At 38.5% G+C, this 57671-nt stretch carries 48 protein-coding genes and 1 pseudogene (1 of these 49 running past the window's edge); 23 read left to right on the top strand and 26 right to left on the bottom strand.

Annotation, left to right across the window (positions count from 1 at the left end):
* The 3 genes from def to mazG all read left to right on the top strand — a co-directional run.
* A protein-coding gene (gene def / locus GSF09_RS04620; protein ID WP_159799771.1) for a peptide deformylase crosses the window boundary here: on the top strand, positions 1-356 show its 3' portion. 232 nt of this gene lie to the left of the window's left edge; 356 of the gene's 588 nt are visible here — the last part of the coding sequence; its start codon lies beyond the left edge, outside the window; it ends in the stop codon at positions 354-356.
* A 54-nt stretch (positions 357-410) separates the two neighbouring features.
* Positions 411-842: a DUF5606 domain-containing protein gene (locus GSF09_RS04615; RefSeq protein ID WP_159799770.1), complete on the top strand. Its 432-nt coding sequence runs from the start codon at positions 411-413 to the stop codon at positions 840-842.
* A gap of 79 nt (positions 843-921) precedes the next feature.
* Positions 922-1695, top strand: coding sequence for a nucleoside triphosphate pyrophosphohydrolase (gene mazG / locus GSF09_RS04610; RefSeq protein WP_159799769.1), 774 nt, complete (start codon positions 922-924; stop codon positions 1693-1695).
* A 35-nt stretch (positions 1696-1730) separates the two neighbouring features.
* Here mazG and GSF09_RS04605 read toward each other — a convergent pair whose 3' ends face one another.
* From GSF09_RS04605 to GSF09_RS04530, 16 genes are all read right to left on the bottom strand, one after another.
* A complete protein-coding gene (locus GSF09_RS04605; RefSeq protein ID WP_159799768.1) occupies positions 1731-3788 on the bottom strand; it encodes a DUF349 domain-containing protein in 2058 nt (685 codons plus the stop codon).
* 138 nt (positions 3789-3926) lie between these two features.
* The gene (locus tag GSF09_RS04600) at positions 3927-4676 is read right to left on the bottom strand and encodes a shikimate dehydrogenase (protein ID WP_159799767.1); all 750 of its coding nucleotides are present in this window, start codon (positions 4674-4676) and stop codon (positions 3927-3929) included.
* A 56-nt stretch (positions 4677-4732) separates the two neighbouring features.
* Positions 4733-6127, bottom strand: a complete 1395-nt coding sequence (locus tag GSF09_RS04595; protein WP_159799766.1) for a tetratricopeptide repeat protein — start codon at positions 6125-6127, stop codon at positions 4733-4735.
* Between the two features lie 105 nt (positions 6128-6232).
* Positions 6233-7429, bottom strand: a complete 1197-nt coding sequence (locus tag GSF09_RS04590) for an aspartate aminotransferase family protein (protein WP_159799765.1) — start codon at positions 7427-7429, stop codon at positions 6233-6235.
* A 49-nt stretch (positions 7430-7478) separates the two neighbouring features.
* Entirely contained in the window at positions 7479-9164 is a 1686-nt protein-coding gene (locus tag GSF09_RS04585; RefSeq protein WP_159799764.1) for an OstA-like protein, read from the bottom strand.
* 140 nt (positions 9165-9304) lie between these two features.
* Positions 9305-10576 (bottom strand): adenylosuccinate synthase, encoded by a 1272-nt coding sequence (locus GSF09_RS04580; protein WP_159799763.1) that lies wholly within the window; start codon positions 10574-10576, stop codon positions 9305-9307.
* A gap of 108 nt (positions 10577-10684) precedes the next feature.
* Positions 10685-11137, bottom strand: coding sequence for a Fur family transcriptional regulator (locus tag GSF09_RS04575; RefSeq protein ID WP_159799762.1), 453 nt, complete (start codon positions 11135-11137; stop codon positions 10685-10687).
* A gap of 70 nt (positions 11138-11207) precedes the next feature.
* Positions 11208-13424 (bottom strand): bifunctional (p)ppGpp synthetase/guanosine-3',5'-bis(diphosphate) 3'-pyrophosphohydrolase, encoded by a 2217-nt coding sequence (locus GSF09_RS04570; RefSeq protein ID WP_159799761.1) that lies wholly within the window; start codon positions 13422-13424, stop codon positions 11208-11210.
* Between the two features lie 120 nt (positions 13425-13544).
* Positions 13545-14069: a cupin domain-containing protein gene (locus tag GSF09_RS04565; RefSeq protein WP_159799760.1), complete on the bottom strand. Its 525-nt coding sequence runs from the start codon at positions 14067-14069 to the stop codon at positions 13545-13547.
* The gene (locus tag GSF09_RS04560) at positions 14069-14857 is read right to left on the bottom strand and encodes an RNA methyltransferase (protein WP_159799759.1); all 789 of its coding nucleotides are present in this window, start codon (positions 14855-14857) and stop codon (positions 14069-14071) included. Before GSF09_RS04560 ends, GSF09_RS04565 begins: the two co-directional genes overlap by 1 nt.
* A gap of 27 nt (positions 14858-14884) precedes the next feature.
* Complete coding sequence (locus GSF09_RS04555) at positions 14885-16213, bottom strand: DUF58 domain-containing protein (RefSeq protein WP_159799758.1); 1329 nt, start codon at positions 16211-16213, stop codon at positions 14885-14887.
* Positions 16213-17226 carry a MoxR family ATPase gene (locus GSF09_RS04550; RefSeq protein ID WP_236564847.1) on the bottom strand — a complete coding sequence of 338 codons (1014 nt, stop codon included), beginning with the start codon at positions 17224-17226 and terminating at the stop codon, positions 16213-16215. Before GSF09_RS04550 ends, GSF09_RS04555 begins: the two co-directional genes overlap by 1 nt.
* A 62-nt stretch (positions 17227-17288) precedes the next feature.
* Positions 17289-18479, bottom strand: coding sequence for a DUF4350 domain-containing protein (locus GSF09_RS04545; protein ID WP_159799756.1), 1191 nt, complete (start codon positions 18477-18479; stop codon positions 17289-17291).
* Between the two features lies 1 nt (position 18480).
* A complete protein-coding gene (locus tag GSF09_RS04540) occupies positions 18481-19224 on the bottom strand; it encodes a DUF4129 domain-containing protein (RefSeq protein ID WP_159799755.1) in 744 nt (247 codons plus the stop codon).
* Positions 19217-20158 carry a hypothetical protein gene (locus GSF09_RS04535; protein ID WP_159799754.1) on the bottom strand — a complete coding sequence of 314 codons (942 nt, stop codon included), beginning with the start codon at positions 20156-20158 and terminating at the stop codon, positions 19217-19219. Before GSF09_RS04535 ends, GSF09_RS04540 begins: the two co-directional genes overlap by 8 nt.
* On the bottom strand, positions 20142-21122 hold the full coding sequence (locus GSF09_RS04530; RefSeq protein ID WP_159799753.1) for a stage II sporulation protein M: 981 nt from the start codon (positions 21120-21122) through the stop codon (positions 20142-20144). The genes GSF09_RS04535 and GSF09_RS04530 overlap by 17 nt, the downstream gene beginning before the upstream one ends.
* Before the next feature lie 21 nt (positions 21123-21143).
* On the opposite strand from GSF09_RS04530, the gene GSF09_RS04525 reads away from it, so the two are divergent.
* The gene (locus tag GSF09_RS04525) at positions 21144-21890 is read left to right on the top strand and encodes an RDD family protein (RefSeq protein ID WP_159799752.1); all 747 of its coding nucleotides are present in this window, start codon (positions 21144-21146) and stop codon (positions 21888-21890) included.
* Positions 21890-22492, top strand: a complete 603-nt coding sequence (locus GSF09_RS04520) for a trimeric intracellular cation channel family protein (RefSeq protein WP_159799751.1) — start codon at positions 21890-21892, stop codon at positions 22490-22492. Before GSF09_RS04525 ends, GSF09_RS04520 begins: the two co-directional genes overlap by 1 nt.
* Here GSF09_RS04520 and GSF09_RS04515 read toward each other — a convergent pair.
* Together GSF09_RS04515 and GSF09_RS04510 are read right to left on the bottom strand one after the other, a co-directional pair.
* Positions 22475-22906, bottom strand: a complete 432-nt coding sequence (locus GSF09_RS04515) for an RDD family protein (protein ID WP_159799750.1) — start codon at positions 22904-22906, stop codon at positions 22475-22477. The two genes, GSF09_RS04520 and GSF09_RS04515, sit on opposite strands and share 18 nt — an antisense overlap.
* Positions 22907-22918: 12 nt before the next feature.
* Positions 22919-25411 carry a gliding motility-associated C-terminal domain-containing protein gene (locus tag GSF09_RS04510; RefSeq protein ID WP_159799749.1) on the bottom strand — a complete coding sequence of 831 codons (2493 nt, stop codon included), beginning with the start codon at positions 25409-25411 and terminating at the stop codon, positions 22919-22921.
* A gap of 142 nt (positions 25412-25553) precedes the next feature.
* Here GSF09_RS04510 and GSF09_RS04505 point away from each other — a divergent pair, with 142 nt between their 5' ends.
* The 4 genes from GSF09_RS04505 to GSF09_RS04490 all read left to right on the top strand — a co-directional run bounded on the left by GSF09_RS04505 (position 25554) and on the right by GSF09_RS04490 (position 30112).
* Positions 25554-26495, top strand: coding sequence for a GNAT family N-acetyltransferase (locus tag GSF09_RS04505; RefSeq protein ID WP_159799748.1), 942 nt, complete (start codon positions 25554-25556; stop codon positions 26493-26495).
* Positions 26496-27782 (top strand): O-antigen translocase, encoded by a 1287-nt coding sequence (locus GSF09_RS04500; RefSeq protein WP_159799747.1) that lies wholly within the window; start codon positions 26496-26498, stop codon positions 27780-27782.
* Between the two features lie 184 nt (positions 27783-27966).
* The gene (locus GSF09_RS04495) at positions 27967-29199 is read left to right on the top strand and encodes an MBOAT family protein (RefSeq protein WP_370515978.1); all 1233 of its coding nucleotides are present in this window, start codon (positions 27967-27969) and stop codon (positions 29197-29199) included.
* 1 nt (position 29200) lies between these two features.
* On the top strand, positions 29201-30112 hold the full coding sequence (locus GSF09_RS04490; protein WP_159799745.1) for a D-alanyl-lipoteichoic acid biosynthesis protein DltD: 912 nt from the start codon (positions 29201-29203) through the stop codon (positions 30110-30112).
* On the opposite strand, the gene GSF09_RS04485 is transcribed toward GSF09_RS04490, so the two are convergent.
* Positions 30109-31248, bottom strand: a complete 1140-nt coding sequence (locus GSF09_RS04485; protein ID WP_159799744.1) for a glycosyltransferase — start codon at positions 31246-31248, stop codon at positions 30109-30111. The genes GSF09_RS04490 and GSF09_RS04485 overlap by 4 nt on opposite strands.
* A 41-nt stretch (positions 31249-31289) precedes the next feature.
* On the opposite strand from GSF09_RS04485, the gene GSF09_RS04480 reads away from it, so the two are divergent.
* Both GSF09_RS04480 and GSF09_RS04475 read left to right on the top strand, forming a co-directional pair.
* Positions 31290-32396, top strand: coding sequence for a glycosyltransferase (locus tag GSF09_RS04480; RefSeq protein WP_159799743.1), 1107 nt, complete (start codon positions 31290-31292; stop codon positions 32394-32396).
* Positions 32393-32794 carry an FdtA/QdtA family cupin domain-containing protein gene (locus tag GSF09_RS04475; protein ID WP_159799742.1) on the top strand — a complete coding sequence of 134 codons (402 nt, stop codon included), beginning with the start codon at positions 32393-32395 and terminating at the stop codon, positions 32792-32794. The genes GSF09_RS04480 and GSF09_RS04475 overlap by 4 nt, the downstream gene beginning before the upstream one ends.
* Here GSF09_RS04475 and GSF09_RS04470 read toward each other — a convergent pair.
* Genes GSF09_RS04470 through GSF09_RS04460 form a run of 3 tightly spaced genes read right to left on the bottom strand, consistent with a single transcriptional unit; the run spans position 32784 to position 35285 of the window.
* Complete coding sequence (locus GSF09_RS04470) at positions 32784-33707, bottom strand: glycosyltransferase family A protein (RefSeq protein ID WP_159799741.1); 924 nt, start codon at positions 33705-33707, stop codon at positions 32784-32786. The two genes, GSF09_RS04475 and GSF09_RS04470, sit on opposite strands and share 11 nt — an antisense overlap.
* A gap of 6 nt (positions 33708-33713) precedes the next feature.
* Positions 33714-34601 (bottom strand): glycosyltransferase family 2 protein, encoded by an 888-nt coding sequence (locus GSF09_RS04465; RefSeq protein ID WP_159799740.1) that lies wholly within the window; start codon positions 34599-34601, stop codon positions 33714-33716.
* Positions 34602-35285 carry a cell division ATP-binding protein FtsE gene (locus GSF09_RS04460; protein ID WP_159799739.1) on the bottom strand — a complete coding sequence of 228 codons (684 nt, stop codon included), beginning with the start codon at positions 35283-35285 and terminating at the stop codon, positions 34602-34604. It abuts the gene before it with no gap.
* A 187-nt stretch (positions 35286-35472) separates the two neighbouring features.
* Here GSF09_RS04460 and GSF09_RS04455 point away from each other — a divergent pair, with 187 nt between their 5' ends.
* From GSF09_RS04455 to GSF09_RS04410, 10 genes are all read left to right on the top strand, one after another.
* Positions 35473-38487, top strand: coding sequence for a tetratricopeptide repeat protein (locus GSF09_RS04455; RefSeq protein ID WP_159799738.1), 3015 nt, complete (start codon positions 35473-35475; stop codon positions 38485-38487).
* A gap of 18 nt (positions 38488-38505) precedes the next feature.
* Complete coding sequence (locus GSF09_RS04450; RefSeq protein ID WP_159799737.1) at positions 38506-40263, top strand: TonB-dependent receptor; 1758 nt, start codon at positions 38506-38508, stop codon at positions 40261-40263.
* A gap of 62 nt (positions 40264-40325) precedes the next feature.
* Positions 40326-40778, top strand: a complete 453-nt coding sequence (locus tag GSF09_RS04445; RefSeq protein ID WP_159799736.1) for a hypothetical protein — start codon at positions 40326-40328, stop codon at positions 40776-40778.
* Between the two features lie 190 nt (positions 40779-40968).
* Positions 40969-42594: an asparagine synthase B gene (gene asnB, locus GSF09_RS04440; protein ID WP_159799735.1), complete on the top strand. Its 1626-nt coding sequence runs from the start codon at positions 40969-40971 to the stop codon at positions 42592-42594.
* Between the two features lie 229 nt (positions 42595-42823).
* Positions 42824-44764, top strand: coding sequence for a DNA topoisomerase (ATP-hydrolyzing) subunit B (gene gyrB / locus GSF09_RS04435; RefSeq protein WP_159799734.1), 1941 nt, complete (start codon positions 42824-42826; stop codon positions 44762-44764).
* 194 nt (positions 44765-44958) lie between these two features.
* Positions 44959-45894 (top strand): malate dehydrogenase, encoded by a 936-nt coding sequence (mdh, locus tag GSF09_RS04430; protein ID WP_159799733.1) that lies wholly within the window; start codon positions 44959-44961, stop codon positions 45892-45894.
* Positions 45895-46034: 140 nt separating this feature from the next.
* Positions 46035-48983 carry a protein translocase subunit SecDF gene (gene secDF, locus GSF09_RS04425; RefSeq protein ID WP_159799732.1) on the top strand — a complete coding sequence of 983 codons (2949 nt, stop codon included), beginning with the start codon at positions 46035-46037 and terminating at the stop codon, positions 48981-48983.
* Positions 48984-49128: 145 nt separating this feature from the next.
* Positions 49129-49839, top strand: a complete 711-nt coding sequence (locus tag GSF09_RS04420; protein ID WP_159799731.1) for a MotA/TolQ/ExbB proton channel family protein — start codon at positions 49129-49131, stop codon at positions 49837-49839.
* Positions 49840-49841: 2 nt separating this feature from the next.
* A complete protein-coding gene (locus GSF09_RS04415; RefSeq protein ID WP_159799730.1) occupies positions 49842-50234 on the top strand; it encodes a biopolymer transporter ExbD in 393 nt (130 codons plus the stop codon).
* 6 nt (positions 50235-50240) lie between these two features.
* Positions 50241-51041: an energy transducer TonB gene (locus GSF09_RS04410; protein ID WP_159799729.1), complete on the top strand. Its 801-nt coding sequence runs from the start codon at positions 50241-50243 to the stop codon at positions 51039-51041.
* 81 nt (positions 51042-51122) lie between these two features.
* Here the strand turns inward: GSF09_RS04410 and lgt are convergent, their stop codons facing one another.
* The 4 genes from lgt to folE form a co-directional block, all read right to left on the bottom strand.
* A complete protein-coding gene (lgt, locus tag GSF09_RS04405; protein WP_159799728.1) occupies positions 51123-52064 on the bottom strand; it encodes a prolipoprotein diacylglyceryl transferase in 942 nt (313 codons plus the stop codon).
* Between the two features lie 62 nt (positions 52065-52126).
* Positions 52127-52378: a membrane protein insertion efficiency factor YidD gene (yidD, locus tag GSF09_RS04400; RefSeq protein WP_159799727.1), complete on the bottom strand. Its 252-nt coding sequence runs from the start codon at positions 52376-52378 to the stop codon at positions 52127-52129.
* 1 nt (position 52379) lies between these two features.
* Entirely contained in the window at positions 52380-53861 is a 1482-nt protein-coding gene (cysS, locus tag GSF09_RS04395) for a cysteine--tRNA ligase (RefSeq protein WP_159799726.1), read from the bottom strand.
* A 17-nt stretch (positions 53862-53878) separates the two neighbouring features.
* Positions 53879-54544, bottom strand: coding sequence for a GTP cyclohydrolase I FolE (gene folE / locus GSF09_RS04390; protein WP_159799725.1), 666 nt, complete (start codon positions 54542-54544; stop codon positions 53879-53881).
* 226 nt (positions 54545-54770) lie between these two features.
* Here folE and GSF09_RS04385 point away from each other — a divergent pair, with 226 nt between their 5' ends.
* Together GSF09_RS04385 and GSF09_RS04380 are read left to right on the top strand one after the other, a co-directional pair.
* Positions 54771-55139 carry a DUF3244 domain-containing protein gene (locus GSF09_RS04385; protein WP_159799724.1) on the top strand — a complete coding sequence of 123 codons (369 nt, stop codon included), beginning with the start codon at positions 54771-54773 and terminating at the stop codon, positions 55137-55139.
* Positions 55140-55151: 12 nt separating this feature from the next.
* Positions 55152-57671, top strand: a pseudogene (locus tag GSF09_RS04380) (hypothetical protein); the annotation flags it as partial.

The raw sequence follows: 57671 nt of genomic DNA, 5'->3' as shown, positions 1-57671 counted from the left end.
AGCTTAAAGGCTTTAAAAAAGCGTTTATCAATCCTGTAATTGTAAAGGAAGAAGGCGAGGAGTGGGGTTTTAATGAGGGCTGCCTTAGTATTCCTGAGGTTCGCGAAGATGTTTACCGCAAGGAAAAAATAACCATTGAGTATTATGATGAAGATTTTAATAAGCACACCGATGTATATGACGGCTTAATTGCCAGGGTTATACAGCATGAGTATGACCACATTGAGGGGATTTTGTTTACAGATAAAATATCATCGCTAAAAAAAAGGCTGATACAAAAGAAACTCCAGAATATTATGGAGGGCAAAACAAGGCCTGATTATAAAATGAAATTTGTTGCTAAAAAAGGCAGATAATTTTTGATTTTAAAACCAAAGATTGCATATTTGCTACCCTTAAAAAATTTTATAATGAGCATTGATAAAATATTAGCCATTTCGGGCAAACCGGGATTATACGAATTAAAAATACAAACAAGGACAGGCTTTGTTGCCGAATCGCTTTCTGATGGTAAAAGGATAACTGTGGGGCTTAGGAATAATGTGAGCCTTTTATCTGAAATATCAGTTTACACTTATGATGGAGAGATAAAACTATCGGAAGTGTTTAGGGCAATTGCTGAGAAAGAAAATAAAGGCCCTGCAATTTCCCATAAAGAGGATAATGCTACCCTTGAAAATTATTTCAGGGAAGCACTGCCTGAATTTGATGAGGATAGGGTGTATGCCTCGGATATAAAAAAGATACTTAACTGGTATAATACATTACAAGCAAAAGGGCTTGTAAGTAAAGAAAGCCTGGCTGAAGAAGCTAAGGAAGACGAAGTTAAAACAGAAGAATAAATTACCTTACTAAATTTATTTATTATCCTGCCACTTGTTTTAGCGGCAGGATTTTTATTTTTACATAAATAATATAAATATGAATTCAAGACAGCAGCAGCTTAAGGCTTTTAACAGGCTTTTGGATATTATGGACGACCTTAGGGAAAAGTGCCCGTGGGACAGGAAACAGACAATGCAAAGCCTGCGCCACCTGACGATTGAGGAAACTTATGAACTGGGCGATGCTATACTGGATAACAATCTGAATGAAGTTAAAAAAGAGCTGGGTGATATATTGCTTCATATTATATTTTATGCAAAAATAGGCAGTGAAACCGGTGATTTTGATATAGCTGATGTTGCCAATGAAATATGTGAAAAACTCATACACCGCCATCCGCATATATATGGTGACGTAAAGGTTGAAAATGAGGAACAGGTAAAGCAAAACTGGGAAAAGCTAAAGTTGAAGGAAGGCAAAAAATCAGTATTGGAAGGTGTGCCTAAAAGTTTGCCTGCCCTTGTAAAAGCCAGCAGGATACAGGATAAGGCAAAAGGAGTGGGGTTTGACTGGGAAGAACCCGGCCAGGTTTGGGATAAGGTACAGGAAGAATTGCAGGAGTTTCAGCAGGAAGTAAAGGAAGGTAATACGGACAAAATAGAAGCTGAATTTGGCGATGTTTTATTCTCTATGATTAATTATGCCCGCTTTTTAAATATAAACCCGGAAGACGCTTTAGAGCGTACCAATAAAAAGTTTATCAAGCGGTTTCAATACCTTGAAAGCAAAGCAGGGGAAATTGGAAAGCCCCTGGCAGAAATGACACTTGCCGAAATGGATGTTTTTTGGAATGAAGCAAAAAAGTTATAAAATAAAAGCGCCATCATTTTGATGGCGCTTTTATTTTATTCCTGATTGAAACTCCTTATCTGTTTAAGTTTCTCTTTCCAGGTTTTAAGTTCTTCTTTATGGCGTTCTATACTTTTATTTACTTCCTTAACCAAAGGATTATCTGCTTTTGCGTTAGATATGAACTGTATATTGTTTTCCAACTGTAAAATTTCCGACTGAACCTCGTCAATTTTACGCATAATAAATATTTGTTCATTTTCAAGTCTGCGGCTGTCATCACTGTCGGCAAGCTGTTCAAGACGGTTATTAAATTTAACCATTTCAGCCTCTTTTTTAGAAAGGCTCAGTTTATCAAAAAGGGCATCCAGTATTTTATTGAATTTACCTTCTATATGCCTCCTTGCCTGCGGTACACGGCCTATGGCCTTCCAGTTTTCAATATGCTTTTTAATCGCGTCAAGGTCGGTTTTATGCTCACCGGTCAGCTCAAAATCTTTTAACGAGTCAAGATATTCTTTCTTCTTTTCAAAAGCGGCAACCTCGTCTTTGTTTGCTTCGTTCCTGTGTGCATGAAGCCTGTCAAAATAATGATTGCACGCTGCCTTAAAATCTTTCCAAACAGAGTCAGAATATTTTCTTGGCACATGGCCAATGGTTTTCCATTCTTCCTGTATTTGTTTCATAACAGGCGTAGTGGCTGCAAAATCTTCACTGTCTTTAAGCGACTGTGCCTTTTCCACCAATGCCATTTTTTTATTCAGGTTATCCTGCTGGTCTTTTTTAATTTCTTTATAAAAAGAGTTTTTCGTGGTATTAAAATTCCTTACGGCATTTTTAAACTCGGCCCATACATCTTCATTTACTTCAATAGGCACTTTTCCTGCGTTAAAGAACTGGCTTCTTAAAGCTTCAATTTTTTCAATCTGTGCCTGCCATGCATTATGGCTCTCCACTTTTTGACCTGCAATAGCTTCAATCTGTGCTATAATTTCTTTTTTCCTTGCCAGGTTATCCTGTTCTTTCTCTTTAAGTTTTCCATAAAACGCTTCGCGCCTGTCATGCAGTTGCTTGGTCAGTTCGCTAAAACGGTTCCATATTTCCTCACGGTGTTCGCGGGCTACAGGCCCTATTTCCTCTTTCCACATTTTATGCAGAGACTGCAATTCGCGGAAAGCCTTGGTAATATCTTCTTCATTTAATAACTCCTCAGCACGTGCAATAATGCTTTCCTTTTGCTCAAGGTTATGCTTAAAATCCATATCGCGCATTTCCCTGTCAAGGTGCAGGTGGTCATAAAAGCGCTCAATATGAAAGTGAAAGTTATTCCATACATGGTTGTATTTATCCCGGGGTATAGGCCCTGCATTTTTCCAGCGTTCACGAAGTTCATTAACATGCTTAAGCGCATCTTTCATGCTTTCATCGCTGTCCACAAGATTTTTAAGCTCTTCAATAATAGCCAGCCTGTTTTCAAGGTTGGATTTTAAGTCAGACTGAAGTCTTTTAAAGTGGCTGTTTTTTTTATCCCTGTATTGGTTATAAAGGTCGTCAAACCTGTTTTTTAAAGGAAAATGGTAATCAAAACCTGATGTATCACCATCATTTTCATTACTGTACTCATCCCTTTTTTCTTCAATAAGGTGGTTATATTTAGAGTAAAACTCTTTTTTTATTTCCTCGATATGTTCCTTAACCGACATCACCTTGTCATGCTTTAAAAGCTTTTCAAGTTCATCAGCAAGCTTTTCCATTGAAAAAGCCTCATAGTTTTCCATCGGTATATCATGCCTGCCTGAAGCTGATTCATCCTCACTGTCCTCAGCATTGGAATCTTCGATAGATTCTACTGCCGAACGGTCTTTTTTAGGTGCTTCTTCCGCTGTATTTTCATTTTCATTGCTTTCTGTCTCCTTGCCTGCATTCAGCACCTCTTCAGGGGCAAAAGGAAGCTGCCCTTCGGTTTCATGAATATTTTTATTTACACCAAGCCCTTCATCATCCGACACAATATCATCATTGCTGGGAACAAGATTTTTTTGGGTTTGCTCGTGGGCAGGGTTTACGTTTTCTCCATCTGCATTATGCAGGTTATCATTCTTTTCTTCTAACATTGCTAAATGTTTAAGGTTTATACTGCTTTAATGCCGAAAGATAGTAAAGCCACTTTAAAATTCAAAAAAAAACATTAAAATCTCATCTCCTTAATAAGATTTTGAAAACTAAGGTAAGGCGTGAAATACATTAACGGGTTATCCGATTTTTTTATTCCATATTTTCCATGCCTTCTCAGCCTGGTGCACAAGCATTTCATAACCATTTTTGGCTATAGCGCCCGCAGCCTTTGCATTCTTCAGGAATATGGTTTCTTCCGGGTTGTAAATAAGGTCAAAGGCAATGTGCCTATCTGTAAAAAGGCTGTAATCTATTGGCGGATACCGCTCCATATCAGGAAAAGTACCTAACGGGGTGGTATTTATTATAATTTGGTAATCTTCAAATACTTCCTTATCAAGGTCATCATAACTGTAAATAACATCAGTAGCATTGCGCGAAACAAAGTCATATTCAATATTCAGTTTCCTAAGGGCAAATGCTACACCTTTTGATGCACCGCCTGTGCCCAGTATCAGGGCTTTATTGTGGTGCTTTTTTAACAAGGGTTTTAAAGCTTTTTTAAAGCCGTAATGATCGGTATTATATCCTTTTAGTTTCCCTTTTTTTGAAATGGTTATAGTATTTACAGCACCGATAACCTTTGCATTTTTAGAAACAGAGTCCAGTAGCGGCAGTACCTGCTCTTTATAAGGTATGGTTACATTAAGACCTTTAATCTTTTTATTTTCACTAATAATCTGCTTTAAAAGACTTATATCTTCAATGTCAAAATTTTTATATTTATAATTCTCAAGCCCTTCACGTTCAAATTTCTTTTTAAAATAACTTCGTGAAAAAGAGTAACCAATATCTTTACCTACAAGGCCGTATATTTTAGTTTTCATAATATATAAATATAAAAAAACCGGCACTAATGCCGGTAAAATATAGCTAAACTAATTTATTTTTTATGTTTTTTTAAAGTATCCTGTACTACTTTGCTATCCCATACTGTAGGGAAAAATTCCTCTAAAAGCACATGGTTTTTGTAATTAAGCCTTAACCCATTGCTCATATGGAAAATACCTTTTTCATTTTCATTCAGCATAAAATATAATCCAGCCAGCCTGTACTCAATTTCATATTCTTCGGGATAATGGTCGCAAGCCTGTAATAATGTATTTACAGCCATATTATACTCCCCTATAAACTGTAGTGTATCTACCCAAAAAATCCAGGTATCAAGCTGGTAATCGCCAAACTCTACAGCCTTGCGGTAACCTTCTTCTGCCTCTTCATGAAAATTAAGGGCTTTGTTTATAGCCGCATAGCGTTTCCAGTACAGTTTGTTTTCATTATCTATACCAATTGCCTTATTTACATAATAAAGGGCTTTCTGGTAGTTTTTCCTGCGTATGTAAAAATCAGTTATGGCTATCCAAGCCTTATCAAGCAATGGGTCTTCATGAACCGTTTTTAGATAAAACTTTAAAGCTTTTTCATGCTCGCCCAGGCGTTCATGGCATTTGCCGACACGCAACAATGCAAAGGAGGTAGGGTCATCCAGTTCCATTGTTACATTGTAACATGCTATAGCATCCTGGTAACACTTAAGCCTTTCCAGTGTTTTTGCCTTTTCGAGGAATGCCCCTAAAAAGCTTTCATCAATCAGGGTAGCATAGTCAAAGGCCCAAAGCGCCTTTTCATAGTTTTTTACAGTATAATACTGCCTGCCTAACTGGTGCCATGCTACTTCGCTGTAAGGGTTTCTGTCAATAAAACCGTTAAGGAAACCAATGGCTTCGTTATTCTGGTCAAGGAAATCAAAACAATATACTACATTGTACAAAGCCGAATGGTCTTCGGTATCTTCATCAAGGCATTTTATAAAGTTTTCCTTTGCCAGTTCAAGATTATCCATAAAAAGATACTCCATACCTATTAACGAATAAACATCGGCATAATCATCAGTGTATTGCAGAGCGGTTTTCAGCAGTTCTACCGCTTTTTCATGCTGGTCACGCTTAGAATATATATTGGCTTTTTGTATATATATTTCTTCATTTGTTGGTTCTATGGCATAAAGGTCGTTTAAAAGCCTTTCCGCCATATCAAGCTTATCATCAAAAACTAAAAGTTCCACCTGTACTAATTTTAAGCCTGTTGACCTGGGGTGTTGTTCCAGGCCTAGTTTTAAGGCCTTTTTAGCTAAATTTATTTTTCCGGTGTCAAGGTAATGAAGGATGATATCTTCAAACTCTTCCGAATCAAAAAAGAATACCTTATTGGTTTTCAGCATTGATTCAAACTTTGATAAGGATAAACCGTGATCTTCTTCTTCGTGGCTCAAATTCATACTCTCCTTTTGTTTAAAATTATCCTTCTTAAAGTTACAAAACGTTTCTCCTAAAAGGAATTAATTTAGATTTCTTTTGAACAATTTAATTAACAATTTGTATAGTTAATTATTTTGCTGTTCGGCAAGAATCTCATTCATAACTTCAATAATAGTGCCACAACCGTCAGTTATTTCTTCTTTCGAAATAGTTAAAGGCGGGGTTATGCGTATTGCTTTACCCTCAAAAAGCAGCCAGAATAATATAAGCCCTTTTTCCTGGCATCTAAGGATAACTTTATCAGTAATGGCTGCACTTGGCGTCATAGCGGCAAGCATTAACCCTTCACCGCGAACTTCCTCAATAAGCGGGTGCACCAAAAGTTTTCTGAAAAGCTTTTCTTTTTCCAGTGCCTGCGCCATAATGTCAGTTTCGGTAATTTCCTGTAATGTAGCAAGGCAGGCTGCGGCTATAACCGGGTGGCCGCCAAATGTAGTTATATGCCCCAGCTTTGGGTTATGGCTCAGCAAATCCATCATTTCAGCTGAGGCTGTAAAAGCCCCTACAGGCATACCTCCCGCCATGCCTTTACCCATAATAATAACATCGGGAATAACATCATAGTTCTGAAAACCAAACAGTTTGCCTGTGCGCCCAAAACCGGGCTGTATTTCATCCAGTATCATCAGTGCGCCTGTTTCATCACAGCGTTTGCGTACCTTTTTTAAAAAATCGTTATGCGGTTGTATAAAACCTGCACCACCCTGAATAGTTTCCAGTATGATGCCGGCAGTTTTATCCGTTATCTTCTGCAGGTCGTCCTCGTTATTAAACGTTATAAAGTCAACATCGGGTATCAGTGGGCGAAAAACCTGTTTGCGCTCTTCAAACCCCATTACGCTCATAGAGCCCATAGTGTTGCCATGGTAGGCATTATAACACGATATAAGCTGACTGCGCCCGGTAACCCTGCGCGCCAGTTTTAAGGCACCTTCGGTAGCTTCGGTACCGCTGTTGGTTAAATAGGTTTTATTCAGCTTTTCCGGCAGGTGGCTTGCCAGCAGCCTGCAAAATTCGGTTGCCGGATGCTGCGCATATTCGCCATATACCATTACATGCGAATATTTGTTCAGCTGGTTAATAATTGCCTCATTTACCCTTGGGTGCTGATGCCCCAGGCTTGTAGCGGAAACCCCGGCTACAAAATCCAGATAAGCTTTGTTGTTCGTATCAAATATATAAGAACCTTTTGCATGCGAAACTTCAACACCTAAAGGGTGTGGCGAAGTTTGCGCCTGGTATTTAAAAAAATCATTCAGCATTTATATGCCCTTTTATCCAAAAAGTATTAGTAGGGGAAGGGTGCCCTATTTATTGTTTTTTATTCTTTTTAAGCCGTGCAGCCGGTGCTTTTTCCTGCTGCGCATTTTTATCGTAGTTCAGTGTTTGCTCCATAACCTCCATAGGTTTGTCAGGTTTTTGCTTTTGCTTGCGGCTTTCACGGAGAATTTTTTCATGCAGCTCTTTTTCCGCCGGAGGGAATATATCGTCCTTATCCTTAATACGCTCATCGCCGCGCCAAACAAAGCCGCGCAATTTGCGTACATTTTCAGGGAGTTCACTTTCGGGATAACTGTCGCTATCCGGGTTTACAAATGATTGTACAACGTTTATCTTATTATCTTCAAGCTCTATATGTATCCGGCTGCTTACACCTTTATCAATACCCACCAGCTCATCTTCATTATACATATAGTATATCTTTTCGGTATTTTTTATAAGGTCGACCTCGTAAAGTTTATTATCCCTGAATTTTCCATACAGGTTAATTCCCTTTACCTGATTGTACCTGGGGTTTACCGAGTCCTTTTGTGCCCAGAGCGTATCCTTTTGTATTAAAAAGGCATTGTTAAGCACTTTTAAAGAGTCCAGTTGCTCAGTTTTACTATTTGAAATTAAATGAATTACATCTCCTGTAAGCTGGTTCTCACCATTCCATATAACAGGCCTGCCGATAAGCTGGGTAAGCCCTTTTGCCTCATCCGAATGTATGGAATCGCATTTACCGCTCATATCTATTTTATAAAAGCGGGCATCGTTATAACCCCTTATTATCCTGTTGCCTTCTTTACCTGTAATTACCATGCGCTTGGCATGGGTATAAAGCGAATCTGTTTCCACAAGTGTTATGGCAACAGCGTGCTTGGTTACAAAAACAGAATCCAGTTGTTTATATACCTCGCCATAGTGGCTTTTAATTACATATTTATTTAAAGTATCGGTAACACGCACATTATTTGTAGCAGAAGAAAATTCCCTGTTACGGTCATAATATATACTGTCGCCTTTTATAATTTGCGTATCATATTTTATATAGGAATTGGTAAGCAGGTGGGCAAAGTTTTTCTTAGTATCATAAAATCCTTTTTCCGTATAAATATAATTTTCCTTGCTGGTAATGGTGGTAGGGCCAAACACATAGGCATGGCCGGAATTGGTATAATAATCTAGGTGGTTAGATTTCATTACATACTGCGGGTTTGTAAGTGTAACCGCTGTAAGGAACTGGTATTTTTTCTGGTTGGCATAATACCTGCCCGATTTGCTTTTTAAAGTATTTTCACCGTTTACTATAGTACCATACGAATTATAATAGGCCTGCTGTATTGTCCTGTCAAAATTAATGGTATCGGTAGTAAGGGTCATATCGGGAGAACGCATAATTACATTTCCTGTAGCATAGGCAAAATTCCTGTTGCCGTTATACTCGGCATAGCGGCTGTCCAGAAACAGGGAATCCCCCTGGTTTATTTTTACATTACCAAACGCTTTTATGTAATTCTCATCCTGAAAGTGGTAGGCTTTGTTGCACCATATTTTAACCCCGTCATGCTCAAACTGCACGTTACCCGTAAATACCACGGCGCCCGGCACTTCGTTTTGGTTTTGGTCAATAAAGTCTGTTTGCTTAATCAGAATCTTCTTTTTCTCCTGTGCATGTAAAAAAGAGATACCTGAAAGAACAAAACATATAATTAAGAAAAAGAGTTTTTTCAATGTGATAAATTTTGTGCAAAATTACGTAAATACCTATAACAATAACTGCGCCGAAACCTAAAATTAAAAAACGTGGTAACTGCGTAGAAATTGTTGTGTGGGGTAGATACATAAAAAAGCTGCCCCAGGGCAGCTTTTTTTTATCTCATTATCGTTTGTTTCCTGTCAGGGCCTACAGATACTACTTTAATAGGCACTTCCAGTTCTTTTTCAATAAATTCTATGTATGCCTTAAGCTCTGCAGGGAGCTCATCATAGGTGGTCATTCCGGTAAGGTCTGCTTCCCATCCGTTCATTTCTTCATATACCGGCTTTACATTTTCAGGCTCAATATTATAAGGCAGGTGGCTTATTTTTTCTCCTTTATATTCATAAGCCGTACAAACCTTTAAATTTTTAAACCCCGAAAGCACATCGCCTTTCATCATGTAAAGCTGTGTAACGCCGCTAACCTGTATTGCATATTTAAGTGCTACAAGGTCCAGCCATCCACAACGCCTTGCCCTGCCTGTAACCGAACCAAATTCGTTACCCACACGTGCCATTGTTGCACCTACTTCATCAAATAATTCGGTAGGGAAGGGGCCGCTGCCCACGCGGGTGGCATAAGCTTTAAATATACCGAACACCTCTTTTACCTTATTTGGGGCTATGCCCAAACCTGTACACGCGCCAGCGGCAGTAGTGTTAGATGATGTTACAAAGGGGTAAGTACCAAAGTCAATATCCAGTAAAGAGCCCTGTGCACCTTCGGCAAGTATGCTTTTGCCTTCTTTCATGGCTTTGTTAAGGTATTCTTCACTATCAATAAAAGTTAATTCCTTTAAAGCTTTTACAGCCGTAAAAAATTCTGTTTCAAGCTCTTCAAGGTCATATTCAAGGTCAACATTATAAAAGTCAATCATTGCCTCATGCTTATCGGCAAGCGCGCGGTAACGCTCCTCAAAGTCATCCAACTCAATATCGCCCACCCTTATGCCATTCCTGCCGGTTTTATCCATGTAAGTAGGGCCTATGCCTTTTAAGGTAGAGCCTATTTTTGCTTTGCCTTTACTGGCTTCGCTGGCAGCATCAAGCAGCCTGTGTGTAGGCAGTATAAGGTGTGCTTTCCTGGAAATTAAAAGACGTTGCTTAATGTTTATATTAAACTTTTCCAGCCCTTCAATTTCCTTTTGGAAAACCACAGGATCCATAACAACTCCATTGCCTATAATATTAATAGAATTTTTATGGAATATACCTGATGGTATTGTCCTTAAAACATGTTTAATTCCATCAAACTCAAGGGTGTGCCCTGCGTTTGGCCCACCCTGAAAGCGTGCAATTATATCATATTTAGAGGTAAGCACGTCAACAATTTTTCCCTTGCCTTCGTCTCCCCATTGCAGTCCTAGTAGTAAATCTACTGTCATTAGTGTTTAGTTGTTTGTTTATAATGTAGTTATTGTTGTACTTAATTTAAAAACAAAAACCAATCCTTATTCAGGGTTGGTTTGCCGTTGCTTTTTTTACCGGTTGTATTAACTTTCGGCAGCAGGCTGTTTTTTATGGCCATAAAGGTATAAAGAATGGTTATGAATTTCAATACCAAAAATTTCCTCTATAGTTTTTTTTATTGACTGTATCCTTGGGTCGCAAAACTCTATAACCTCCCCGGTATCAGTCATTATAATATGGTCGTGCTGCTTGTCAAAATAAGATTTTTCGTAATGGCTTTGGTTTTGGCCAAACTGATGCCTTCTTACCAGTCCGCACTCCAAAAGCAACTCTATAGTATTATAAAGCGTGGCGCGGCTTACACGGTAATTTTTGTTTTTCATTTTAATATAAAGTGACTCTATATCAAAATGTTCCTGGCTGTTGTATATTTCCTGGAGTATAGCATAACGCTCAGGTGTTTTCCTGTGCCCCTTGTCTTCAAGGAACTTTGTGAAAACATTTTTTACAATATCCTGGTTTTTATTGTTTTCCATTGTTATGAGTAAAACGCAAAGATAATTTAATTTTTGCGAGTAAAATAATTTATAATAAACGCCGGTTAATTTAGTTTGAAATGCGGGTAACTTTATCTATACCATCTATCTTTTTAATATTATCTATCAGCTTTTTCAGTATGGTATTATTTTGTACTACTACGGTTAACTGGCCATTAAAAACACCTGCATTACCACTAAGGGAGATGCTTTGTATATTAACATGCATATTGTTGGAGATAACCTTTGTTAGCTCATTGGTTAGCCCCAGTGTATCTATACCTGTAATTTTAAGCGTGGCCTTAAATTCTTCCTGAGACGAATCAATCCATTTGGCAGGGATAATCCTGTAGGCATAATTACTTTGCAGCCGTATGGCATTGGGGCAGTCCTTTTTATGGACTTTAATCCCCTCATTTATGGTAATAAAGCCAAATACATCATCTCCGGGGATAGGGTTGCAGCAATTGGCAAGCTTATAATCCAGCTTATCTTCATTCTTACCAAAAACAAGCAAATCATAGTTTCGGCTTATTTCGTCTTTCTGAATTTCCTCCTGCGGGGCGGCAGGGGCACGCTTTATTTTGCCTTTAAAGAAATTCATTAAAGTATTCCCCTTTTGGGCTGCGTAATCTTTTAGCTGCTGGTTATCAATAGTACCAACACCTACCCTGTAAAAAAGGTCGAGGCTTGTTTTTAGCTTAAAGTAATTTACCAGTTCATTAACCGTAGTTTCATTAAGGTTAATTTTCATGTGGCGCAGCTTGCGGGTAAGCAGCTCTTTACCTTCTTCAGCTATCTTCTTGGTATTTTCATTCAGTACATTCTTAATCTTATTCTTGGCACGCGATGTGGTAACATAATCAAGCCAGTGCGAATTGGGCTTTTGGTTGGGCGAAGTTATAACCTCTACCTGGTCGCCACTGTTCAGTACATGGTTTAGCGGTACAAGTTTCCCGTTTACCCGGGTACCGCGTGTATGCACACCAATTTCAGAGTGTATACTGAAAGCAAAATCAAGCGAAGTTGCCCCTTTTGGTAAAGATTTTATTTCACCTTTAGGGGTAAATACATAAATTTCCTTTGCATATAAATTAAGCTTAAAATCTTCTACAAAGTCAACCGCGTTGCCCGATGTGTTTTCCAGTGCCTCCTTAAGCAGATTAAGCCATGTTTCAAGGCCGTGCTCCTCGCTGTTACCCTGTTTGTATTTGTAATGGGCAGCATAGCCTTTTTCAGCAATTTCATCCATGCGCTCGCTGCGTATCTGTATTTCCACCCAGCGGCCTTTTGGCCCCATAACAGTTATATGCAGTGCTTCATAACCGGTAGATTTTGGTGAGGATATCCAGTCCCTCAATCGGCTCGGGCTTGGCCTGTAATGGTCAGTAACTATAGAATATATTTTCCAGGCAAGAAATTTTTCATCGTGTGGCGATGCTTTATATATAATGCGCAGTGCAAACTTGTCATACACCTCATCAAAGCTTACCCCCTGGTTAAGCATTTTACGGCGGATGGAATATATTGATTTTGGCCTGCCTTTTATTACATACTCAATACCTTCAGTATCAAGCGAACTTTTCAGCACATCAGAAATTGATTTAATATAAGCATCCTGTTCCTCCTTGCTTTCCTTCATTTTGCTTACAATATCATTGTAAACAGCAGGTTCTGTATATTTAAGTCCAAGGTCTTCAAGCTGGTTTTTAATATTATAAAGCCCAAGCCTGTGTGCCAAAGGAGCATAAATATAAAGTGTTTCCGAAGCTATTTTTGCCTGCTTATAATCAACCATGGAATCCATGGTTTGCATATTGTGAAGCCTGTCGGCAATTTTTATAAGTATAACCCTGACATCATCATTAAGGGTAAGCAGCATCTTGCGGAAATTTTCTGCCTGTATGGATATTTCCTGATCGGTTTTTACCTGGGCAATTTTTGTAAGGCCCTCAACAATCTGTGCAATTTTAGGATTAAACATTTTTTCAATGTCCTCAACGGTAATATCGGTATCCTCAACCACATCGTGCAGCAGGGCAGAGGCGATTGAAGTAGCGCCAAGCCCTATTTCGGAAGCGACAATTTTTGCAACGGCAATAGGGTGGAAAATATAGGCTTCGCCAGATTTCCTCCTTTGATCTTTATGGGCATCTACCGCTACATCAAATGCTTTTCTGATAAGCTTTTTATCGTCTTCGGAAAGTGTTTGATAACTGATGCGCAGCAGCTCTTTATATTCTTTGGCTATTGCTTTGTTTTCCTGTTCTAAATCAATCTCAATCATACATTGTATCAATAGCCTTAAAGTTAATTAAATAAATTATGAAATACAATAGGTCCACACACTTAAAGTTACTATGATTCAAATGCCCTTGCATATTTTTTAAGCAGCAATTTATCAATCCTAAACAGGCGTGCAACAGATACAGCAAAACCTGCAAATGGCGAGAGGGTTTTTAAAGAAAATATTATTTACATGGGTATCACCCCAGTGCAAAAGCAGTGCAGCATAAAAAGGATTTTTAGGAATAAATTTTTTATTTGTTTTGCCATCATTCACAAGCCCGAAAAGCACTTTAATAAAATTCTCAAATCCAGGCTGGCCTTTGCGTAAAGTAATGCGAAAAATTATAGGTTCGTCCGTATCATTAAAAAAACGATGTTCTTTACCAATTGGTATTAAACAGCTATGGCCTGGGCTAAGGTGCAGGACTTTTTCCTGGTACTGAATACCAAGCTTCCCTTTTATGGCTGTAAATTCTTCCGTAAACCTTGTATGGTAATGCAAAGGATTACCGCCACCCGGCATAAGCTGAACCTCCAGCAAAGAATATTCCCCGTTTGTTTGTGCAGCACTTTCAATAATTTGTGTGTACTCACCATTTAATGAATTATGGTAAATGCCCGCATCTGCACTATTGCTTTCCATCAAAACCCTCTTTGCCTTTTGGCTTCAAATATAAGTATTGCTGCCGCTACCGAAACATTCATTGAATCTATTTCGCCCTGCATGGGTATTATTATGTTTTTTGTTGAAGCAATCCGCCATTCTTCAGATAATCCTGTTGCTTCGGTGCCTACTACAAGCGCAGTTGGGGTGGTATAATTTTGTGTATGGTAATAATCAGAGTCCTGTAGTGTAGCGCAATAAATATTTATATTATTTGATTTTAAAAATGCTATAACCTCATTTGTTGTACCTGTAGCAATCTGGTTAGTAAACAAGCAACCCACACTCGAGCGAATAATGTTTGGGTTATACATATCGCTTTTAGGATTGGCAATTATTACCGCATCAAGTTTTGCAGCATCTGCCGTGCGCAATAATGCACCAATATTACCCGGCTTTTCGATAGCCTCGGCAACAAGTATCAACGGGTTTTCTCCCAGTTTAAGTTCACTCAGGCTAAGTTCTTTGTTTTTTGCTATAGCTATTATTCCTTCGGTAGAATCTCTGTAAGCTAATTTTTGGTACACTTCCCTGTTTATTTCAATAAGTTCTGCCTGTTTTCCAGCCAGTCTTTTTGCTTCTGTTTCTGTCAGCATATCAGGTACAAACAAAACTGTTTTTATTTCATACCCTCCCTTTTTTGCCAGCATGATTTCCCGTTGCCCTTCAACAAGGAAAGTACCGCTTTGCTTGCGTGCCTTTGCTTTTTCCTGCAATTGCACAAGTTGTTTTATAAATGGATTTTGCGCACTGGTAATCAGTTTCATTTTTAAGTAAGTATTGGTTGCCTTAAATTAAAGTATTCCCCTTGCCTTTATTTCAAGATACTTGTTTATACTGTCAATTGTAAGGTTTTCAGGTTTTGTAAGTACGGAGTAAATACCATATTTCATAAGTTCATTTACAATCAGCCTTTTTTCAAAAGCAAATTTCTCGGCAATTACCTGGTCATATATTTCCTGTACATTTTCAGCTTTTTTATGAATAAGCTGCTCCAATTCCGTATTCTCAAAAAACACAACTACAAGCAGGTGGCTCTTTGCCATTCCTTTCAGGTAGGGTAACTGCCTGTTAAGGCCGTCAAGCGTTTCAAAATTAGTATAAAGCAATATCAGGCTTCGCTGTGTAATATTCCGCTTAATATCAGCATACAATCTACCGTAATCACTTTCAAAAAAATCTGTTTTAATATTATACAGGTTTTCCAAAATACGCTGCATTTGCGATGTACGCCTTTCTGCTTCCACCCGGTTTTCAACTTTCTTGGAAAAAGTGAACATACCGGCTTTATCCTGTTTTTTCAATATAATATTTGAAAGCACAAGTGTGGAGTTAATAGCATAATCCAGCAGGCTAAGCCCGTTAAAGGGCATTTTCATTACACGCCCTTTGTCAATTGCCATATATACATTTTGCGATTTTTCATCCTGAAACTGGTTTACCATAAGCTGGTTTCTTTTGGCTGTCGCCTTCCAGTTTATTGTTCTTATATCATCGCCAGACACATATTCCTTAATCTGCTCAAACTCCATAGTGTGCCCTATACGCCTTATTTTTTTTAACCCATACTGAAAAAGCCTGTTGGAAAAAGCCATAAGGTCATATTTGCGGAGCTGAATAAACGAAGGATAAGTGGGTACCATTTGCCCATTGTTAAATATATACCTGCGGGAAGCCAGTAGCAGTGGTGAGGAAACATATATATTAAGCCTTCCAAAAAAATATTCCCCGCGTTCTGTAGGGCGAAGGCTGTACTCTATTGTATCACTGCCGCCCGGAGCCAGCTTCCTCTTAATATCGAAATTGCGTAACTGAAACTGGAAGGGTACCTCGTCAATTATTTTAAGGGTTACAGGAAAAGAATAAAAACTGTTAATGGTTACCTGCACCGGGTTTTCATCACCGTTAGAAAATTTTTCGGGAGCCTGCCGGGAACCTTCAATTCTTTTTCCTGCAAATAACAGAATAACATCAATAACAGTAAAGGCAATAAAAACATACAGCAACAGCCAGGTAGCATTATATAATGCCGGAAAAAAATGCGCAAAAATGAAGCATGCCATAATGCCCATCAGCACATAAAAGAAAAAGTTGCTGACGTATATTTTTTTAAAGAAGCCCATTAACGAGGTATTTCTATTGAATCTACAATTTGCTTTATTATTTCAGGACTTGTAAGCCCTTCCATTTCACGCTCAGGTGCTACCATTACCCTGTGCTGCAATACCGGTACTGCTGCTTCTTTAATATCTTCGGGGGTAACAAAATCCCTGCCGCGTAGGGCAGCATATCCTTTAGAAGCATTTAATATGGCTATGGAAGCGCGCGGTGATGCACCAAGGTATAAAAATGCATTTTCACGTGTGTTGGTAACTATGCGGGCTATATACTCCAAAAGGTTAGGCTCTATAATAACCTGCTTTACAAGAGCCTGGTATTTTAAGATGGCTTCACGGGACAGTATTTTTTTTATCCCGTCCAGCTTTTGCCTGTCCTTCAGCTCGTTTTCCTTTTGAAGTATAAATATTTCTTCCTCAAGGTTAGGATAGTCTATGGTTATTTTAAAAAGGAACCGGTCGAGTTGCGCTTCAGGCAGGCGGTAAGTACCTTCCTGTTCAACAGGGTTTTGAGTGGCAATAACCAAAAACGGCGCTTCCATGGCGTGGGTTTCCCCTTCAACGGTTATCTGGCGCTCTTCCATAACCTCAAAAAGGGCTGCCTGTGTTTTAGCGGGCGCGCGGTTTATCTCATCAATTAATATAAAATTTGAAAAAACAGGTCCTTTCTTAAAATCAAATGATGATTTGGAAAGGTCGAATACAGAAGTTCCCAATATATCTGAAGGCATTAAGTCGGGTGTGAACTGAATCCTGCTGAAGTTAAGGGAAAGGGTTTTGGAAAGCAGTTTTGCCGTAATGGTTTTAGCCACCCCGGGAACACCTTCCAGTAATACGTGCCCGTTTGATAATATGGCAACCAAAAGGCGGTCAATCATTTTTTGCTGCCCTACAATAACACTGCTTATTTCCTGTTTTATATCAGCTATGGCCTGCTGTAGTTCAGAAAGGTTCAAACGCGACTGGAAATTAATATCATCAGTTTGCGCAGGAGTTTCTGGATTTTGATTATTCTCCATGCCTGTATTTTCAGTCGGATTTATTTCGCCAGGGTTATTTTCGCTGTTGCTGCCGTATTCTGTCATAATCTTAGTTTTTCAATTGCTTTATTTATTTCAATTACGTCTTCTTCGGTACTTTCAAATTGGTACCTGTATTTTTTTATAAGCCGTATGGCATGCTGTATATGGGCTATCGGCTTTCCTGTTTTTAAATGCAGTTTTTCAACAAAAGTATCGTCAAGATCATAGGTATCTATCAAATATTCATTTCGTATATGCTCCAGGAAATATATAATTTTCTTTTCAATTATGGTATGGTGGTTTTTTTCCTGGTAATACAGGTTGCCTATTGTTTTTGTAAAATCAACAGTTGTATTTTTTACAGGTGCCATTTCAGGTATTATACGCTGCTTTCTTTTGGCATTGAATATTATAAATATAATAATGCCAATCAGCCCCAAATATAATGACCAGCGCAAAGCCTTGTTCTGTAATATGTAACGTAGTGGCGAGCCGGACGCCTCACCTGTAAAATGCCGGGCATACCAAAACAGTGTGTTTTTCGGCATGAATGAAACCAGCTTTTCAGTATATTGATAATGATTGCCTTTCAGGAGGTGGAAGTTACTGAAAGCTGCCGGCTGCGTGTGCAGCAGGAAGCTGCCCATGCCGTAGCGAACTTTAATATAATTGGCCTGCTGTATCGTGTCAATCCACTGGTGCCCTAACACTATGGTGTTGAGTGTATCTATACTGGTAAAATACTGAATACCGCGCCCTTCCACCAACTTGTATTTCTCCGTATCGGTATTTTTGTTATCAACACTTAATGATATAGTGTCTTTATAAAAAAAGGAATCGCCGGTTTCAAACTTAAGCGAGTCCAGTAAGGCGGGCGGAAAAGTTTTCATGCTTAAAAATACGGTGTTGCCGTGTTCGGCAAAGTATAAAAGCTCTTTAGCCGACTCGTTATCAATTTCCGATTCTTCGGCTATATGCATAAATGTACCGCTTACATTGTAACTCTTTTTCTCATAATCATATTTTGGGTCAAAATATTCATAAGGAGTGGTGGAAATTTTTTTTATTGGCTGCCCTTTAAATATGTTTTTCGATTCTTTATCAAAAATATATAATCCCAACGGCCTTTTATCGGTAACAGAGTAGGAGGGTGTCCAGTCTATAGGTTTGGGCCTGCCGGAATCAATTACTATTAAAAGCCCTAAAACCAGAACAAGGAATATTATGTATATGGTAACTTTCCTGTTCATTTTAAATTGAGTTTATGGTTTTCCTGAAGGCTTTTTCTGCTTTGGCAAAAGCACTTTCATCAATTTCAAATTCGCCATACCAGCTGTGGTCATACACGTATGAAAGGTATTCAAAATCTTTACGCAGGCTACTGTCTTTTATTTCATACAGGTAGTCAGTATTGGTTTTATCCCAATGCCAGTCAATAATTTCCCTTAGTGCCAGCTTTTTTAACAGCCACAGGTAATAATAGCGTATGCCAAGCCTGTAGTTGCCGTTAGCTTTGGTTTCTTCCACAAGTTTGCCAAAGTCAGTAGTCTTAATATCTTCTTCCGTGAGTTCCTGTATATTAATTTTTTTACCTGATTTGGCAAATATCCACATACCCTCTTTATTAAGTAATGCCTTTACAATAAGATAAACCACGAATAATATAATCAGTCCGGCAAGTAAACGCACAACTACAGCAAACCATGGTGTCCTCTGCGTGTTGTCTCCAAATGAAAATATGTCATTTAGCAAATTACCCAGCCAGGTTTTAAAACGCTCCCATAGGGAAGTGACCTTTGCCTTGTTTTCATAAACAAAATCGGTATCGTTATATTTTTCCTTAAAACCGGGTGTAAATTCCCTTTTACTATAGTAAACACTGTCCGTGTAAACAGGATACACTGTTTCGGTGGGTTGTACTGAATCAGTAATAGGCTGTGAAAATGAAGAAGCCGTACAGGTAAATAAAAATATGTAGAGCAGTAGTTTATTCACTGTCAAAGTTTTTGCCGATAAGGTCAATATCTGAATGGAGTGACTGGTGCTCGTTTTTTTCTTTTGCACTGTAATATATAAGTCCCTGATTTATAAAAATAAAGTTGCCCAAAATATAACCCAGTGCTATTGAAAGCATAAAAGTAATTAGCATCATTAACCCTAAAAAGCTGAAATTTTCCTGTGTTGCCCCTGTAGTAGGATTTAATATTAGCCCTCCAATACCAATGATATAGGGTATAAAAGAAATAATACTTTGGGCCACGTAAACAATAATATACATAATTACCGATGCACCTACATGTGGCCAAAAACTTTGAAAAAGCATATCAAAGCCTTTGCGCATGGAAGTGAAATAGCCATTTCCTGTAGTAAGGTAATCATAAAAGGCAAGGCACATCCAGCAGGAAACCGCGCCAAAAATAGCCAAAGCAAAAGGGATACCTATTATTATTGCAAACAACAGTATGCTGAACAGTGAAATAAGTACCAGCAGAGGTAAAAATGTAACCAGCCAAAGCAGCGAGAATAATAGTATCCTTCCGGCTTTTGCTTTTAGCTGCCTTACTATTTCGGCTGTTTCGGGCTTTTCTTTCTTTTCATAAATACTGAGGTATATTACAGGAAAGCTATAGCTTAATAAGGTGATAATTATTATTAAGACAGCCAGGAAAACGCCTGTGCCTATAAAAAAGCCAAGGTTGGAATTAAAGTATTCATCCAGCACCCTGCCGGAAGCAGGAGTGCCGAAATTAGCAAAAAGCCCCTCGAAAAATACTTTTCCTGCGATGTATATAAGTACCAGTAAAATTAAAAGCAAACCGCCGTTTACGGCAAAGTAGGTTTTAAAATAATTTTTTCCGGCCACGCGAAAAAAGCCGAAAGTATCATTTATAAGGTCGCTGAATTTTCTTTTTTTATAGAGCTGTAACATTATCTGTAGTAACTTTTTTATTTACCTTAAACGGGTATATCAGGTAGTACCATGATATAAGCGCAAGGGTTGATATGATTATAAAAATATTGAGTATCCGGGGCATATCCGGCGAGTAGCGGGTAACAAACCCCTCCAGCATGCCTGCCGCAAAAGTAAAAGGCATAGTGCTAAGCACTATTTTAAGCCCGTTTTTAAAGGCTATTTTTAATGATGCCAGCCTTGAGTATGTTTTAGGGAAAAGTATTCCCGCTCCCAGGACAAGCCCGGCGGCAGCTTCTATAACTATAGCAAATATTTCCATGGCGCCGTGTATCCATATACCGCGCACACTTTCCCAAAATACACCCTGCTCATAAAAGAAATACTGGAAAGACCCCAGCATAATACAGTTAAACATCAGCATTAATACAGTACCAACACCTGCAAATATCCCTGAAATGAAACAGCGCAGGCCCACATTAAGATTATTGGCTGTAATGCCGACAGCACTGCCCCAGTTACTGCCGCTTTTGTAAACCGCCACAGGATTGCCATTGCTTATATTCTCTAAAGTCATGTTTACATATTCATCGCCTAATATAAGCCTTACGAATGTAGAATCGTTAGCAGCAGAAACTGCACCTATTGCAGTAAACAGGAAAAACAGTAAAAAGGAGTACAAAACATATCGCCTGTTCCTGTAGATGATAAGCGGAACCTCGGTCTTAAAAAAATAAACCAGCCTGTTGGTTTCTTCCCTTTTGGTTTTATATATTTTTTGATAGGTTAGCGAAGCTAAATGGTTAAGGTATGTAACAGCCTTGCTTTTAGGGTAATACGTTTGTGCGTAGGAGAGGTCGTTTACAAGGTGTATATAAAGGCTGGCCAGTTCATCAGGATTTTTTTTAGTTTTACCAAAAATAGCCTGCTCAAATTCAAGCCATTTTTCTTTATTTTGTTTTATAAAAGCCACTTCTCTCATACAAAAGCTAAAATATAAAATATGTCACAACTATCTATAACCACCACGCAAAATGTTAATATTAATTTTAACACGGCTTCGGTGGGCGACCGTATTTTTGGCTATCTTTTCGATTTGCTGGTAAAAATAGCTTATGGCATAAGCTTGTATTTTATTTTATTCCGCCTTTTAAAATTTGATGAAACGGTTTTTGCCGGTTTTGACATGTGGGAAAGAAACACTGTTATACTTATAATTTCTTTACCGGTAATTTTTTACAGCCTGGTACAGGAAAGCCTTATGGAGGGGCAAACCATAGGCAAGCGCATTATGAAGATAAGGGTTATAAAAATTGACGGCTACCAGGCAAGTTTCGGCGATTATTTTATACGCTGGGTTTTAAGGCTGATAGATATTTCGATAGGCTCGGGGATAATAGGGCTAATTGCTATGCTTGTTAATAATAAAACGCAGCGTTTGGGCGATATGGCAGCAGGTACGGCGGTAATATCCTTAAAAAATGATGTTACTATTGACCACACCATATTAAAAGAACTTGATAACAGTTATGTGCCAACATACCCGCTGGTAATAAAGCTTTCTGATAATGATATGCGCATTATTAAGGAAACGTATGATACCAGCTACAACGCGGCAGATTTTGATATGATAGAAAAATTAAAGGAAAAAATTGAAGCGGTAACAGGAATACGCTCTGTATCCCATAATGCAACTGCCTTTGTAGATACTGTTATTAAAGACTATAATTACTATACCCAAAACATGTAATGTTTTACCTGCTTGATATTTTAGGGACAATGGCATTTGCCATATCAGGTGTTTTAACGGCACTTAATAAAAGGATGGATCCTTTTGGTGTGTTTGTTATAGCATTTGTTACATCAGTGGGTGGTGGTACACTGCGTGATGTACTTATAGGCCATACTCCGGTAGGCTGGATGCTGGATTTGAATTATGTTTATATAATAACAGCAGGCTTTTTTATTGCTGTGCTTTTCAGGAAAAAGCTTGACAGGTTAAGGGTTTCCCTTTTCTTTTTTGATACTATTGGCTTAGGGGTTTTTACACTTATAGGCTTAGAAAAAGGTATTGCTATAAACCTTCACCCGGTTATATGTATTGCCTTAGGTACAATGACTGCCTGTTTCGGCGGGGTTATACGTGATATTTTATGTAATGATATACCCGTTATATTCAGGAGGGAAATATATGCTACAATTTGTATTGCGGGAGGTTTGGTTTTCTTCACGCTGCGGCAGCTAAACATACCACAGGATATTTTATACCTGGCAACTTCAGGTTTTATTATAAGCCTGCGGCTGCTGGCAGTACATTTTAAATGGTCATTACCTTCACTCGGCAACAGGTGATTCTGATTTTACTACTGTAGTACCTGCCCAGAGATCTCCCAATCTTTGATTGTGTTTGGTGTTTTTTATAGTTATTATGGCAACAACACCAAAAAACATCATATCTATTAAATCCAAAGTATGCCTTTTAAGTGATTGCAGAGCAGTTATTTTACTGTTGTATTTAATACAAACGGGTTTAAGCCCTACAATGCCGTTACCAAGGGTTGCCCCTGTTAATTTTTCTATACCTACAGTCATAATCAGCCAAAATAGAGGCAATAATAAAGCGGGCAAGCCATTTAGTTCATAGTTTTTTCCATCATTAGTAGTGCCTAATTTTACTATTAATGAGTAATCAATCATAAAGATTATGGAGTAATCTATAAATCCTGCTATAAACCTTCTCTTAATGTATGTTTTCTTTTTTTTCATTTCACCGTTATGCTACTTAGCCACATGTACCCATCCCACTATAGGTTCAGGATATTCGGGGTCATTAAGCTCTAAAACAAAATAATAAGTGCCTGAAGGTACAGCGTTATTACCCGGGCCTACCTTGCTTACACTGGCTATACCATCCCAGTCTTCTTTGCTGTGGTTGCCTTCCCATACAAGATTGCCCCAGCGGTTATATATACTCATTTTAAAATTCAGGAAAACATTGCGGAGCCCTTTTACAAAAAAGGTATCGTTATAACCATCGTCATTAGGGGTAACATAATTAAAGGTTTCAGGCGGGCATTTCCTTGTCCGTAACAAAAACGAGCCGGTAGTAAAGCAACCGTTTTCATCCTCAAGGCGCACAAATATTTCCTGTGGGTTAGCTTCCGATTTATAAGACGAAATATCAAGTATGCCTCCCGCTCCTGAAAGTGCATCTTCCAGTGTTTTATAAAAAGAAACAACATCTGTGGATTCATTTTTAAGAGAGTCTTCATACCCGGAAAAATCAAAAGTGCCCAAGCCAAAGCCTTCATTGCATGAAATTATATTTTCAGGCTGCATAAGTACAGGCTTTATCCAAAGGTTTACTGTAACAGTAAAAGCATTATTGGTTTCATCGCTTTCCTTTACAATACCGGTTCCGTCACCAATATCGTCAGCAACAAATGTAAGTTCAAAATCCAGGGGTAAAGAGGCTGGTATTTCCAGAGTAATAACACCTTCCTCACTGCCATCAACAGGTATGTCCAAAAGCGTTTCAGTATAATCAAAAAATACTCCGTCAACGTAAATTGAAACAGGTGTACCTGAAGGTAAAATATCATCGCTGTTAAAATTATTTACAGAATAGGCAACATCAATTATCCTCGAATTACATTCCTGGCTTATATTGTTTACCTGTACAGTGGCATCAGGGAAAAGGCAATCTACAGCTATAAGGTTAAAGCTGGTGAAACCATAGCAGGAGTGCACATCTTCAACCCTTACATATATAGCTTGTGTGGCTGAAACAGAAGTATAATTTGCTGTATTGGTAATATTATCCAACCCTTCTTCTGCCTTTTCCTGCGATATATAAAAAGTAACTGTATCATCGGGGTTGCCTTTTAATTGTTCTTCATACGCTGAAAAGTTGAAAATACCAACCCCTGAATTATTGAATGTTTCGCATACGGTTATATCTGCCGGGTTTACAGGGACAGGGGAAACCCATAAAGAATCATTAATGGTATAAGTGTTATTGTTTTCTTCTGTTTCCTGTACAATACCGCTGCCATTACCGGTATCATCCACAACAAGCAGCAGTTCATATTCAGGCCCCATTCCGGCAGGTACAGTAACGGTTATTGTTCCCTCTTCAATGCCGTCAATGGGTATGGGTGCAGTAGTTTGCGCAGTGGCAACCAAAGTGTTGTTTACATAAAAAGCAATAGGCGTAGGTGCCGGCAGTATATCAGTACTATTTGTATTGGCTACTTTATAATCTATAGTCAGTTCCCGCGAATCGCAGCTTGTAGCTATATTTTCTGCCGAAATGGTGGCATCGGGCAACTGGCTGTTAAGCTTGGTTATTATAGCATTTACTATAACCAAATCCTGTCCCGACTGCAGTTTAATATTGGCACTTTCATCACCCACCTGAATCATATTTTCAATATTGTAAATATCAATATCCATATTGTGCAGGTTAACAGAGCCTGTTATGCTGTTGGTACAGTTAAAGGCATTGGTGGGCGGGTTAAGTGCATTGCTTAAAACAATGTTATTTATCGTTAGCTTTTCATTTATTGCTATTGATTCATCGCCTTCCCATGCTAAAAATCCTATTTTAGCCCCGTTGTTATCAATTACATTCAGGCTGGGTAAATCTATATCTATATTATTGGGTACAAACTCAAAACCGTCATACAGGTTAATCTGGTTAAGGGGCAAATTGTCATTTTTATACAGTACAAGTATGGCCCAGCCGCCAAAATTAGTACCGTTACGGCAATAAAGGTTTTGTGTTGGCGTTTGGCCGTTTTCGTTAATAAGGTCGGTAAGGTCAAGTTCCGAAACTGTATAGCTGCCTGCTCCCTGTGCCTGTACCAGTGCAGTTACATCGGCAAAAGCACCAAAATAAAAGCGATTAACCATCATGGTTTGCCCGTTTATGTTTTCGGCTGTCTGCCTTTGTATGTTAAAAGTCCTTTGGGCGGTTATATCCTGTGCGTTAAGCTGGATATCAAAATCGCCCGTGCCGGAACCTGCCCAGTATAAGTATGCCTTTAAAATTTCATCGTTGGTATTTAAATTCAGCTGTGCGCTGGATGAGGTAAGTATTGTACAGGTGCCATTACTCAATACACCATTTTGGGTTACATTTAATGTATTGCCAGCAAAAGTAAAATCATACCTGCCGTTAAACTGTTCGTACAGCGAAATGTCAGTTTGGGCATTTGCTGCTAAAACAGTATATAAAAACAGGAAAGTATAAAGTAACTTTTGCTTCAAGGCATTATTTTTTGATGCTTTAAAAATAGTAAATATTTGATAATGCCGTATTTTAATCTTTAATCAATAACTGTAGCAGGGTTTACAAACAGGGTATTGCCAAATTATTTATACTTTTACCACAGGGTACCAAATAATAGTAATGTACAGGATAGAAAAATACAATGCATCGTATTACAACCAGTGGAATGAATTTATAATGAATTCCAAAAACGGTACATTTTTATTCAACCGTGACTTTATGGAGTACCATAAAGACAGGTTTACTGATTTTTCCCTTTTATTTTTTGAGGGCAGTAAATTAATAGCATTACTGCCTGCTAACATTACAGGAAATGAAGTACATTCACACCAGGGGCTTACCTATGGCGGGCTTATACTTAAAAAAAGTATTGGTGCAGAAAAAGTAGAGGCTTTGTTAAATGAACTGCTGCTGTATTTAAAAAGTAATAATATAAAGCTGCTGAAAATTAAGGATATTATATCTATTTACCATAAAGAGCCTTCTTTTGAATTGGCTTACCTATTGTTTAAAAATGGTGCGGATATGTACAGGAGGGATATGAACCTTGCTGTTAATTACTCCCTGCCACTTGCTATATCCAAAAGTAAATTAAAGCATTTCAGGAAAGTTTCGGCTTTGGGGCTGGAAATGAAAAAGGATAATGATTTTGAAACATTTTGGGACGATGTGCTTATACCGAGGCTGGAAGAAAAGCATAATGTAAAACCAGTACACACCAAGGAAGAAATTAGATTGCTGCACAGCCATTTCCCTGAAAATATAGTACAGTATAATGCTTATATTGATGATAAGATTGTAGCAGGCATAACCCTGTTTAATTTTGGCAACGTGGTAAAATCACAATACGGAGCTACTACCGAAGCGGGAGAAAAATACAGGGCACTGGATTTTTTGTTTATCAACCTAATAAGGGAGTTTGAAGGCAATGCCGATTTTTTTGATATGGGTAACGTAAATGAGCAGGAGGGAAAGGTTTACAATAAAGGACTTTTAAAACAGAAAGAGGAATTGGGATGTTCAGTATATCCCCATGAATATTATGCATTAACAATACACTGATTGAGTTTAATAAAAAATATAATTAATAGCCCGCTTTTCAGGGTATCCTCACTTAACACTGTAAGTGTAGGGGTAAGGATAGCCGGGGGGCTTGTAGCCTCAAAAGTTATAGCATTATTTATAGGGCCTGCAGGGCTTGCCCTGGTAGGGAACTTCAGGAACTTTATCACTTCCATCGAAGCATTTTCCACATTGGGCTTCCAAAACGGTATTATAAAATTTGTAGCTGAAAATAAAAAGGATGAAAAGGAATTGCAAAAAGTTCTTTCAACCATTTTTATTACAATACTTGCGGCAATAGTTTTTTTCAGTATCATCCTTTTTTTCGGGGCAGGACTTTTAAACACTCTTATATTCAGCAAGGCTTCACAATATGCATGGATTTTTAAAATACTGGCATTCTCGCTGCCCTGGTACACAGGCAACCTCGTTTTTATAGCTGTACTAAACGGGCTTGAAAAATATAATAAAGTAATATCCATAACAATATGGGGCAACATATCAGGGGTTGCTCTTTCGGCATTGCTGATATGGAAGTTAGGAGTGCCCGGTGCTATGCTGGGGCTTATTTTTACGCCTGCATTAATGTTCCTGTTTTCATTTTACCTGGTTTACAGGCAGTTTAAAGGGAAGTATCATTTCGGGAAGCGCTTTTTTGAGCCTGTTTTACTTAAAGGGTTGTTTTCCTATAGCATTATGAGTTTATTTACAGCGCTAGCAGGGCCTGTGGTATATTTATCTGTACGTAATACAATAATAAATAATGCAGGATATGAAGAAGCAGGCTTTTGGGAAGCTGTAAGCCGAATCTCTGTATTTTACTTAATGTTTATTTCTACCTTACTTACTACCTATTTTTTACCTAAACTTTCCATTGCCCAAAAAAGAAGTGAAACCCGCAGCATTTTCTGGAGCTATTATAAAAATATAGTCCCTGTTTTTATCATAGGGCTTATTGCAGTTTATATACTCAGGGACTTTATAATAGGCATTTTATTTACAAAAGAGTTTATGCCTATGGAAAAACTGTTTTTATGGCAGCTTTTGGGAGATTTTTTTAAAGTGTGTTCCCTGATACTGGGCTATGAATTTTTTGCTAAAAAAATGACACGTTCCTTTATCGTTACCGAAGCAGTATCATTTGGGCTGTTATATGTTTTCAGCGTGGTATTTGTAAAACAGTATGGCAGTGAGGGTGCAGTTATGGCGCATGCCTTAACCTATTTTATTTACCTGCTTATATTGCTGGTTTATTTCAGAAAAAAATTATTGCCGAATGCTGTTTAATACTTTAGATTTTGCAATTTTTTTCCCCATTGTTTTTATAGGGTACTGGTTTATTTTTAATAGGAGCCTGCGCCTTCAGAATATATTTTTATTACTGTCCAGCTATTTTTTTTACGCTTGCTGGGATTGGAGGTTTATGTTTTTGCTTTTGTTTTCTACGGTGCTGGACTTTTATTCCGGGGAAATGATTAGCAAAGCGCAGAGTAACAATCAAAAGAAAATATGGCTTTGGACTAGTATAGGCATAAACTTAGGCTTCCTGATGTTTTTTAAATACTTCAATTTTTTTATTGAAACATTTGCTGGCACATTTTCATTATTTGGCTACACCATTTCAGGATGGACTTTAAATATTTTACTGCCGGTTGGTATATCGTTTTATACTTTTCATGGCCTTTCCTATGTTATAGATATTTATAACAACCGCATAAAACCGGAAGGCAGCTTTATAAACTATAGTTTGTTTGTAAGCTTTTTTCCACTATTGGTTGCTGGCCCTATTGAAAGGGCTACGCACCTTTTACCACAAATAAAAAATAAAAGGATTTTCAGGAATGAAGAAGCTATAGCAGGACTTAAACAAATTTTATGGGGGCTGTTTAAAAAAGTTGTTATTGCCGATAATTGCGCTAAATATGCTGATATTGCCTTTAATAATACAGAAGGTTCATCGGGGAGTACCCTGGTTTTAGGTGCTGTTTTTTTTGCTTTTCAGATATACGGAGATTTTTCAGGGTATACCGATATAGCTTTGGGTTCTGCACGTTTACTGGGTATAAAACTCCTGCGTAATTTTTCGTATCCTTATTTTTCTGTAAACATAGCAGAGTTTTGGAGAAAGTGGCATATTTCGCTTTCCTCATGGTTCCGCGATTATGTTTATATTCCTTTAGGCGGCTCAAGGGTTACAAGGGACAAGCAAATAAGAAATGTTTTTATTGTTTTTGTTTTAAGCGGGTTTTGGCATGGTGCCAACTGGACTTTTATAATATGGGGGATACTCCATTTTTTATACTTTTTACCCTTACTGCTGCTTAACCGTAACAGGAAAATTAATGAAGACAATAAAAACCTGCCTGATATAAAAACCCTTGCCAATATTATAATCACTTTTATTATGGTAACATTTGCATGGATTTTTTTCAGGGCAGAAAATATAAATCATGCGTTTAGCTATATATCAGGAATATTTTCAGGGTCATTCTTTTCAGTTCCTGAGCTTTTCCCTAAGACGTTATTATTAACTATTGCAATTTTTGTAGTACTTGAGTGGCGCGCCAGAAATAATGAAATAGCATTGGACAGTATTTTACATCGTACACCTTTATTTTTAAGATATGCGGTTTATTATTTTATCCTTTTTTTAGTTTTTTATTACTCATCAGAACAAAGGCAGTTTATCTATTTTCAGTTTTAGAATGAAAAAGTTTTTATATAGAATATTGATTTTCTGCATCCCGATAATAATTGCTTGGCTGGGGCTTGAATTGCTTTACAGGTGTGTGCCTAACAATTACAGTTATAAAAACAAGACGGTAAAAGAAAACTATAATGCCCAGGTTTTAATATTAGGCAATTCACATTCTTTTTACGGTTTAAACCCGGGTGAGTTTTCCTTACCGGCTTATAATTTATCTAACATAAGCCAAAGCATTTACTTTGATGAATTATTGTTTAACAAGCATATTGAGAAGTTTAAGAAGTTAAAATTTGTAATACTTACTGTTGACTATTTTACACTTGGTATGGAAGATGATTCTGCCGAAGACAAATGGCGCAAGTATTTTTATAATGCACAGATGGATTTAAAAGTACCTTCTGTTTCGTGCTTTAATCCGCGTGCATACAGCCTTGCGCTTGTGCCACGTTTTTCACTTACAATGCATGCTGTAAAGCAGTATCTAAATAAAGGCACATTAGCAGAGTGTAATGAAAAAGGCTGGGAGCAGTACTATGGTATTAACATAAACAACAATGCGGAAACCGGTAAAGAAATAGTAGATAAGCATGAATATGGCACTCTTGATTTTTCGGGTAATGTTGGCAGAATAAATAATATAATAGGGGAGTGCAGGGAGAAAAATATTAAAGTTGTTTTAGTTACAATGCCCGTAACATCCTATTACGCTGATAATGTAAACAAGCAGAAGTTGGGCAAAATTATTGCGCAATGTAATTCGTTTAATAAAAAGGATGGAGTATATTATGTGAACCTGTTTCAGGATAAAAGGTTTAATAATGCTGACTTTTATGACGTTGACCACCTTAATACCAAAGGCGCACAAAAATGTACTGAAATTTTAAATGACTATATAAGTGAAGTAGATTAATTACTTTCCCACGCTTTAAGATACTTTTCAGCTATATTCAGGTAGTTATGTTCGCGTTCCACAAACTGCCTTGCCCTTTTTCCCATTGCCATTATTTCTTCCGTATTCTCAATAAGATTACACAATTCGTTTACAATAGCCTGTACATCAGGAAGTGCATTTACAGCTACTCTTTCAGTTAAATTGTAGTACTTCATAAATTCCTCTTCTGCACCTGTAAAAACCACTTTGCCTTTTGCCATTGCTTCAAGGGCATTATATCCCTGGTCATAACCGTACACCTGGTCCAGTAAAATATGGGCAGTATCCAGTTTTTGAGTATATTCTGCATACGGCAAGTTTTCAACAATAATTATTTCAATTTTTTCAGGATATTTTTCTTTAATTACCTTTAGTGCTTCTTCAAAATAAAAGATGCCTTTTTGGTTATAGTTCCATCTGTTTATGCCCAAAAAAATAATGGTCTTCTCAATAGATGAGGTTTCTTTGTAAATAATATTATCAGTATTTATAGGGTTGGGTATCATTCCCAGGTATAAAGGATTATCTTTTAATGGGATATGATAATCCATGTCGCTGGCTATAACACCATTTACATTTTTATATAAAAGCGTGTGTATTTTTTTATGTGCTTTTTTTTGATAGTCAAAAATATACCTGTATTTATCTTTAAGATTGTTGTCCTTTAAATAAGGGTCTAACAGGCTATATGTAAAGGTATTGTTAAGCAATGCATTTACTATAGTATAGTCAATACCGCAGCAAAGAAGAAACGCTTTTTTATTTTGCTTAATCAGCTTTTTTAATAAATGATACTCAAGCCTTCGGCTGGTTTTTATAGGTGTTTCGTTTATTAGTTGTATTACATCATAATCTTTAAACTTTTGAAGCAGAAAATAAAAACGGATACCATTTTCTATTTTAGCAACATCATATTTAAATAACCTGAATATAATCTGGCGGGGAATATTGAATAATTTAAGTTTAAAAAGCTTTGATGCCACTGAATAATCAGCAGGATAATTTTTAAAACCGTCTCCATCACTAACAAGTGTCACCTCATGCCCTAAAGTTAGTAAGCCTTCTTTTAATGAATTATGCAGCCTGCTGTATTCACCAACCAATAATATCTTCATGAATGACTATATTTGTTTTCGAATGTAGGTAATATAAATTAATGTCACAAACCCAAAAAATCAAGATATGCCTTGTTGGTGAAACGCTTTCGGGAGGTGGTGCTGAACGTTCACAGGCTTTTTTATCCAATTATTTTACAGGGCATGGAATTGAAGTTCACCATATTATTGTGCAGGATGTGGTAACTTATGGTTATTCCGGAGAGCTCCTTAATATGGGTAAGTTTAAAAATAAATCCAACGGCATTTTTAATAAGCTTAAAAGGTTTTGGATTATACGGAAATACATCAAAAAGCATAACTTCGATTACATTATAGATTTCAGGATACGCATAAAGCCCATACAGGATTATTTAATTTCTCGTTTGGTATATACAGTTCCTACAGTTTATAGTGTAAGGCATTCGATTATTGACTGGTATATGCCCTCGCAAGCCTGGCTTACAAAATTGATATATGGTAAAAGCTATGGCGTGCATTGCATTAATAACAAAATGAAGTCTATTGTGGAAGAAAAGCATGGGCTTACAAATGTAAAAATGATTTATAATGCCGTAGATAAAAATTATATAAGGCAAAGGTTACAGGAGGTTAAGCCGAATACCGGATTTGAATATATAATAGCAACAGGGCGGATGGGTGATGATAATATCAAGCAGTTTGACAGGTTGATTGATGCTTACTCAAAATCTGTTTTACCTAAAAGCAATATTAAATTAATGCTTTTGGGGCAGGGAACCCAAAAGGAAGAATTAGAAAGTTATGCTATAGAAAAAGGGCTTGCAGATATGGTACTGTTTAAAGGTTTTGAAAGCAATCCGTACATTTATATGAGAGATGCACTTTTTTTTGTTTTAAGCAGTAAAAAAGAGGGCACACCTATGGTGTTGTTAGAGTCACTGGCCTGTGGCACGCCTGTGGTAGCGTTTGACTGTATAACCGGGCCATCGGAAATAATACAGCATAAAGAAAATGGGCTTTTAATTAAAGACCAGGATTTTGAGGAGCTTACAAAAGGCATCAACCTGATGTGTGAAGATAAGAAGCTATACCTCAAATGTAAAGCAAATGCAGTTTCGAGCATTGAAAAGTTTGAACTTGAAAACATAGGCAGGCAATGGCTTGATTACTTAAAAATTGATGTATGAATATAGAAATTATAGATATTCCCAAAGTAAAGAATAACAAAGGCAACATTGCAGTTATTGAAAATGATGTTGTTCCTTTCGAAATTAAAAGAGTTTATTATTTATATGATGTTCCCAGTACAGCGCGAAGGGGAGGGCATGCCCATAAAAATTTAAGGCAGCTTTTAATAGCGCTTTCAGGAAGTTTTGATGTGGTTTTAAAAGATGGGAATAATAAGCAAACAATAACATTAAATAAGCCCGATAAGGGGCTGCTTATAAACAAAGGCATTTGGCGTGAACTCGAAAACTTTTCTTCTGGAGCTGTGTGTATGGTAATAGCATCAGAAGTATATAATGAAGAGGATTATATAAGGAGCTATAGTGAATTTACAGAATACATAAAAATCAATAAGTAGTAGGGTTAATTCCTGATTTAACCAGTTTTGCTTTTAATACTTTTATAGACCTCAGTACAAAACCCGGCATTGCCAATAGCAGCCTCTGAATTGAATTGAGATTTTTTTTATCTATATTTTTTATCATTTCCCTATAACCGGATTTATTCCCTGCTTCATTATATTTTTTAGCGATTATATACCGGTTAAAATCCAGGTATTTTTTCAAGTCTTTCCGGGTAGGATAGCGCTGTTCATAAAAATCGAAATCGGTAATTACTTTTCCGGTAATAGGCGACTGTGTTATCTGGTTTTCCGATTGCATGGTATATAAAACCATAGGCTGGTTATAATAAGCCAGTTTATAAAGTAGGTTTGCCCTTATGCTAAAATCAATATCCTCGCCAAAAGTAATATTTTCATTAAACAGGCCTGTTTTATCCAAAATGCTTTTTTTAACGCAAAGGGCCGACGGGCAATAAATAGGTTGTTTTAAGCCTGCTTCAAAAAAATTATTTACAACTCCTGTATTCAATTTAAAATTATGGGTAATAGAAACACCGTTGGGGTAAACCTCAAGATATTCAGTTGCAAAAAGCCCGGCTTCAGGATAAGAGCTTATAAGTCCATAAATTTTTTGTAGAAATTTAGGTTTCCACACATCATCTGCATCCAGAAACGCAATATATTCCGCGGAAGCATTTTTAATGCCTGTATTGCGGGATGCGGATAAGCCTTTATTAACCGGGTGCTGTATTATTTTTATTCTGTTGTCAGTAAATTTTTGTACAGCTTCCAGGCTTTTATCGGTAGAGGAATCATTGATTATTAATACTTCAAAGTCGGTAAAAGTTTGGCTGAGTGCGCTTACAAGGGTTTTCCCTATATATTTTTCTTTATTATATAACGGTATGACTACAGTGAAAAAAGGCACTTTGATTTATTTTAAAGAACAAAGATAGCCTAATCGGTATAAATCAAAAATAAAAAGCGAAGGCTTACTTCCCAACAGGTTTTTACGGAATTTTTTAGCAGTCAGTTCAAAAAGCAGTCGGAAAAGTCCGGTCATACCGGCTTGTTTTATAAGTTTATAAATACCTGATATTTTTACATAATCAGGTGGCAGCAGGTTACTATCCAGCAGGTATTTTAAACCTATAACAGCCTCCTCTGATTTTATAAGGAATTTCCGGCTATTATCAAGCCCCAGGTGTAAAACCACATTGGCTATATGCTCAACCGTTATTTTCTCTTTAGATAATTCATAAGAAAATAGAGTGTCCTCATGGCGAAGGTTAGGTATATTTTCATTAAACCGCACTTTACTAAAAACCTGTTTTGAAATGGCAAAGTTTAATGTAAGCAGGCTCAGGTATGGCTCTTTTTTCCTTTCGGCTACGCTTAATGCCTCCCGTTCGTTACCATATACCCACCTTAATATTTTTTCTTTCTGGGGCTTTTCCTCCTGGTACTTTATACCCCCGTATACCACTTTTTCATTACCGGATAAATGTGGTATGTATTTTTGTATAAAATCACCTGAAACGGGCATAGTATCTGCATCAAGGAAGAGCAGCCAGTCAAATTTTGCTTTGTCCGCCAAAAGGTTTCGCACCTTGCTGCGGCCACTGTTAACTTCAAGTACTTCATACCTGCAGTGCGGTAGTTTATTTATGGTAAGATTTTGCCCTGTGCTTTCTTTATCGGTAGAAGCATCGTCAAGCACAATAATTTCAAAAGGTATATTTGTTTGTACTGCCTGCCTGTGTACCTCGGTTACCAGCGCAGTGACAGTATAATTATATGTTGGTATTAAAATGGAAAGCATTTATACCGTGCGCTGCACCACTTCAAATAAAGTACCGCTTTCGCATTTAAGGGTTTTTGACGGGAATTTCATTAACAGGGCATAGTCATGAGTAGCCATAATAATGGTTTTTCCGTTTTGGTTTATTTCCCGTAGCAGTTGCATAACCTCTACACTGGTTTGCGGGTCAAGGTTTCCGGTAGGCTCGTCTGCCAGTATTACTTCAGGATCATTTAAAAGGGCACGGGCTACGGCAACCCTTTGCTGCTCACCCCCCGATATTTGGTGCGGCATTTTGTGTACTGCATTTTTCATACCTACCTTATCCAGCACTTCGTTTATCTTTACATCCATTTCGCGCTTTTCGCTCCATCCGGTTGCTCTTAGCACAAAAAGCAGGTTGTCATAAACATTCCTGTCGGGCAGTAATTTAAAATCCTGGAAAACAATTCCTATTTTCCTGCGCAGGTAAGGTATGTTTCTCTCTTTAAGTTTTGAAAGGTCAAAATCTACAAAAATACCTTCCCCTTCTTTTAACGGAAGGTCGGCATACAGGGTTTTCATAAAGCTGCTTTTTCCTGTACCTGTTTTACCAATAATGTAAATAAATTCACCCGGATTCACTTCCAGGTTAATATCGGTTAACACTGCATTGTGGTCCTGATATACAGTTACATTTTTTAAAGATAAAACGGGTTGCGCCATAACATGCTTATATTAGTTTGGTAAAAGTAATAAGTTAACGCGGGTAATCAAAATTTATTTCGGGTAGCGGCAACAGGTGGAAAACCTTGTTTAATATTTCATAAAACCATACTAAAACCTTGAAATCTTCCGTTAAATAAAAATAAGAATTGATATATTTGGCTACTGTAACAAACCCTTTAATTTTATGCGCAGATTAAACAGGCTACTGTTGTTTTCCGTACCATTTTACGGATTAAGCCTTTCGGCACAGCAATCTACCATTTACACACACGAACTTAAGGATTATGAAAAGGCTGTTAACCTTTACAATGAAAAGCAATACCAAGCAGCCCAGATACTTTTTGAAAAGACGAAAGAAAAGGATACTGATATGGAAGTGCAGGCCGATTGTGCTTATTATATAGCCAATTGCGCCATAAGGCTTAACCAGATGAATGCCGACGAGCTTATGGAGGATTTTGTGGAAGACTATCCTACCAGCCCTAAGCAAAACCAGGCTTACCTTGAAGTGGCCGATTATTATTTTGGGCAGGGAAAATATGCGCAGGCACTGCAATGGTATGATAAGGTTGATGAAGCCTCTATGGGTAATGCAGAAAGGGAGCGCTACAACTTCCAAAAAGGTTACAGCTATTTTAGTGCCGGCGATAAAAAGCAGGCAGAAAAATACCTTAATAAGATTGTGAACTCTAAGGAATATGGTTCTCAGGCTAAGTATTATTTAGGATATCTTGCCTATGAAAGTGATAATTATAAAGATGCCAACCAGTACTTTGACCAGGTGGGCGACCAGGACAGGTATAAGGAAAAAATGTCCTACTTTCAGGCAGACATGAATTTTAAGCTCGGCAATTTCCAAAAGGCAATTGATTTGGGTGTACCACAGCTTGCCAAATCTGATGCGCACGAAAAATCAGAGCTTAATAAAATTATAGGGGAAAGTTATTTTAACCTGAAACAATATGATAAGGCCCTGCCTTACCTTAAAAATTATAAAGGCAAAAAGGGGAAATGGAATAATACTGACTTTTACCAGTTAGGCTATACTTACTATAAGCAGGGCGATTATGAAAATGCCATTGCAGAATTCAACAAAATAGTAGGCGGTAATGATTTTGTGGCACAAAATGCATATTACCATTTAGGGGAAAGTTATTTAAAGACCAATAAAAAGCAGCAGGCATTAAACGCATTTAAAAATGCCTCCGAAATGGATTTTGATGCTAAAATCCAGGAAGATGCCTATCTTAACTATGCGAAGCTAAGCTATGAAATAGGTAATCCGTACCAAAGTGTTCCATCTGTACTTAATGCCTTTATGGAAAAGTACCCGCAAACACCTTTCAAACAGGAAATCCAGGCTTTGCTTATAGATTCTTATATAACTTCTAAAAATTATAAGGAAGCATTATCGCTGCTGGAAAAAAATAAAACCCCCGAGAACAGGGCTGCTTACCAAAAAGTGGCTTTTTACAGGGGGATGGAAATGGCTGCCGACGGCAACTACCAGCAGGCACTGGACTTGTTTAAAAAATCTATAGCTGAGCAGCGCGATGCACGCTTTACGGCCCGCGCTACATTTTGGAAAGCGGAGAGCGAATATACATTGGGGCAGTTTAACGATGCTTTGCTTAGCTATAAGCAATTTACCGGCCTGCAGGAAGCGAAGAATACGCCTGAATATAAAAATGCAGATTACAATATAGCCTATGCTTACTTTAAGCTTAAAGAGTATGAGCAGGCGGCACAGTCATTCCAGGCTTATATAGATAAATCAAAGAATGATAAAGTAAGGCTTAATGATGCTTACCTCCGCCTTGGCGACAGTTATTTTGTTTCCACTAAATACTGGCCGGCAATGGAAGCCTATAACAAAGCTATTGAAATGCAGGGTATTGATGCCGATTATGCTTACTTTCAAAAAGGGATTAGCTATGGGTTTGTAGGTAGGAACGAAAGAAAAATAGAAGACCTGACAAAGTTTGTGCAAACCTACCCGCAGTCAAAATATGCTGATGATGCATTATATGAATTGGGTAATACATATGTAACCGAAAATAAAACAGACAAGGCGCTGCAAACGTATGACAGGATTTTAACGGAATATAAAGGCAGTTCCTACATATCTAAAACCTTAATGCGCCAGGCACTGATTTATTATAATGGCGGCAATAACAACAAGGCACTGGAGAAATTTAAAAAGGTGGTTGCCGATTTCCCTAATACGCCCGAATCAATGGAGGCAGTATCAACAGCAAGGATAATTTATGTTGATACGGGGCGTACAGATGAATATGCATCATGGGTAAAAACGTTAAGCTTTGTAGATGTTAGCGATGCCGACCTTGACAATACAGCATTTGAAGCAGCAGAAAAACAATATTTGCAAAACAATACCAAGCAGGCAATTTCAGCACTTAACAGCTATATTGCAAAATTCCCTAATGGTATTTCATCATTAAAGGCCAATTTTTATCTTGCACAGGCTTATTATGCCGATGGGCTTGAAGGTAACGCAGTACCTCACTATGAATTTGTAATTTCAAAGCCGAGGAATGAATATACGGAACAGGCTTTGGCGAGGCTATCGGAAATACATCTCAAGAAGAAAGATTATACTAAAGCGGTACCCGTGCTGAAACGCCTTGAAACAGATGCCGACTTCCCGCAAAATGTAACTTTTGCACAGTCTAACCTTATGAAAGCTTATTATGAGCAGAAAGATTATGCAAATGCCGTAGTATATGCCGAAAAAGTACTGGCAAACAGTAAAACAGAAGACAGGATAAAAAGCGATGCCCAGATTATAATTGCACGTTCTGCCATTAAAACCAATAATGAGCAGAAAGCAAGGGAGGCTTATGCAAAACTGTTCCAGATTGCAAAGGGCGAACTGGCTGCCGAGGCATTGTATTATGATGCTTATTTTAAAAACAAGGATGGGCAGTATGAGGCTTCCAATGCTTCAGTACAAAAGCTCTCCAAAGATTATTCGGGATATAAATATTATGGTGCTAAGGGGCTTGTAATTATGGCTAAAAACTTTTACAGCCTTAAGGATAGCTTCCAGGCTACATACATACTGGAAAGCATAATAAAAAACTTTACCGATTATCCTGATGTTGTGGAGGAAGCCCAAAAAGAGCTGAATGCCATAAAAGCTGAAGAGTCAAAAAGAAATTCATCCATCCAGAATTAATCATAAGCCGTTACAAACATGAAAATTAAATTTCAATATATAGCAGCCGTAATTGCACTGGCAGGGATACAGGATGCATTTGCGCAGGAAGAAAAAAATATAGGTACAGAGGTTGTAAATGTGGTAAAGCCTTACACCCCAACAATATCTGATGCTTTTAAGGTAAAAGAAACACCTGTTATTGAAGATGATGAAATACAGGAAAAAAAGGAAATTGAGTACAACATTTTCTCATTCCCTGTGGCTTCAACCTTTACCCCGTCTAAAGGCAGGGCTGCCGGCGTGGAAAGGCGTGAGCGTGAAAAGCTTTTTAATAATTATGCAACGCTTGGCGTAGGAAATTACGGAACTGTTAATGCGGAGCTTTTTGTTACAGAAAACATTAGCCGTAACGCCTATGTTGGCGGTATGCTACGCCACCTGTCTTCTCAGGGCGGTATTGATGATGTAAAGCTTGATGATAAATATTATAACACATCGTTAGACCTTACCTATGGCAACAGGCAGCAGGGTTATAGCTGGAATGCCGATTTAGGCTACAGTAACAAGGTTTACAACTGGTATGGTATCCCTTTTCAGGAAATAGAATTTGATGATGCCACCCTTAATGGTATTGACGAGCAGCAGACATACCACTCTTTATACGTTGGTGGTAAAATAAGTGCAAACGACAGCTTTTTTAAAGATGCTTCAGCCTTGTATAAGCGTTTTTGGGATGCTTCGGGTTCAGCCGAAAACCGCTTTTATGTAACGCCTTCGCTGGATATAGCGGTGCTGGATGAAAAGATAAAAGTAGATTTTATAGCAGATTACGTAGGCGGCACTTTTGAAGAGGGTTTTATGTCGGGAGAAGAATTAAGCTATAACTTTTTTAACCTTGGGGTACAGCCAAGCATACTTTTTCAAAGGGATGACTTTTCAGTAAACCTTGGGGCAGGACTTTTTTACAGCATTGGTAAAATGAATGATGAAAGTGATAATAAATTCTTTGTATATCCGCAGGTTAAAGCGTCCTATAAAGTTGTGGGCGACCTTATGATAGCCTATGCAGGTGCGGAAGGTACCCTTAAGCAAAATTCATATGCCGATTTTGTTGAGGAAAATCCTTTTGTTTCACCTACTCTTGCTGTTGCGCCAACAGACCAGCAATATGATATTTATGTTGGTTTAAAAGGTAAACTTGCAGGAAATGTAGCTTATAATATACGAGGCTCATATATGAATGAAGATAACAGGGCATTTTTTATCAGTAATAGTATATATAGTGCTCCTGCATTTGAAGATAATGCCGCCGGATATGCTTATGGCAATTCTTTTGGGTTGGTGTATGACAGGTTAAAAACAGTAAGCTTTTACGGTGAACTGAAAGCGGATTTTTCTAAAACCGTTACAGCCGGAATAAATGGTACATTCAACAGTTATACTACAGACCAGGATGAGGCATGGAACCTGCCGCAGTTTAAACTTGGCGCCAATGTAGATGTTGATATTACCGAAAAATGGTATGCCGGCGCTAATGTATTTTTTGTAGGTGAGCGTAAGGATATAAGCCTGTTTGAAAATACTGTACTTCCCGGAGATGATTATTTTGGGCAGGTAGTAACCATGAAAAGCTTTTTTGACCTTAATGCTCACGTAGGCTACAGGTATAATGAACGCTTAACAGGCTTTTTAAGGCTGAATAACATAGCCAATCAGGATTACCAGCGCTGGGTTAATTATCCGGTGCAGGGATTTCAGTTCCTTGTAGGTGCGTCTTATAAATTCAATTTTTAAACTACTAAACAGTTATATAAAAACCTGCAGGAATCCCTGCAGGTTTTTTTAATGTAAATACAATGCAGGAATTAAAAAGTAAAGTAATTGCTTATTACAGGCAGCAGGTTCAGGATAAGGAAGATGCTTTTAGGGATATGATAGCTGCCCTTACAGAGGGGGCAGCTAATGATGCCAAAGGTTCGGCAGGGGATAAGCACGAAACAGCACTTTCCATGATGCATCTGGAGCAGGAAAAACTCAATGCCAAGCTTGCCGAAATACTTGCCCAAAAAGCCATTTTAAACCGTATTGACAGTAATACACAATCTTCAAAAATTATTTTAGGCAGCCTGGTAAAAGCTAACAGTATGCTGCTGTTTTTATGTGCTGCACTGCCTAAAATTACTGTTGATGGCCAAACTGTTATAGCGCTTTCTCCCCAATCACCATTAGGCAGCAAACTGTTGGGTATGCAGGAAGGCGATTCATTTACAGTAGGTAATGTTTCCTATACTATTGAGGTGGTTTGTTAGTATATTGTTTCAGTTTGTAATTAAAGCAGGCAATTTTTATATTATCCCATTTTCTTATTTATTATAAAATTCATTATTAAGTTTAATTTTATAACCATAATTGTATTTTATGTTTTAAAATTTAAACTAAAAGCACAATTTTGGCTTATTGAAAATAACCGCTACCCGGTTCAAACTAATAAGTGATAATATGTGTGGAATTTTAGCAATAATAGGTAAAGGAAAAGATGAGGCTTTAGTAAAGCAGCTTTCAAAAAGGATATCGCACCGCGGGCCGGATGAAAGTGATTTGCATGTAACTGAAAAAGGGCATATACTAAGCCATGAACGTTTATCTATTGTTGACCTTAATACCGGTAAGCAGCCCATACAGGGGACATCTGATGCATGGATGGTACATAATGGGGAGATTTACAACCATCAAAAGCTAAGGGATACCGTTTTAAAGCACCACACATTCCGCACAACTTCCGATTCCGAAGTTATAGTACACCTCTATGAGGAATATGGCTATGGTTTTTGCGATATGCTGGATGGTATTTTTGCCTTTGTAGTTATTGATGGTGATGATTTTATTGCAGGGCGCGACCCTCTTGGCGTTAAGCCTTTATATTATGGGCTGGATGAAAGAGGGAGGATTTATTTTTCTTCGGAAATGAAAGCTATTGCCGACCAGTGCCAAACATTTTCTACCTTCCCGCCGGGGCATTACTATACACCGCAAACAGGTTTTGTAAAATATTACAGGCCGCAGTGGGAAGATGCTGCTAAAGCTACTTGTGAAGCTGAGCTGGCTGCAATACGGGAAACCTTAACCGGTGCTGTACAAAAAAGGCTTATGAGTGATGTACCTATTGGTGTACTTTTATCCGGCGGGCTGGACTCTTCACTTACATCTTCCATAGCAGCAAGGCTGATGAAGGAAGAGGGACAAAAGCTTCATTCATTTTCCATAGGGCTGGATGCCATGGCGCCCGATGTTGTTGCGGCACGCAAGGTTGCTGAATTTTTAGGCACACAGCATCATGAAATTTACTTTACCATTGAGCAGGGAATAGAAATACTGGATAAACTGATTTGGCACCTTGAAACATATGATGTAACATCAGTAAGGGCAAGTACACCCATGTATTTCCTTTCTAAGGCAATAACTGATAGGGGGATTAAAGTAGTGCTTTCAGGAGAGGGCGCAGATGAGATTTTTGGAGGCTACCTTTATTTCAGGAATGCACCAACGGCTGCCGATTTCCAAAAAGAAACCATAGAGCGGGTACAGAAATTGTTTACTGCCGATTTACTAAGGGCAGATAAGTCGACCATGGCACATGGGCTGGAGGCAAGGGTACCGTTTTTAGACAAGGAATTCCTGGAACTGGCCATAAAAATTAAGCCTGAAGAAAAGCAGCCGGAAACTTATAACGGAATTGAAAAATACATATTAAGAAAGGCATTTGATACACCGGAGCAGCCCTATTTGCCTGATGAGGTATTATGGAGGCAAAAGGAACAGTTTTCAGACGGTGTAGGCTATAACTGGATTGATACGCTTATAGCCTATTGTGCCGCACAGGTAACGGACGCTGAAATGGAACTGGCAGAAGAACGTTTTCCTTATAATACTCCGGCAACTAAGGAGGCTTATTACTACAGGTCGATTTTTCATAAACATTTCCCGCAGGTTAGCGCAGCACAAACGGTGAGAAAATGGATACCTAAATGGCAGGCGAATACTGACCCAAGCGGCAGGGCAAATGCCGCACATATTAAGGCTGATACAGCCATTTCCCAGCAAAAAATAATTAAGGCAGCGGTATAAAGTTTCAAGGTTTGGAATTTAGTTTGTTTGTTTGTGTTTGGCGCCCTGTGTAACAGGGCGCTTTACTTTTTCGGCATCATTTTAACACTGTTGGTATAAATAGTAAAGTAATAAATAGTTTTAATAAAATGTTAATAACTTAGGTGCTAAAATGGGCGGTTTTATAGCATAATCACCCCTGTTTTGTTATATTTGTTCGTTAAACTTAAAAATACGTTAACTATCATTTATGAGTGAGGAAATAAATAAAAGCAATTATTCGGCAGACAGTATTCAGGCCCTTGAGGGAATGGAGCACGTAAGGATGCGTCCTTCCATGTATATTGGCGATGTGGGTACACGCGGGCTTCACCACCTTGTATATGAGGTTGTTGATAACTCTATAGACGAGGCGCTTGCCGGGCATTGTGATACTATTAATGTTACTATTAATGAAGATGATTCCATTACCGTAGAGGATAATGGCCGTGGTATTCCGGTAGATATACACAAAAAGGAAGGGGTTTCGGCGCTTGAAGTGGTAATGACCAAAATTGGTGCCGGAGGTAAATTTGACAAAGATTCCTATAAAGTATCGGGCGGGCTTCATGGTGTAGGTGTTTCGTGTGTTAACGCCCTTTCAGACCATTTAAAAGCAACGGTTTACCGCGATGGTAAAATATATGAGCAGGAATATGAAAGGGGCAAGCCTGTTTATCCTGTAAAGCAAACAGGTGAAACGGGGAAAAGAGGTACAACTGTTTGGTTTAAGCCTGACAGCAGTATTTTTACCCAGACAACCGAGTATTCTTATGATACGCTTGCCGCACGTATGCGGGAGCTTTCATTCCTTAATAAAGGTATTACCATTACCCTGGTTGATAAAAGGGAAACAAACGAAAAAGGCGAATACCTTTCGGAGACTTTCCATTCGGAAGAGGGGCTTAAGGAATTTGTTAAGTTCCTTGACGGTAACCGCGAGCCTATTATTGCCAGTGTTATCAGTATGGAAACCGATAAAGGGGAAATACCTGTTGAGGTTGCCCTTGTGTATAACACAAGCTACACTGAAAATATATTTTCGTACGTAAATAATATTAACACCCATGAAGGGGGTACACACCTTTCCGGTTTCAGGAGGGGGCTTACCAATACCCTTAAAAAATATGCCGATAATTCCGGGCTTCTGGATAAACTTAAGTTTGAAATATCGGGCGATGATTTCCGCGAAGGGTTAACAGCTATTATTTCGGTTAAAGTAGCTGAGCCGCAGTTTGAAGGACAAACCAAAACCAAGCTGGGTAACCGCGAGGTAGTGGCTCCCGTAAGCCAGGCAGTAAGCGAAATGCTGGAAAATTATCTTGAAGAAAACCCCAACGATGCAAAAACAATTGTGCAGAAGGTTATTCTTGCCGCACAGGCACGCCACGCTGCTAAAAAGGCACGCGAAATGGTGCAGCGCAAAACCGTTATGGGTGGCGGTGGGCTTCCGGGTAAACTTTCGGACTGTTCTGAGCAGGATCCTGCAAAATGCGAAATATTCCTTGTAGAGGGTGACTCTGCGGGTGGTACAGCCAAGCAGGGGCGCGACAGGAATTTCCAGGCGATATTGCCATTAAGGGGTAAAATACTTAATGTTGAAAAAGCAATGCACCATAAAGTGTTTGAAAATGAGGAGATACGTAACATATTTACAGCATTAGGCGTAACCGTTGGTACGGCAGAAGACAGCAAGGCATTAAACCTTGAAAAGCTTCGCTACCATAAAGTGGTTATTATGTGTGATGCGGATGTTGACGGAAGCCACATTTCTACACTTATCCTTACATTCTTCTTCCGCTTTATGAAGGAGCTTATTGAGAACGGCCACGTATATATTGCTACACCGCCTTTATACCTTGTTAAAAAAGGCAATAAGAAAGAGTATGCATGGAACGACAGCCAGCGTGACATGATTGCCGAAAGAATGGGGGGCGGTGTTACTATACAGCGTTATAAAGGTTTGGGAGAGATGAATGCAGAGCAGCTTTGGGATACTACTATGGATCCTGAGTACAGGACGTTGCGCCAGGTGAGTATTGACAGCCTTACCGAAGCCGACAGGATATTCTCTATGCTGATGGGGGATGAAGTACCGCCAAGGCGTGAATTTATTGAAAAGAATGCGGCTTATGCCAATATTGATGCATAAGTTGTAAATCATATTTAAAGGGGCAGGTTAATAATCTGCCCTTTTTTATTATCGTTTACAGGTTAAAATTATCAGCCTTATATAAATGATAATATTTATAGGTTTTATATACTTTGTTTTGCTAAATTTGTAAGCAACAATACAATATTCAAAGATTTATTTTAAAATTTAACCAAGCCTAAAACATATTAAAAATGAAAGTAACAATAGTAGGTGCCGGTAATGTGGGCGCCACGTGTGCAGATGTAATTTCGTACAGGGGTATTGCAAGTGAAGTTGTTTTACTGGATATTAAGGAAGGTTTTGCCGAAGGCAAAGCTATGGATATTATGCAGTGTGCTACAACCACTGGTTTTAATACAAAAGTTTCAGGAAGCACAAACGATTATTCCAAAACTGCGAAAAGCGATGTTGTGGTTATAACTTCGGGCATACCAAGAAAACCGGGTATGACAAGGGAAGAGCTTATCGGCATTAATGCGGGAATTGTAAAATCGGTTGCCGACAATGTACTTAAACATTCACCCGATGCTATTATAGTTGTAGTTTCTAACCCTATGGATACAATGACCTACTTAACCCTTAAGGCTACAGGCTTGCCAAAAAACAGGGTTATAGGTATGGGTGGCGCGCTTGATAGCTCACGTTTTAAGTATTATCTTTCAAAAGCACTTGATAAACCGTCTAATGATGTACAGGGAATGGTAATAGGCGGGCATGGTGACACTACCATGATACCGTTAACTCGCCTTGCGTCATACAACGGCAGCCCTGTTTCTAATTTCCTTGCGCAGGATGTACTGGATAAGGTAGCTGCTGATACTATGGTAGGCGGTGCTACACTTACAGGTTTGTTAGGTACATCGGCATGGTATGCACCGGGAGCTTCGGTAGCATATCTTGTGGACAGCATACTGAATGACCAGAAAAAAATGATTCCATGCTCTGTATTGCTTGAAGGTGAATATGGACAGGAGGATATTTGCCTTGGCGTACCTTGCATTATAGGCAAAAATGGCCTTGAGGAAATTGTAGACATCAAACTTGATGAAAACGAAAAAGCTTTGTTTGCAAAAAGTGCAGATGCAGTAAGAAATATGAATGCCGACCTGAAATCAGTACTGGCTTAAGATATTTTTAAATTAAAAAGAAAGGCTGCCTTCGGGCAGTCTTTTTTTTATGATAATATTAGTAAATAAATTGGTTAATCGTATGGTAAATTATATATTTGCTCGTTTTTAAAAAATGGAATAATTAATTTTTAGTACTAATGCAGAATAAGGGACTCATTAAATTTTTCGCAATTATTTTTGCGTTGGTAAGTATTTACCAGCTTTCATTCACATTTGTTTCCAATAGCATTCAGGATGATGCAAAGGCTTTTGCCGGGGGAGATTCCAAAAAAGAACTTCGCTACCTTGACTCTATAGGTAAAGAAAAGGTTTTTCTTGGCTATACTTACAACGAGGTTAGGGACAAGCAGATAAACAAAGGACTTGACCTTGAAGGCGGTATTAACGTAATACTTCAGATATCTGTTAAGGATATTATTAAAGGCCTTGCCAACAATTCTCAAAACCCGGTGTTAAACAAAGCCCTTGATGAGGCTACAAAAAACAGGCAGGGTAACCAGGATTACATGGATGCTTTTTTCATTGCTTTTGATAATGCTTCTAATGGGAATGTAAAGCTTGCATCGCCGGAACTGTTTACCAACAGGATAATGGGTGATGATGTTAACATCAAGATGACAGATGCTGAGGTTAAGGAAGTAATAAGAAGGAAAGTTAATGAGTCTTTAGACAGTGCTTTCAGGGTACTATCAGAGCGTATAGACAAATTTGGCGTTGTACAGCCAAACATACAGAAACTTGGTGAGTCAGGAAGGATTTTAGTTGAATTGCCGGGTGCTAAGGATATAGACCGTGTAAAGAAATTATTACAAAGTACTGCACAGCTTGAGTTTTGGGAAGCTTATAAAGTTAGTGATATACAAAACTTTCTTTTAGCTGCCAATGAAACTTTAAAAGCTACAGAAAAAGCAACTGTTGATGTTAAGGAAGAAAAGCCGGCTTCAGCAATTGATACATTACTTACAGATAAGGCTGATGATACTGCTGCAGTAGCTAAAGGCAATAACCCATTATTTGAAAAGCTCGGTGTTAACCAGCCTGCAAGTACTATAATAGGTTTTGCTTCAACAAAAGACACAGCAAAAATCAATGAATATTTTAAAAGGGCAGATATACGTTCTTTACTATCCGGCGACCTACGTTACATAAAATTTGCATGGGGCAAGGAAGATGAAAGGAAAGCACCGGGTATGGTTCAGCTTTATGCGCTTAAAGGCAATAGGGATAATGTACCGCCATTAAGTGGTAATGTTATTACAGGTGCTAATGAATCCTTCGACCAGTTTGGCAAGCCGTCTGTTGAAATGCAGATGAATGCCAAAGGCGCACAGGAATGGGAGCAGCTTACAGGTAAATCGTTCAGGGAGCAGGTGGGTATAGCCATCGCCCTTGATAATGTTGTATATTCTGCACCGGTAGCTTCTGAAGCTATTGCCGGCGGACGTTCTCAAATTTCAGGTTCGTTTGATATTACCGAAGCAAAAGACCTTGCCAATATATTAAGGGCAGGTAAGCTTCCCGCATCAGCCGATATAGTACAGTCAGAAGTAGTAGGCCCTTCACTTGGCCAGGAAGCCATTGATAATGGTATCAACTCCGCATTAATAGGATTACTTCTTATATCGCTATGGATGATTGTTTACTATGGTAAAGCAGGATGGTTTGCCAACATAGCACTTGCAGTAAACCTTTTATTCCTGTTTGGCGTGCTTGCCAGCCTTGGTGCTGTGTTAACGCTTCCGGGTATAGCGGGTATAGTACTTACAATGGGTACAGCGGTTGATGCCAACATAATTATTTATGAACGGGCTAAAGAGGAAATGCGAGCAGGCAGGACGCTTGATGAAGCTATTAAAATTGCCTTTAGCTGGAAAGGTGCCATGTCATCTATAACAGATGCAAACGTTACCACCATACTTACAGGTTTAGTGCTTTTAATATTCGGTACAGGCCCTGTAAAAGGATTTGCCACTACATTATTGATAGGTATTTTTACTTCATTATTCACAGCCATTTTTATAACGAGGATATTATTGGATTGGGGTGCAGGAAAAAGCCGCAGCCTTGCCTTTACTACGCCAATGTCTAAAAACTGGTTTACAAGGTTTAACTTTAATTTCCTTGGTAAAAAGAAAATTGCCTATGTTATTTCAGGTGCTTTAATTTTAGCGAGCTTTATTTCATTTGGTGTTAACGGGCTTGACCAGGGTGTAGATTTTGTAGGCGGAAGGACATTCCAGGTTCGTTTTGAAAACTCAGTATCTGCTGACCAGGTTAAACAGGAACTAACCAATGCTTTTGACAGTAATGTTGATGCCAAAATATTTGGTAGTGACTCTCAGCTTAGGATAACTACTAAGTATAAAGTTAATGAGCATGGTGTGGAAGCAGACCAGGAGGTTAATAAAATACTTTTTGAAACCCTTAAAAAATATTATAAGGGCGACATGACTTACGATAAGTTTGTAAACACTTACGAAGGTAAGCAACTGGGAATAATGCAGGCTTCCAAAGTAGGGCCTACAATTGCAGATGATATTAAAACCAACTCATACTGGGCAGTTATAGGGTCGTTGGCAATAGTGTTCCTTTACCTGATGATAAGCTTCAGGAAGTGGCAGTACAGCTTAGGTGCGGTAGTTGCCGTAGCGCATGACGTTATTATAGTGTTGGGTATTTACTCTGCATTCTACAAAATAATGCCTTTCCAAATGGAAATGGACCAGCACTTTATTGCTGCCATCCTTACAGTTATCGGTTATTCATTAAATGATACTGTAATTGTGTTTGACAGGGTAAGGGAGTATATATCGGGTAAAACCAAAGGTAAGTTTGCTGATATAGTAAATGCTTCTATTAATACTACATTGTCAAGAACAATCAATACTTCGCTTACTGTAATATTCGTGTTGCTTATCATGTTTATTTTTGGTGGTGAATCTATCAGAGGATTTATATTCGCAATGTTAGTGGGTATATTTGTGGGTACTTATTCATCTTTATTTGTGGCAACACCAATATTGGTTGATACAGTATCTAAGAAAGAGAAAAACAAAATTGAGCAGGAGCACAACGAAGTTGCATAACCTGCACCACATAAAAAAAGAAGCCCGGCCTTATAGCCGGGCTTCTTTTTTTAATTAATACTGTACTAATACATTTATGTGCTTAGCAATTTTTAAACTATATTAGCGTTAATTTTTAAAGGATAATTTTAAAGCTGATTTTTATATGGTAAACATTCAGAATGCCGACAGCCTTTCTGTGGCCAGTGATGCGCTTGCTAATGAGATGGCAACGCCAACCGAAAAAACATTATCAATTTGGGACTTGCTTACAAGTGGCGGTATTGGGGGGCAGATTATTATGATAGTGCTGGGGCTGCTGTTCTTTGTGGCAATTTATCTTTATATTGAAAGGGCACTTGCCCTTAAGGCAGCTTCTAAAATTGATAAGGGCTTTATGAACCAGATTCGTGACCATATAACCCATAGGCGTTTTGATAGTGCCAAACTTTTATGCCAGCATACCAACTCACCCGTATCAAGGCTGATTGAAAAGGGTATAACCCGCATAGGCAAGCCGCTTGAAGATATAAACAGCGCCATAGAAAATGCAGGTAAACTGGAAATTTATAATCTTGAAAAAAATGTAAGTATACTGGCAACCATATCCGGTGCAGGCCCTATGATTGGGTTTTTGGGTACCGTGGTTGGTATGATACTTGCGTTTCATGAAATAGCAAGCGGTGGTGGGCAAATTGAAGTAGGTGCGCTTGCAAGTGGTATATATACCGCCATGACAACTACAGTTGTGGGGCTTATAGTGGGTATTTTTGCATACATAGGCTATAACCACCTTGTGGTGAAAACGGATAAGATAGTTAACCAGATGGAAGCTAATGCGGTTGAATTCCTGGATTTATTAAATGACCCGGTATAATTATGAAGTTTAGGAGCAGAAACAGGGTAACGCCCGAATTCAATATGTCATCAATGACAGATATAGTTTTCCTGTTATTGATATTTTTCATGCTTACCTCTACAATGGTAACAACAAATGCACTTGACCTTAATTTGCCGAAGGCAAAAGGAAAAACAAATAATAACCAAAATGTTTCGGTTAACATTACCAAAGAGCTGGAGTATTATATAGATAAGGAACCTGTTGCCAAAGATAACCTTGAAGCAAAGCTTAAATCGCTTTTGGCTGCCGATGAAGGCAAAGCGATTATATTAAGGGCAGAGCAGGGGGTGCCTATAGAAAATGCAGTAGCTGTTATGGATATTGCTTACAGGAACCAGTTTAAAATTGTTCTTGCCGTAGATCCTAAATAATTTTTTATGAAGTATTTGGAAACAGAACATGAAAAGAAATCATTTGCTATCACAACTGCAATATTTGTGGTATTACTGCTTTTATGTTTCTTTTTCGGGATGACATATATGGATCCGCCACCTGAAAATGGTATTGCCATTAATTTTGGTACTACTGAGTTTGGTTCAGGCGACATTCAGCCTACAGAGCCTGTAGCATCGGCACCACAGCCGTCAGAGTCTGCACCGGACCCAACTCCTGTTACCGAAGATGTAATTACCCAAGATGAAACGGATGCGCCTGTTATTACAAAAGAAAAACCCAAACCGGAAAAACCAAAAGAAAAACAGCCTGAAAAACCTAAAAAGGAACCTGCGCCTACACCTTCTAAAAGTACAACAGATGCATTGAACAGTCTTATAAACGGGCCTAAGAGTGATGGAAAAGCACAAGGCGGCGAGGGTGATGATAATCAGGCAGGAGATAAAGGCAGCCCGGATGGAGACCCCTACGCCAGTGCCTATTATGGAGGCGGCGGTGGTAATGGTTCAGGAAAAAAATATGGACTAAACGGGAGGTCGATAGTTTCTACAGGTAAAGTTCAGCAGGATTGCAATGAAGAAGGAACAGTTGTTGTTAAGATAGAAGTAGATAAAACAGGCAGAGTTGTTAAAACAACACCCGGTGTACAGGGAACAACTAACAACGCCTCCTGCCTTTTAAAAGCGGCAAGGGAAACAGCATTTAAATACCGATGGAATTTAGATGAGAAAGCACCTAATACACAAATAGGTTTTATTGTGGTTAACTTTAAACTTGGCGATTAGTCAGGTTCAGAAAAATAATGTAATGCAAAAATAAAAGCCGTTCCTTTAAAGAACGGCTTTTATTTTATTGATTTAGTATATTTATAAAGTTTCAGTCCTGTTTTTAGCGGTAAATATAAGGTAAAAGCCTGCCAGTATAAATGGTATGCTTAACCATTGCCCAGTTAACAATATTGGATTTTCACCTTCAAAACCGCCTTGGCTTTCCTTTACAAATTCTACTATAAAACGTACAGACCAAAGCAATACAAGAAACACACCAAAAATCAATCCATGCTTTTTGCGTGCATCGGTTTTCCAATACATAAAGTATATTATCAGGAAAACAAAAACATAGCCAAAAGCTTCATACAATTGCGCGGGATGCCTGAAAGGTATTTTTGCCAGTATATCGCTAAACTGAGGGTCATTTTGTATTAAATCATAAGCCTTATTATAATCTTTTTGGCCCGTAACACGAATAGCGTCACCTTTATTAAGCCAGTCTTCGCCCCTTATAAATTTTACGGCAGTTGGTACATCTTCGGTGGTGGCTTTGCCTAAAATCTCACTGTTAAAAAAGTTACCGAGCCTTACAAAAATACCTCCGCTGGTAACAGGTATAACCACCCTGTCCAGCATCCATAGCAATGGGCGGTGAATTATTTTCCTGCTGTAATATATCATGGTAAGTATTATGGCAATAGCAGCACCGTGGCTCGCCAGCCCGGCAAACCCTGTAAACTCAAATTCAGGGCTGAAACGAAAAGGAAGCAGTATTTCTTCAGGATGGTTTTTAAAATAATCCCAGTCATAAAAAAATACATGCCCAAGCCTTGCACCAAGCAGGGTAGCAACCAATGTATATATAAAAAGCTTGTCCAGCTTTTCCATTGATTCGCCTTCACGTTCAAATATCTTTTTCATTATAAACCAGCCCAGCCCGAAAGCCACAACAAACATAAGGCTGTAATAGCGGATCATTGCCGGCCCAAGGTTAAAGCCTTCTGATGGGTTCCATATAATGCTTAAAGTGTGAGTCATGTATTATGTTTTATTAAGTTGACCGTAAAAATAAATAAATTACAGTCAAAAATGTATAATCATCAGGAATGTTTGTGTGCGCTTTTTTCCGGTACAGGGTCATAACCCCGACCGCCCCACGGGTGGCATCGTGCTATACGCTTAATACTTAGCCAGCTTCCTTTAAAAAGGCCGTGACTTTGCAATGCTTCAACGGCATAATGTGAACAGGTGGGCGTGTACCGGCAGGCTGAAGGTGTAAAAGGGGATATTGCCGCCTGATAAAAACGGATTAGCGCTATAAAAGGTAGTATTAGAATTTTTCCTGCTTTCAAATTACTGTATTGAAAAGGTAGTCCCTTCTTTAGAATCTTTTAGCTCTATGCCTAACACCTTCAACTGGTCCCTTATTTGGTCTGAAAGCGCAAAATCTTTATTGGCCCTTGCTTCATTCCTCATACCGATAAGCATATTTACTACACCCTCCAGTTTGTTATTGTTATCATCATCGGCAGCTTCATCTTTAAGCCCAAGTACATCAAAAATAAATGCATTTAGTGTATTGCTTAACAGTTCAAGGTCATTTTGTGTAATAGTTTCCTTTCCGTCCTTTAAGAGGTTAATATAGCGTACAGCCTCAAAAAGCTGGGCAATAAGTATGGGGCTGTTAAAGTCATCGTTCATGGCATCATAGCACAATTGCCTCCATTCGGCTATATTTAGTGATGATGAGCCTGAAGGCTTTATTTCCTTTAATACCTCTATGGCTTCCATAAGGCGGTTAAAGCCTTTTTCGGCAGCTATAATGGCATCGTTGGAAAAATCGAGTATGCTCCTGTAATGTGCCTGCAACATAAAAAAGCGTGTAACAACAGGGCTGAATGATTTGCTTAGCTTGTCATTATTGCCTGAAAATATTTCTCTTGGTAATATATTATTGCCTGTGGATTTCGACATTTTTTTACCGTTAAGTGTAAGCATATTGGCGTGCATCCAGTAATTTACGGGAGTTTCCCCGGTGCAGGCTTCATTTTGTGCGATTTCACATTCGTGGTGCGGAAATTTTAAATCCATACCACCGCCGTGAATATCAAAATGGTTGCCTAAATATTTTGTACTCATTGAGGTACACTCAAGGTGCCATCCGGGAAAACCATCTCCCCAGGGTGATGGCCAGCGCATTATGTGCTGTGGCTCTGCTTTTTTCCAAAGCGCAAAGTCCTGCGGGTTTCTTTTCTCGGTCTGGCCAGAAAGCTCACGGGTATTGGCAAGCATATCGTCAATATTCCTCCCGCTTAGTTTGCCATAATGGTTGTTTTCATTAAACTTAACCACGTCAAAATATACAGAGCCGTTTGACTCATAGGCAAAACCATTATAAAGTATCTGTTTAATGGTTTCTATTTGTTCAATTATATGCCCGGTTGCGGTTGGCTCTATACTTGGTGGCAGGGTGTTGAATAGTTCCATTATCTGGTGAAAGTCAACAGAATACTGCTGTACTATCTCCATAGGTTCAAGTTTTTCCAGCCTTGCCTTTTTTGCTATTTTATCTTCCCCTTCATCAGCATCATCTTCAATGTGTCCCACATCGGTAATATTACGCACATACCTTACCTTATAGCCCAGGTGTTTCAGGTACCTGAAAACCAGGTCAAACGAAATAAAAGTCCGGCAATTGCCAAGGTGCACATTACTGTAAACAGTGGGGCCGCACACATACATTCCCACATTACCTTCATGTATAGGTGAAAAAACTTCTTTTTCACCGCTTAGCGAATTGTAGATTTTTAGTTCCTGGTTTTGGTATAAGTGCATAAAATATATTTTAAATATTAAAACTGGGTATCCAGTTTAATGTAATCTAAAAATTCCCTTTTTACGTTTTCGTCTTTAAATTTACCGCCAAATTCAGAGGTAACAGTACTGCTTTCAATATCGCGTATGCCTCTTGAGTTAACACAAAGGTGCTTGGCATCAATCACGCAGGCAACATCCTGTGTATTAAGTACTTTTTTAAGTTCCTCTACTATTTGTATGGTAAGCCTTTCCTGTACCTGCGGCCTTTTTGCATAAAAGTCAACAATGCGGTTCATTTTAGATAGTCCTACAACAGTACCGTTGGAAATATAAGCCACATGCGCACGGCCTACAATGGGCAACAGGTGATGCTCGCAGGTAGAATATATGGTTATATTTTTTTCAACAAGCATTTCGCCATACTTGTATTTGTTTTCAAATGTAGATGAGCCGGGTTTTTTAGCAGGGTTAAGCCCTTCGAAAATTTCCTTTACAAACATTTTTGCAACACGGTTGGGTGTGCCTTTAAGGCTGTCATCCGTCAAGTCCATACCAAGCGTGTTCAGTATGTTCTCTACATCTTTTTTAATTGATTCTATTTTTTGCTCGTCCGTCAGGTCAAAAGCATCCGGGCGCAGTGGTGTATTGAAATTTGTGGCAATATGGTTGTCTCCAATTTCGTCTTTAAAATCGTAAGCCATTAATATAAATATTTAATAGTAAAAATCAGGTGGCAAAGATAATTATAAAAGTTGGATTTTACTTTTAAAGCAGGTATTTACAACAGCATAATTTAAACCAAATAGTTTTTTAATGTTCAGGTAGGGAAAATATATGTATATCTGTTATATATTAAGAAAACTGAAATTTAACGTTTTTCTTATGTCAAATTTATGTAAATTTCGCGTCCTAAACCTCAAATAAGTTATGAAAACTAATTACTTGGCGTTAATAATGTTATTATTAACAACCTGTGCCTTTGCACAAACAAAAAAAACTTCGCAAAATCAGGCTGTGAACTCCACCAGTCTGTCTTCAGAAAATAAAATTGTTGTTCTCGATACTGTATTCTATACTTCTATGAGGCTTGAATGCCATTTGGATTCACCTCAGAATATAACAATAGTTGTCAAAAATAAAAACAATGAAGTTGTAGATACTCAGGAAACTAATGCGAACACTTCCGGTGTTTTTAAAATAGGGATTCCAAATATTGCTCCTGGAAAGTATATTTTAAATATACTGGGTTCTGAGGGCAAGCTGCTATATAATGGTGAAATCGAAAAATTAAAGTAACTGGATTTTAAGATGAGAAAAAATACTAAAAGATTAATACTTGGCTTATTTCTTTTTATAGGTAATATGGTATTGGCACAGGTTTCACCCGATTGTGCCACGGCGGTTCATATATGTGAGGACTCACCGCAAACAGGTGTTGTTGATGGCCTTGGAGATGATGATTTTCCGGGGGCTGGCGGTTCCGGCTGTTTAGGAGGTGGAGGTGGAGGAGCCACAACTGTGGAGTCAAATTCAGTTTGGTATAGTTTTACTATGCAGGCAGGAGGAGAATTTGGTTTTAATATTGTACCGGTTAATATGAACGAAGATTGGGATTATGCTCTATACGGGCCTTTCAGTTCTCCAATAGGTAACTGTGGTGCGAATTTAGGTGATCCTCTAAGATGTAATTATAGCCCGGTCAGAGGTCATACGGGGGTTGGTGTTAATCCAAACACTGGTACTGAAACAGCTACCTATGAGCCTTGGCTTCAGGTTTTGGAAGGAGAAACTTATATACTTCTTGTAAATAATTTTTCGGCTACCAACTCAGGTTTTACTATAAACTTTACAGGTTCTATATATGACAGCAACCCTACAGGGGTTTTAAATTGTGATGTGCCTTGTGATGTTACCCTTGGTGGTGATTTTGAACTTTGTCCTGGTGCTACAAAAAATATATTTGCTTATGTTACAGGAAATATTGATAATAATGAAAATGTTTATGAGTGGACAAGGGGTACAGAAGTTTTAAGTGAAACAGGAAATACAATTGTTGCTGACCAGCCTGGAGTGTACTCAGTAAAGGTTTTAAATAATGATTGTTTAAATGAGCCTACCGATACAATAACGGTTACCAGCCCAAGCCCGTTGCCCATAACGCCGGCTCCGGATATAGCGCTCTGTGTTACATCGCTGTCTCCGCCTTATACTTTTGATATATCTCAAAACACACCTATAATACTTAATGGGTTGAATCCTGCATTTTATCCTGTTACCTATTATGCTACCAGCTATCAGGATGCAATAAATGGTTATGATGATGGAATTATACCTGCTGCTCAGCTTTCGGCATATTCAGCAGAGCCTAACACTCCTATATATGCCAGGGTGGAGGATTATAATACAGGGTGTGCAACCGTAACAACATTTGAACTCGTTGTATCATTAGAGCCTACTGCCACTGCACCATCAAATCAGCAAAAATGTGATGTTGATAACAGCGGCGATGAAATTTTCGACTTAACTGAGGAGGAAGATGTTATATTGGGAGGGCAGAGTTCTATCGATTATGTAGTAACCTATCACACTACCCAGGCAGGCGCTACCAGTAATCCTGCAGCAGATGTTATACCAACTCCAGAAACGTTTAATGGAGCCAACCAAACTATTTATGTGCGGGTTTCGGGTGCAAGTGCCCCTGCGTGTTATGCCACTACATCTTTTGATCTTTCTATAATACCAACACCGCAGGTTATTGTACCTGCAGACGAAGAGGCATGTGATTCTTTTGAATTGCAGCCGCTTACTGTCGGTAATTATTATGACCAGCCAGCCGGTCAGGGTAATATGTTGCCTGCAGGTACTATTATTACTGCTACACAGGATATTTATGTTTATGCCGAATCTGGCACAACTCCTAATTGTACAAGTGAGGGTAGTTTTACAGTAACCATAAACCAGACTCCTGTAGCAGATAATATAGCTGATATTACAGTGTGTGATAGTTATGAACTACAGCCTTTAAGTGCTGGAAATACATATCACACAGCACCGGGCGGCGCTGGCACTGTGTTGCCTGCCGGTACTGTTATTACAGCTACACAGGATATTTACATTTATGCCGAAACAGGAACAACTCCTAACTGTACTGATGAAAGCATGTTTACAGTAACTATAGTGCCACTGCCTGTGGCAGATACTATGCCTAATGTTACAATGTGTGATAGTTATGAACTACAGCCTTTAAGTGCAGGAAACACATACCATACAGCGCCGGGCGGAGCAGGCACAATCCTTGCGCCGGGTACCTTTATAACTTCTACTCAGGATATTTACATTTTTGCTGAAACAGGAACAACACCCAACTGTACAGATGAAAGTATGTTTACAGTTACAATACTGCCAATTCCTGTAGCAGATAATCCTGCTGATGTTACAATGTGTGATAGTTATGAACTGCCACCATTAAATCCTGGGAATACATACCATACAGCACCAGGTGGCGCAGGAACAGTTTTACCTGCCGGTACTATAATAACTTCTACACAGGATATTTACATTTTTGCCGAAACAGCTACCACTCCTAATTGTACTGATGAGAATATGTTTACGGTAACTATTTTACCTTTACCTGTGGCAGATACACCTGCCAATGTTACAATGTGCGAAAGTTATGAGCTTCCGGCATTGAGTGCAGGTAATGTATATCGCACAGCACCCGGTGGTGCAGGTACATTATTGCCTGTGGGTACAATCATTACCACGACCCAGGACATTTACATTTATGCTGAGACGGGTACTACGCCGAACTGCACTGATGAGAGCATG

Origin of the sequence: Flavobacterium sp. MK4S-17, from assembly GCF_009848495.1 — a bacterium.
Lineage (GTDB): Bacteria > Bacteroidota > Bacteroidia > Flavobacteriales > Flavobacteriaceae > Flavobacterium.
Note: the sequence above shows the minus strand (reverse complement) of the source record. Positions and strands in the feature narration are given on the sequence as shown.

Bases quoted from the DNA above. Each gene is read 5' to 3' on its own strand.
- folE (WP_159799725.1), bottom strand. From the start codon at position 54,544: ATGGCTTACGATTTTAAAGACGAAATTGGAGACAACCATATTGCCACA.
- GSF09_RS04495 (WP_370515978.1), top strand. From the start codon at position 27,967: ATGATTAGCAAAGCGCAGAGTAACAATCAAAAGAAAATATGGCTTTGG.
- GSF09_RS04450 (WP_159799737.1), top strand. From the start codon at position 38,506: ATGAAAATTAAATTTCAATATATAGCAGCCGTAATTGCACTGGCAGGG.
- GSF09_RS04575 (WP_159799762.1), bottom strand. From the start codon at position 11,137: ATGGAAAACAATAAAAACCAGGATATTGTAAAAAATGTTTTCACAAAG.
- GSF09_RS04580 (WP_159799763.1), bottom strand. From the start codon at position 10,576: ATGACAGTAGATTTACTACTAGGACTGCAATGGGGAGACGAAGGCAAG.
- cysS (WP_159799726.1), bottom strand. From the start codon at position 53,861: ATGCACTTATACCAAAACCAGGAACTAAAAATCTACAATTCGCTAAGC.
- GSF09_RS04595 (WP_159799766.1), bottom strand. From the start codon at position 6,127: ATGAATTTGAGCCACGAAGAAGAAGATCACGGTTTATCCTTATCAAAG.
- GSF09_RS04555 (WP_159799758.1), bottom strand. From the start codon at position 16,213: ATGGGCTTCTTTAAAAAAATATACGTCAGCAACTTTTTCTTTTATGTG.
- GSF09_RS04420 (WP_159799731.1), top strand. From the start codon at position 49,129: ATGGTAAACATTCAGAATGCCGACAGCCTTTCTGTGGCCAGTGATGCG.
- GSF09_RS04525 (WP_159799752.1), top strand. From the start codon at position 21,144: ATGTCACAACTATCTATAACCACCACGCAAAATGTTAATATTAATTTT.
- gyrB (WP_159799734.1), top strand. From the start codon at position 42,824: ATGAGTGAGGAAATAAATAAAAGCAATTATTCGGCAGACAGTATTCAG.
- GSF09_RS04480 (WP_159799743.1), top strand. From the start codon at position 31,290: ATGTCACAAACCCAAAAAATCAAGATATGCCTTGTTGGTGAAACGCTT.
- asnB (WP_159799735.1), top strand. From the start codon at position 40,969: ATGTGTGGAATTTTAGCAATAATAGGTAAAGGAAAAGATGAGGCTTTA.
- GSF09_RS04505 (WP_159799748.1), top strand. From the start codon at position 25,554: ATGTACAGGATAGAAAAATACAATGCATCGTATTACAACCAGTGGAAT.
- GSF09_RS04460 (WP_159799739.1), bottom strand. From the start codon at position 35,285: ATGGCGCAACCCGTTTTATCTTTAAAAAATGTAACTGTATATCAGGAC.
- GSF09_RS04485 (WP_159799744.1), bottom strand. From the start codon at position 31,248: ATGAAGATATTATTGGTTGGTGAATACAGCAGGCTGCATAATTCATTA.
- GSF09_RS04530 (WP_159799753.1), bottom strand. From the start codon at position 21,122: ATGAGAGAAGTGGCTTTTATAAAACAAAATAAAGAAAAATGGCTTGAA.
- GSF09_RS04455 (WP_159799738.1), top strand. From the start codon at position 35,473: ATGCGCAGATTAAACAGGCTACTGTTGTTTTCCGTACCATTTTACGGA.
- GSF09_RS04385 (WP_159799724.1), top strand. From the start codon at position 54,771: ATGAAAACTAATTACTTGGCGTTAATAATGTTATTATTAACAACCTGT.
- GSF09_RS04535 (WP_159799754.1), bottom strand. From the start codon at position 20,158: ATGTTACAGCTCTATAAAAAAAGAAAATTCAGCGACCTTATAAATGAT.
- GSF09_RS04415 (WP_159799730.1), top strand. From the start codon at position 49,842: ATGAAGTTTAGGAGCAGAAACAGGGTAACGCCCGAATTCAATATGTCA.
- GSF09_RS04490 (WP_159799745.1), top strand. From the start codon at position 29,201: ATGAAAAAGTTTTTATATAGAATATTGATTTTCTGCATCCCGATAATA.
- GSF09_RS04475 (WP_159799742.1), top strand. From the start codon at position 32,393: ATGAATATAGAAATTATAGATATTCCCAAAGTAAAGAATAACAAAGGC.
- GSF09_RS04590 (WP_159799765.1), bottom strand. From the start codon at position 7,429: ATGCTGAATGATTTTTTTAAATACCAGGCGCAAACTTCGCCACACCCT.
- GSF09_RS04605 (WP_159799768.1), bottom strand. From the start codon at position 3,788: ATGTTAGAAGAAAAGAATGATAACCTGCATAATGCAGATGGAGAAAAC.
- GSF09_RS04520 (WP_159799751.1), top strand. From the start codon at position 21,890: ATGTTTTACCTGCTTGATATTTTAGGGACAATGGCATTTGCCATATCA.
- GSF09_RS04410 (WP_159799729.1), top strand. From the start codon at position 50,241: ATGAAGTATTTGGAAACAGAACATGAAAAGAAATCATTTGCTATCACA.
- GSF09_RS04560 (WP_159799759.1), bottom strand. From the start codon at position 14,857: ATGAAACTGATTACCAGTGCGCAAAATCCATTTATAAAACAACTTGTG.
- GSF09_RS04570 (WP_159799761.1), bottom strand. From the start codon at position 13,424: ATGATTGAGATTGATTTAGAACAGGAAAACAAAGCAATAGCCAAAGAA.
- GSF09_RS04545 (WP_159799756.1), bottom strand. From the start codon at position 18,479: ATGAACAGGAAAGTTACCATATACATAATATTCCTTGTTCTGGTTTTA.
- secDF (WP_159799732.1), top strand. From the start codon at position 46,035: ATGCAGAATAAGGGACTCATTAAATTTTTCGCAATTATTTTTGCGTTG.
- lgt (WP_159799728.1), bottom strand. From the start codon at position 52,064: ATGACTCACACTTTAAGCATTATATGGAACCCATCAGAAGGCTTTAAC.
- GSF09_RS04550 (WP_236564847.1), bottom strand. From the start codon at position 17,226: ATGGAGAATAATCAAAATCCAGAAACTCCTGCGCAAACTGATGATATT.
- mazG (WP_159799769.1), top strand. From the start codon at position 922: ATGAATTCAAGACAGCAGCAGCTTAAGGCTTTTAACAGGCTTTTGGAT.
- GSF09_RS04600 (WP_159799767.1), bottom strand. From the start codon at position 4,676: ATGAAAACTAAAATATACGGCCTTGTAGGTAAAGATATTGGTTACTCT.
- GSF09_RS04445 (WP_159799736.1), top strand. From the start codon at position 40,326: ATGCAGGAATTAAAAAGTAAAGTAATTGCTTATTACAGGCAGCAGGTT.
- GSF09_RS04515 (WP_159799750.1), bottom strand. From the start codon at position 22,906: ATGAAAAAAAAGAAAACATACATTAAGAGAAGGTTTATAGCAGGATTT.
- mdh (WP_159799733.1), top strand. From the start codon at position 44,959: ATGAAAGTAACAATAGTAGGTGCCGGTAATGTGGGCGCCACGTGTGCA.
- GSF09_RS04615 (WP_159799770.1), top strand. From the start codon at position 411: ATGAGCATTGATAAAATATTAGCCATTTCGGGCAAACCGGGATTATAC.
- GSF09_RS04565 (WP_159799760.1), bottom strand. From the start codon at position 14,069: ATGGAAAGCAATAGTGCAGATGCGGGCATTTACCATAATTCATTAAAT.
- GSF09_RS04465 (WP_159799740.1), bottom strand. From the start codon at position 34,601: ATGCTTTCCATTTTAATACCAACATATAATTATACTGTCACTGCGCTG.